50 protein-coding genes (2 of these 50 running past the window's edge) are annotated in these 57671 nt (G+C 45.2%); 25 read left to right on the forward strand and 25 right to left on the reverse strand.

Annotated features, from left to right (window positions below; genetic code table 11):
- Both R7P64_RS02800 and R7P64_RS02805 read left to right on the forward strand, forming a co-directional pair.
- Nucleotides 1–918, forward strand: the end of a protein-coding gene (locus R7P64_RS02800; RefSeq protein WP_213969313.1) for a M9 family metallopeptidase. Its footprint begins 1509 nt before the window's first position; only the last 918 of its 2427 coding nucleotides appear in the window; the start codon falls outside the window, past its left edge; its stop codon occupies nucleotides 916–918.
- A 282-nt stretch (nucleotides 919–1200) separates the two neighbouring features.
- The gene (locus tag R7P64_RS02805; protein ID WP_005375384.1) at nucleotides 1201–1431 is read left to right on the forward strand and encodes a PAS factor family protein; all 231 of its coding nucleotides are present in this window, start codon (nucleotides 1201–1203) and stop codon (nucleotides 1429–1431) included.
- 77 nt (nucleotides 1432–1508) lie between these two features.
- Here the strand turns inward: R7P64_RS02805 and R7P64_RS02810 are convergent, their stop codons facing one another.
- On the reverse strand, nucleotides 1509–1886 hold the full coding sequence (locus R7P64_RS02810; protein WP_005375385.1) for a carboxymuconolactone decarboxylase family protein: 378 nt from the start codon (nucleotides 1884–1886) through the stop codon (nucleotides 1509–1511).
- Nucleotides 1887–1944: 58 nt separating this feature from the next.
- A complete protein-coding gene (locus R7P64_RS02815) occupies nucleotides 1945–2301 on the reverse strand; it encodes a MerR family transcriptional regulator (RefSeq protein WP_005375386.1) in 357 nt (118 codons plus the stop codon).
- Between the two features lie 521 nt (nucleotides 2302–2822).
- On the opposite strand from R7P64_RS02815, the gene R7P64_RS02820 reads away from it, so the two are divergent.
- Nucleotides 2823–4172: an alpha-amylase family protein gene (locus tag R7P64_RS02820; RefSeq protein ID WP_237305764.1), complete on the forward strand. Its 1350-nt coding sequence runs from the start codon at nucleotides 2823–2825 to the stop codon at nucleotides 4170–4172.
- Nucleotides 4173–4280: 108 nt separating this feature from the next.
- Here the strand turns inward: R7P64_RS02820 and R7P64_RS02825 are convergent, their stop codons facing one another.
- Nucleotides 4281–4574, reverse strand: a complete 294-nt coding sequence (locus tag R7P64_RS02825) for an ArsR/SmtB family transcription factor (protein ID WP_005375388.1) — start codon at nucleotides 4572–4574, stop codon at nucleotides 4281–4283.
- 245 nt (nucleotides 4575–4819) lie between these two features.
- Here R7P64_RS02825 and R7P64_RS02830 point away from each other — a divergent pair, with 245 nt between their 5' ends.
- Entirely contained in the window at nucleotides 4820–5113 is a 294-nt protein-coding gene (locus R7P64_RS02830) for a hypothetical protein (protein ID WP_005375389.1), read from the forward strand.
- A 92-nt stretch (nucleotides 5114–5205) separates the two neighbouring features.
- Here the strand turns inward: R7P64_RS02830 and R7P64_RS02835 are convergent, their stop codons facing one another.
- The 3 genes from R7P64_RS02835 to R7P64_RS02845 all read right to left on the reverse strand — a co-directional run bounded on the left by R7P64_RS02835 (nucleotide 5206) and on the right by R7P64_RS02845 (nucleotide 8376).
- Nucleotides 5206–7170: a monovalent cation:proton antiporter-2 (CPA2) family protein gene (locus R7P64_RS02835; RefSeq protein WP_318070708.1), complete on the reverse strand. Its 1965-nt coding sequence runs from the start codon at nucleotides 7168–7170 to the stop codon at nucleotides 5206–5208.
- Complete coding sequence (locus tag R7P64_RS02840; protein WP_005375391.1) at nucleotides 7167–7784, reverse strand: NAD(P)H-dependent oxidoreductase; 618 nt, start codon at nucleotides 7782–7784, stop codon at nucleotides 7167–7169. Before R7P64_RS02840 ends, R7P64_RS02835 begins: the two co-directional genes overlap by 4 nt.
- A 166-nt stretch (nucleotides 7785–7950) precedes the next feature.
- Nucleotides 7951–8376, reverse strand: coding sequence for a universal stress protein (locus tag R7P64_RS02845; protein ID WP_005375398.1), 426 nt, complete (start codon nucleotides 8374–8376; stop codon nucleotides 7951–7953).
- Between the two features lie 445 nt (nucleotides 8377–8821).
- Between R7P64_RS02845 and R7P64_RS02850 the strand changes: the two genes are divergently transcribed.
- From R7P64_RS02850 to R7P64_RS02880, 7 genes are all read left to right on the forward strand, one after another.
- Complete coding sequence (locus tag R7P64_RS02850) at nucleotides 8822–10393, forward strand: ATP-binding cassette domain-containing protein (protein WP_318118389.1); 1572 nt, start codon at nucleotides 8822–8824, stop codon at nucleotides 10391–10393.
- A 206-nt stretch (nucleotides 10394–10599) separates the two neighbouring features.
- Nucleotides 10600–12759: a prolyl oligopeptidase family serine peptidase gene (locus tag R7P64_RS02855; protein ID WP_054577082.1), complete on the forward strand. Its 2160-nt coding sequence runs from the start codon at nucleotides 10600–10602 to the stop codon at nucleotides 12757–12759.
- Nucleotides 12760–13287: 528 nt separating this feature from the next.
- The gene (locus R7P64_RS02860) at nucleotides 13288–14079 is read left to right on the forward strand and encodes a hypothetical protein (RefSeq protein WP_213873891.1); all 792 of its coding nucleotides are present in this window, start codon (nucleotides 13288–13290) and stop codon (nucleotides 14077–14079) included.
- Nucleotides 14080–14169: 90 nt separating this feature from the next.
- Nucleotides 14170–15312: an efflux RND transporter periplasmic adaptor subunit VmeP gene (gene vmeP, locus R7P64_RS02865; protein ID WP_318118391.1), complete on the forward strand. Its 1143-nt coding sequence runs from the start codon at nucleotides 14170–14172 to the stop codon at nucleotides 15310–15312.
- Nucleotides 15313–15322: 10 nt separating this feature from the next.
- Nucleotides 15323–18460, forward strand: coding sequence for an efflux RND transporter permease subunit VmeQ (gene vmeQ, locus R7P64_RS02870; protein WP_262689308.1), 3138 nt, complete (start codon nucleotides 15323–15325; stop codon nucleotides 18458–18460).
- A 123-nt stretch (nucleotides 18461–18583) separates the two neighbouring features.
- Nucleotides 18584–19669, forward strand: a complete 1086-nt coding sequence (locus R7P64_RS02875; RefSeq protein ID WP_262646045.1) for an OmpP1/FadL family transporter — start codon at nucleotides 18584–18586, stop codon at nucleotides 19667–19669.
- 176 nt (nucleotides 19670–19845) lie between these two features.
- Nucleotides 19846–20643 (forward strand): hypothetical protein, encoded by a 798-nt coding sequence (locus R7P64_RS02880; protein ID WP_318118392.1) that lies wholly within the window; start codon nucleotides 19846–19848, stop codon nucleotides 20641–20643.
- 47 nt (nucleotides 20644–20690) lie between these two features.
- Here the strand turns inward: R7P64_RS02880 and speG are convergent, their stop codons facing one another.
- Nucleotides 20691–21230: a spermidine N1-acetyltransferase gene (gene speG / locus R7P64_RS02885; RefSeq protein ID WP_005375417.1), complete on the reverse strand. Its 540-nt coding sequence runs from the start codon at nucleotides 21228–21230 to the stop codon at nucleotides 20691–20693.
- A gap of 246 nt (nucleotides 21231–21476) precedes the next feature.
- Between speG and R7P64_RS02890 the strand changes: the two genes are divergently transcribed.
- A complete protein-coding gene (locus R7P64_RS02890) occupies nucleotides 21477–21629 on the forward strand; it encodes a hypothetical protein (protein ID WP_005375418.1) in 153 nt (50 codons plus the stop codon).
- Between the two features lie 112 nt (nucleotides 21630–21741).
- Here R7P64_RS02890 and R7P64_RS02895 read toward each other — a convergent pair whose 3' ends face one another.
- The 7 genes from R7P64_RS02895 to R7P64_RS02925 all read right to left on the reverse strand — a co-directional run bounded on the left by R7P64_RS02895 (nucleotide 21742) and on the right by R7P64_RS02925 (nucleotide 31883).
- Nucleotides 21742–22791 (reverse strand): sensor domain-containing diguanylate cyclase, encoded by a 1050-nt coding sequence (locus R7P64_RS02895; protein ID WP_053303796.1) that lies wholly within the window; start codon nucleotides 22789–22791, stop codon nucleotides 21742–21744.
- 282 nt (nucleotides 22792–23073) lie between these two features.
- Nucleotides 23074–23925 (reverse strand): carbenicillin-hydrolyzing class A beta-lactamase CARB-42, encoded by an 852-nt coding sequence (locus tag R7P64_RS02900; protein WP_005375420.1) that lies wholly within the window; start codon nucleotides 23923–23925, stop codon nucleotides 23074–23076.
- 324 nt (nucleotides 23926–24249) lie between these two features.
- The gene (copI, locus tag R7P64_RS02905; protein ID WP_053307858.1) at nucleotides 24250–24801 is read right to left on the reverse strand and encodes a copper-resistant cuproprotein CopI; all 552 of its coding nucleotides are present in this window, start codon (nucleotides 24799–24801) and stop codon (nucleotides 24250–24252) included.
- Nucleotides 24802–24877: 76 nt separating this feature from the next.
- Complete coding sequence (locus R7P64_RS02910) at nucleotides 24878–28048, reverse strand: efflux RND transporter permease subunit (RefSeq protein WP_318118394.1); 3171 nt, start codon at nucleotides 28046–28048, stop codon at nucleotides 24878–24880.
- Nucleotides 28049–28050: 2 nt separating this feature from the next.
- Nucleotides 28051–29769: an efflux RND transporter periplasmic adaptor subunit gene (locus R7P64_RS02915; protein WP_318118395.1), complete on the reverse strand. Its 1719-nt coding sequence runs from the start codon at nucleotides 29767–29769 to the stop codon at nucleotides 28051–28053.
- A gap of 164 nt (nucleotides 29770–29933) precedes the next feature.
- Nucleotides 29934–31325: a TolC family protein gene (locus tag R7P64_RS02920; protein ID WP_318118396.1), complete on the reverse strand. Its 1392-nt coding sequence runs from the start codon at nucleotides 31323–31325 to the stop codon at nucleotides 29934–29936.
- 135 nt (nucleotides 31326–31460) lie between these two features.
- On the reverse strand, nucleotides 31461–31883 hold the full coding sequence (locus R7P64_RS02925) for a hypothetical protein (protein WP_248486209.1): 423 nt from the start codon (nucleotides 31881–31883) through the stop codon (nucleotides 31461–31463).
- Between the two features lie 315 nt (nucleotides 31884–32198).
- Between R7P64_RS02925 and fdhF the strand changes: the two genes are divergently transcribed.
- Together fdhF and R7P64_RS02935 are read left to right on the forward strand one after the other, a co-directional pair.
- Nucleotides 32199–36437, forward strand: coding sequence for a formate dehydrogenase subunit alpha (fdhF, locus tag R7P64_RS02930; RefSeq protein WP_318118397.1), 4239 nt, complete (start codon nucleotides 32199–32201; stop codon nucleotides 36435–36437).
- 360 nt (nucleotides 36438–36797) lie between these two features.
- Nucleotides 36798–37169 (forward strand): hypothetical protein, encoded by a 372-nt coding sequence (locus R7P64_RS02935; RefSeq protein ID WP_005375433.1) that lies wholly within the window; start codon nucleotides 36798–36800, stop codon nucleotides 37167–37169.
- 109 nt (nucleotides 37170–37278) lie between these two features.
- Here R7P64_RS02935 and R7P64_RS02940 read toward each other — a convergent pair whose 3' ends face one another.
- The 4 genes from R7P64_RS02940 to R7P64_RS02955 all read right to left on the reverse strand — a co-directional run bounded on the left by R7P64_RS02940 (nucleotide 37279) and on the right by R7P64_RS02955 (nucleotide 41256).
- Nucleotides 37279–38376 (reverse strand): ABC transporter permease, encoded by a 1098-nt coding sequence (locus R7P64_RS02940; RefSeq protein WP_017635233.1) that lies wholly within the window; start codon nucleotides 38374–38376, stop codon nucleotides 37279–37281.
- Nucleotides 38376–39302, reverse strand: a complete 927-nt coding sequence (locus R7P64_RS02945) for an ABC transporter ATP-binding protein (RefSeq protein WP_318118398.1) — start codon at nucleotides 39300–39302, stop codon at nucleotides 38376–38378. Before R7P64_RS02945 ends, R7P64_RS02940 begins: the two co-directional genes overlap by 1 nt.
- 4 nt (nucleotides 39303–39306) lie before the next feature.
- Entirely contained in the window at nucleotides 39307–40257 is a 951-nt protein-coding gene (locus R7P64_RS02950; protein WP_005375436.1) for an HlyD family secretion protein, read from the reverse strand.
- Nucleotides 40258–40464: 207 nt separating this feature from the next.
- Nucleotides 40465–41256, reverse strand: a complete 792-nt coding sequence (locus R7P64_RS02955; protein ID WP_005375437.1) for a PhzF family phenazine biosynthesis protein — start codon at nucleotides 41254–41256, stop codon at nucleotides 40465–40467.
- A 187-nt stretch (nucleotides 41257–41443) separates the two neighbouring features.
- Here R7P64_RS02955 and R7P64_RS02960 point away from each other — a divergent pair, with 187 nt between their 5' ends.
- Together R7P64_RS02960 and R7P64_RS02965 are read left to right on the forward strand one after the other, a co-directional pair.
- Nucleotides 41444–41977 (forward strand): YbhB/YbcL family Raf kinase inhibitor-like protein, encoded by a 534-nt coding sequence (locus tag R7P64_RS02960; protein WP_005375444.1) that lies wholly within the window; start codon nucleotides 41444–41446, stop codon nucleotides 41975–41977.
- Nucleotides 41978–41996: 19 nt separating this feature from the next.
- Nucleotides 41997–42776 carry a helix-turn-helix domain-containing protein gene (locus tag R7P64_RS02965; RefSeq protein ID WP_005375447.1) on the forward strand — a complete coding sequence of 260 codons (780 nt, stop codon included), beginning with the start codon at nucleotides 41997–41999 and terminating at the stop codon, nucleotides 42774–42776.
- Nucleotides 42777–42812: 36 nt separating this feature from the next.
- Here R7P64_RS02965 and arsB read toward each other — a convergent pair whose 3' ends face one another.
- Nucleotides 42813–43868, reverse strand: a complete 1056-nt coding sequence (gene arsB, locus R7P64_RS02970) for an ACR3 family arsenite efflux transporter (RefSeq protein ID WP_005375449.1) — start codon at nucleotides 43866–43868, stop codon at nucleotides 42813–42815.
- Between the two features lie 85 nt (nucleotides 43869–43953).
- Nucleotides 43954–44295, reverse strand: a complete 342-nt coding sequence (locus tag R7P64_RS02975; protein WP_005375451.1) for an ArsR/SmtB family transcription factor — start codon at nucleotides 44293–44295, stop codon at nucleotides 43954–43956.
- Between the two features lie 270 nt (nucleotides 44296–44565).
- Here R7P64_RS02975 and R7P64_RS02980 point away from each other — a divergent pair, with 270 nt between their 5' ends.
- Together R7P64_RS02980 and R7P64_RS02985 are read left to right on the forward strand one after the other, a co-directional pair.
- Nucleotides 44566–45150, forward strand: coding sequence for an NAD(P)H-dependent oxidoreductase (locus tag R7P64_RS02980; protein ID WP_017635228.1), 585 nt, complete (start codon nucleotides 44566–44568; stop codon nucleotides 45148–45150).
- Between the two features lie 167 nt (nucleotides 45151–45317).
- The gene (locus tag R7P64_RS02985; RefSeq protein ID WP_054865851.1) at nucleotides 45318–45683 is read left to right on the forward strand and encodes a winged helix-turn-helix transcriptional regulator; all 366 of its coding nucleotides are present in this window, start codon (nucleotides 45318–45320) and stop codon (nucleotides 45681–45683) included.
- A 195-nt stretch (nucleotides 45684–45878) separates the two neighbouring features.
- On the opposite strand, the gene R7P64_RS02990 is transcribed toward R7P64_RS02985, so the two are convergent.
- Entirely contained in the window at nucleotides 45879–46562 is a 684-nt protein-coding gene (locus tag R7P64_RS02990) for a hypothetical protein (RefSeq protein ID WP_005385150.1), read from the reverse strand.
- Nucleotides 46563–47073: 511 nt separating this feature from the next.
- Nucleotides 47074–47613 (reverse strand): redoxin domain-containing protein, encoded by a 540-nt coding sequence (locus R7P64_RS02995; protein WP_005385152.1) that lies wholly within the window; start codon nucleotides 47611–47613, stop codon nucleotides 47074–47076.
- 564 nt (nucleotides 47614–48177) lie between these two features.
- Here R7P64_RS02995 and R7P64_RS03000 point away from each other — a divergent pair.
- Nucleotides 48178–49935, forward strand: coding sequence for an SgrR family transcriptional regulator (locus R7P64_RS03000; protein WP_250654591.1), 1758 nt, complete (start codon nucleotides 48178–48180; stop codon nucleotides 49933–49935).
- 9 nt (nucleotides 49936–49944) lie between these two features.
- Here the strand turns inward: R7P64_RS03000 and R7P64_RS03005 are convergent, their stop codons facing one another.
- Entirely contained in the window at nucleotides 49945–50820 is an 876-nt protein-coding gene (locus R7P64_RS03005) for a LysR family transcriptional regulator (RefSeq protein WP_262643411.1), read from the reverse strand.
- Nucleotides 50821–50974: 154 nt separating this feature from the next.
- Here R7P64_RS03005 and R7P64_RS03010 point away from each other — a divergent pair, with 154 nt between their 5' ends.
- The 3 genes from R7P64_RS03010 to R7P64_RS03020 all read left to right on the forward strand — a co-directional run bounded on the left by R7P64_RS03010 (nucleotide 50975) and on the right by R7P64_RS03020 (nucleotide 52887).
- On the forward strand, nucleotides 50975–51943 hold the full coding sequence (locus tag R7P64_RS03010; protein ID WP_258670044.1) for an aldo/keto reductase family oxidoreductase: 969 nt from the start codon (nucleotides 50975–50977) through the stop codon (nucleotides 51941–51943).
- 9 nt (nucleotides 51944–51952) lie between these two features.
- Nucleotides 51953–52339, forward strand: coding sequence for a GlcG/HbpS family heme-binding protein (locus R7P64_RS03015; RefSeq protein ID WP_042521512.1), 387 nt, complete (start codon nucleotides 51953–51955; stop codon nucleotides 52337–52339).
- 167 nt (nucleotides 52340–52506) lie between these two features.
- Complete coding sequence (locus R7P64_RS03020) at nucleotides 52507–52887, forward strand: hypothetical protein (protein WP_080996860.1); 381 nt, start codon at nucleotides 52507–52509, stop codon at nucleotides 52885–52887.
- Between the two features lie 111 nt (nucleotides 52888–52998).
- On the opposite strand, the gene R7P64_RS03025 is transcribed toward R7P64_RS03020, so the two are convergent.
- Nucleotides 52999–53331, reverse strand: coding sequence for a helix-turn-helix transcriptional regulator (locus R7P64_RS03025; protein ID WP_262643407.1), 333 nt, complete (start codon nucleotides 53329–53331; stop codon nucleotides 52999–53001).
- 141 nt (nucleotides 53332–53472) lie between these two features.
- Between R7P64_RS03025 and R7P64_RS03030 the strand changes: the two genes are divergently transcribed.
- The 3 genes from R7P64_RS03030 (at nucleotide 53473) to R7P64_RS03040 (ending at nucleotide 56245) form a co-directional block, all read left to right on the forward strand.
- Nucleotides 53473–53784 carry a hypothetical protein gene (locus tag R7P64_RS03030; RefSeq protein WP_005375472.1) on the forward strand — a complete coding sequence of 104 codons (312 nt, stop codon included), beginning with the start codon at nucleotides 53473–53475 and terminating at the stop codon, nucleotides 53782–53784.
- Between the two features lie 723 nt (nucleotides 53785–54507).
- A complete protein-coding gene (locus tag R7P64_RS03035) occupies nucleotides 54508–55665 on the forward strand; it encodes an amino acid permease (protein WP_053303777.1) in 1158 nt (385 codons plus the stop codon).
- Nucleotides 55666–55897: 232 nt separating this feature from the next.
- The gene (locus R7P64_RS03040; protein ID WP_080996664.1) at nucleotides 55898–56245 is read left to right on the forward strand and encodes a hypothetical protein; all 348 of its coding nucleotides are present in this window, start codon (nucleotides 55898–55900) and stop codon (nucleotides 56243–56245) included.
- 144 nt (nucleotides 56246–56389) lie between these two features.
- On the opposite strand, the gene R7P64_RS03045 is transcribed toward R7P64_RS03040, so the two are convergent.
- A protein-coding gene (locus R7P64_RS03045; protein WP_025768473.1) for a methyl-accepting chemotaxis protein crosses the window boundary here: on the reverse strand, nucleotides 56390–57671 show its 3' portion. It continues 590 nt past the right edge of the window; the window shows 1282 of its 1872 coding nt (coding positions 591–1872); its start codon lies off the right edge, out of view; it ends in the stop codon at nucleotides 56390–56392.

Genomic DNA, 57671 nt, shown 5'->3' on the forward strand with positions numbered 1-57671 from the left:
AATCGTATCTATCGTTGGGGTTATCTAGCTGTTCGATTCATGTTAGAAAATCATCCACAAGACGTCGAAAGCTTGTTGGCATTGTCGCGCTCTGGCCAGTTCGAACAATGGGCACAGCAGGTGACGTCTTTAGGTCAACAATACGATGCTGAGTTTGAACGTTGGTTGGACACATTAAAAGTGGAACCTGAGCAACCTGATACAGACCCAGAAGAGCCAACAGAGCCAACAAGCCCTGAAGCACAAGTGACTGAATTGACGGCGAACCAAAGCCTTCAGCTCAGTGGCGAAGCATACAGCGAAAAACTGTTCTACGTTGATGTTCCAGCCAACACCGTTAACTTCAATGTATCTATTGAGGGTGCGGGTGATGCGGATCTTTACATGAGCTACAACAAAGTCGCGCATTACTATGATTTCGAAATGAGTCAATATGCTGATGGCAGCAATGAAGAGATTGTGTTTGAACCAGAGCAAGATGGTTACGTTAAAGCGGGTCGTTACTACATCAGCTTAACTGGACGTGATAGCTATGACTCAGTGAATCTTGTGGCTGCGTTAGAAGTGGAAGCGCAAACACCGCCAACCCAAGTGCAAGATGATTTAGCACCTGTGGTATTAGAGTCTGGTGAAGCCAAAATGCTTACCGTTCACAAGCAGCGTTATGCAGCAGTTTATGTGCCTGAAGGTGTTGAAGAGGTTCGTGTATGGCTAACGGCTCACTCTCAAACTGGTAATGTCGATCTATACGCGAGTAGGGAGCATTGGCCTACAGTAGAGCAGCACGAGTATGCGTCCAACTATGCAGGCAGCAATGAATACCTTGCGATTCCTGTTACTGAAGCAGGGTACGTGCACTTCGCTCTTCAGGCTCCAGAGCAAGGCGATGACGTTGAAATGCTAGTGCACTTCAACTAAAAAAATTCGATTAACTAAAGTCGAGATAAAACGTCGCTGATACAGCGACGTTTTTGTTTATATCGGACACGATTATAAACAAACAGCGGCGAATGCTAGTTAATCGGCTGATCTATCGAGTTATCAGTTGCCCTTTTTCTAAACGACTTTAAGTTTGTATTGCAATTTACCGAGTACATAAACTTTTTTAGCGACGCGTTCTGTGACCTAGCTTCTGATTTGTGCTTCCCAAATGGATACAATATATATGCACCCCGTGCAATAAAGTGAAAAGGGAAAGACATGAAAACGCTTATTTATGAAACGTTGATTAGCCTTGCTAACCAAGAACCAGAACAACATGCAAGAATCCGACAAAATCTCTATGAACAGTTGGATCTGCCGTTCGATAAGCAGCTGGCTTTGTATTCTTGTGCCCTTGGTCCTGCAAGTTCAGGCAAGTTGGAGAGCAGTCAAGGCATTAACAACGCGGTAGATTGCGCGGTTAAACTGCTTGAAACTCCTGAGCGCTAATTCACTCGTTGTTTTAATCACGGCCCGAACCCCAAGGGCCGTTTTTAATTGCGGTTAAATTGATTTCAACGTCGTTATTACTCTGCTCTTTCCGCTAGCACTTCTTTGAATGCAAACATGCCGTTTAATGCCGCGGGAAAACCTGCGTAGACGGACATCTGCAAAATGATCTCTTTAATCTCATCCTCGCTACAGCCTACATTCAGCGCTGCATTTAAGTGCACTTTTAGTTGCGGCGCGCAATTCCCCATTGCCGTTAGCGCGGCGACGGTTGCGATTTCTCTCGATTTTAGGTCTAAGCCCGGGCGAGCATAAATATCGCCAAACGGATACTCAATGGTGTACTGAGCTAAATCTGGACAAATATCTTGTAAGGTTTCGATGACATTATGACCAGCGTCGCCATCAATTTGAGAGAGTAGTTCTAATCCTTTGTTAAAGCGTGATTGTTCCATCGGTATGTTCCTAGTGAATAAACGTAAACACACCTTAATCGTTAGAGTTAACTCTAAGTCAACGAACTTTTCCGCTTTTATACAAGGCAATTTTTTCTTCTAGAGCCGATAAGTGCTTTTTCTGTTGCTCAATGTGGCGTTTGAGGTTTTCTTGGTGTTGTTCTAACAGGGCTTGACGTTGTGGTACAGATTGAGAGCCGACTTCCCTTAATTTGGCATACTCTAGAATCTCTTCAAGTGGCATTGCAGTTTCTTTTAAACGCTTAACAAAGCTTATCCAGTTTAGATCTTTCGAACTATACATTCGATGTCCACTCGCGTTTCTATGGACATGTTTAAGTAAACCGATTTTTTCATAGTATCGAAGAGTATGAGCAGATAGCCCGACGAGGTCAGAAAATTCTTTGATATTCATTATTATCCTCCAAGGTAGAGCATACCCCATAGAGATAAGCTAAGTTTCGCATTTTGAAGTCATTTCGGGACAGATACAAACAGAAATCTTTAGTCTTTTAACGCTAGGTATGGTGATTTACTGGATTTTTGAAACGCGCCAAACGTGATCCATCTGCCAGTTTCGTTTTATTAACAATTGATTACTCAACGGGTTGGCTTGGCTATTTTTATCCTTTGGGCCTATTTTAGGGCGTACGTAGGTCTTATATTTTATCTTTTTCAATTGAAATTTTTGTTAAATAAAACAATGGCTTAGTGTTTTTTTTGGGGCTGTTTGGGGTGTATGTTGTGTGCCCGTTATTCACTCAGAACGATTTATCGCTGTGCAATGGATGAGTCGCTACGCCTTCGATTTCAGCCTTGAGTTAGTGCTAAAAGGGTGAGTGCCTCTGATGAATAGCTTTTATAATTTCGATTATTGAATTCACTCACAAAAAATGCAAACAAGTAATCGTGAGTGGAAACGAGCAGGAGAACAACATGAGTGGCTCACAGGAAACACAATCATTCGGTGCAAACGTTATCTTACATGCGTTTGATTGGAAGTATGCTGACATTGCCCAACGAGCAAAAGAAATCCGCGAGCTTGGTTATGGCTCTGTGTTGGTTTCGCCACCAATGAAAAGCGCACACGATGAGCGCTGGTGGCAGCGTTATCAACCACAAGATTATCGTGTTATCGATAATGCCTTGGGTGATACCAAAGATTTTATTCATATGGTTCGTGAACTGGAGCAAGTTGGTGTGTGGGTTTATGCCGACGTAGTGTTTAACCATATGGCAAATGAGGCCCACCTTCGCAGAGACCTTCAGTACCCAAGACAAGAGGTCTTGGAGGAATACCAGAACAACAAGCAGAAATATCAGTCGCTAGCGTTGTTTGGCGATCTATCTCAACCACTTTTTGATGAAGAGGACTTTGTTGAAGCATTCGGCATTAAAGACTGGAAAGATAAGTGGCAGGTTCAAAATGGACGTATCACAGGTGGGCCAACCGACCCTGGCTTGCCAACTCTTCGTGTTTGTGACCATGTCGTTGAACAGCAGCGAGCGTACCTAACGGCGCTGAAAGCTATTGGTGTGAAAGGTTTTCGTATTGACGCTGCGAAACACATGACGTTAGAGCATCTTAAGCGTGTTTGGACAGACGACATCACGCGGGATGTGCATATATTTGGTGAAATTATTACCGATGGCGGTGCGACGGAAGAAGAGTATCAGCTGTTTCTTGAGCCGTATCTACAGGAAACTCGCCTAGGTGCGTACGATTTCCCTTTGTTCTCAACCATGTTTAAGGCGTTTGCTAAAAAGGGCAGCTTCAAGTCTCTGATTGATCCCTATTGTTTTGGTCAGGCTCTGTCCCCCGGTCGTGCGATTACATTTGCTATCACACATGATATTCCTAACAATGATGTCTTTCTTGATCTCATCATGGACGAGGAAAACGAATGGTTAGCTTATGCCTATATTCTAGGCCGAGATGGTGGTGTGCCGTTGATTTATACCGACTTAAACACCAGCGGTATTAAAGGTAAAAATGGTCAGCCAAGATGGCAAGGTGCATGGAGCGATCCGAGAATGGCAAAAATGATCCAGTTCCATAATATGACGCATGGCGAGCCGATGAGTGTTCTTGAAGGTAACGATGACATGCTCGTACTTAAGCGAGGTGACAAAGGTATTGTGGTGCTTAATAAATCACAGCGTCAACAGTCTTTGACATTAAAAATCGATGGTAATTGGGTTGATTTGATGACAGAACAAATCATTCCAACTGACGGTAAGTTAATCGTACCATCTAAGTCGTCAATGTTACTCGTCGCGAACTAGAAGATGTACACACCGAGGTTAGCAACTTCGGTGTGTATGTTTTTCATCGTCATTCACGTTCTGCTGAAGTTCAATAGAAACTCAAACTCTCTCGTTTTTGCTAGAAATTTATGAGCACTCGTTAACGCAACATTCTGCTTTTAAAAAACCAATTACGTCATCTAAGCACTGATACTCTGCAACACAAAAAAGGGTTCTACCCTCGCGGCGCTGGGTGAGAAGACCAGCTGAAGCAAGGCTCGAGATATGATGAGAGAGAGTGGATGCTGGAATGCCAAGCTTTTCTTGTACGCCGCCTACCGCGATACCTTTGTATCCCGCTTTGACGACTTCTTTGTAAATACTTAAACGAGTCGGATGCCCTAACTCTTTTAGTGCTTTAGCAACGGCTTCAAGCTCCATACTGACCTCTAAAGAATGACCACAGTAATTTTGTTTCGATAATAGGGAAAGTCTCGGTAAATGCCAACTATTACGATCTCAGAACAATTTAAATCAGATGAGATTCATGCTGGCTAATGCCTTCATGACAACAATTGTCTGTTCTAATGAGACAGATCAATCTTCATTATTATTTCACGCCACGTTCAAAATCCCTCGTCTACACTCAATGTTGAGTTGTCAGTTGGCAGACCAAGGAGGCGGCCATGATTGCGGTTCATAGAGATTATTGTTTGTCTAACAGTTCGGAGTTACATGCCCACGTTAAAGTCAATCCTGTCGGTAAATTAGAAGTTGAGATTGTTGAACTTCAAGAGCGCCACACCACAGAATTTGATGATTTGTCTTTTGAGAGTCGTGGGTGTGAAACTCGAATCTGTGGTAAAGAAGACACAACTCCGTGGCAGTTCAATCTTGCAGTTACTGATGCGTTAGAGCTTTCTCATTTAGTGGAAGAAGCAAACGAAGAGTATGAGATTTTAATGAATGATCTTATGTAATATCGAGAAGATCATTTTATCCTGCACGGCGTGTGGCTCTGTACTGAAAAAATAAAAACCTCCCAAGCGGGAGGTTTTTAATATGGAGTGCGTTATCGTTGGATAAGCTCTTCTCTTGGTGGTATTAGCTCTTGGACGTTATCTTCATTAAAGTCATCGGCGTAACCTTTAGGTGGCGGTGTCCAACCACGTTCTGACCGCGATAGTTTGTCATGACGATCTTTTTGCATCTCTTCCGCCATTTTCTCCTCTAACTGAATAAACAGTTGTCGGAAATTGTTGTCATAGCGTTCACCTTCAGAATCATCCTCCCAAGCTTTGTAAAGTATTTCTGACTTACGTGCTTCAACACGCTTATATGTCGCCTTCTGTTGTTCAACAAAGAAGGGGTGAATGCCAAGGGCTTTCATTGTGTGACCGCCCATCTCCAATGCAGAATGGTAGGTCTCTGATTCAATAATATCAGCCCCCGCTTGACGCAAAAGATAGCCATGTCCACGGTCAAAGGCACGTGCAATCACTGTTACTTTTGGGTACGTGTGCTTAACGTACTTCACCAGTTCTACACTCGATTCTTGGTTATCAATCGCCACAACCAACGCAGCGGCGTGCTCAATGCCGGCTGTATGTAGCATATCTGGTCGAGTCGCGTCGCCAAAATAGGCGCGAGTGCCAATCTGGCGCATGTTATCGACTTGGTCAGATTGATGGTCAAGTACCACGGTAGTCACGCCGTTTGATACCAATAGGCGATTCACTATTTGTCCAAAGCGGCCGATGCCGGCGATGATCACCGTGCCTGTTTCCTCAATCGTATCGCTTTCGCGTTCATTTGACTGGCTTTCAAAGCGCGGCAGAATCACTCTATCAAACAGAATAAACAAACCTGGTGTCAGGAACATCGAAATCGCAACCACTAACGCAAGAGTTTGTGAAAGTTCAAATGGGATGACGTGGTTTTGCACTGAAAAGCTTAGAAGCACAAAGCCGAATTCACCTGCTTGAGCCAAGCTTAGGGTAAACAGCCAGCGGTTGCTGCCTTTCACCCTAAATATCAGTGCAAGAATAAACAGCACCAAGGCTTTCAAAACCATCACGCCAATGGTCAATGCCATGACCAACCAGAAATCACCAAAAAGGACCGAGAAGTTGATCCCTGCGCCAACGGTAATAAAGAACAGACCTAACAATAGGCCTTTAAATGGTTCGATGTTGGATTCTAACTCGTGGCGGAATTCACTGTTCGCCAATACAACGCCAGCCAAGAAGGTTCCTAAGGCAGGAGATAAGCCCACTAAGCTCATCAGCGCAGCGATACCAATGACCAGCATGAGTGCAGTTGCGGTAAAGATTTCTCGCAAACCAGAGCTAGCCACATAATTGAGCAGAGGTCGACTTAAAAAGTGTCCACCAACGACGACGATTGCAATCGATGCTGTGATTACGATGCCGTATGCCCAGCCGGGCAACCCCGCAACGAGGCTTAATTCTTCATGGTGCGCTGCGGCTGTTTGAGCCGCGGACTGTGCCTGTTCAATTAATTCAGGTAAGGCCAATAGAGGAATGAACGCCAACATTGGTATCACTGCAATATCTTGAAAAAGCAACACGGAGAAAGCGTTTTGTCCACCTTCCGTCTTCGTTAATCCTTTTTCGCTAAAAGTTTGCAAAACAATCGCAGTAGAAGAGAGGGCGAAGATCAAACCTATGGCTAAGGCTATGGTCCAAGGCTGGTCAAAATACAAGGCAATACCCATAATCGCCGCGACGGTACCGCCGACTTGCAGACCTCCTAAGCCCATTAAGCGATTGCGCATCGCCCACAACATTTTGGGTTCGAGCTCTAAGCCAACGAGAAACAGCATCATCACCACGCCAAACTCGGCAAAGTGCTGGATTGTTGTTGTTTCTTCACCGACTAAACCGATAATTGGGCCAATGACCACACCTGCGATGAGATAGCCTAAAACGGACCCAAGTCCCAAACGCTTAGCAAGTGGGACTGCAATTACAGCAGCAATCAAATATACGAAGGCTTGTAAGAATATCCCTGTCATGAAGCCTCCTTAATGAGCTCTGGCAATGCGCTGTTAAGCTTGATTAATGACGCCGCAGCTTCAACATCCAACCTATCTTCGACTAAAGCTGTTAGCAGGCTCTTGTACCGCTCAACATGACGAGGGATTCGCCCTTCTTCATCTGCTGTACGTGCGCCAAACATCGCGAGAGGGGCAATGTAGTTCATGCCGGTCAGTGCGGACATTTGTTCAATAGGCGCAAGCAGTTGACGAATCGTAAAGTGGTTGTAGCCCTCTGCCTTATAAGCTTCTTCTTTGCCCCCTGCAGACAGCACACAAAGCATGGTCTTGCCTTGCAGTGCTGTGCCATCTGTACCGTAAGCAAAGCCATATTCCAAAACCAGATCTTGCCACTCTTTTAAAATCGCAGGCGTTGAATACCAATATAGTGGGAATTGGAAAATCACCACGTCATGTTCACGTAAGCGTTGCTGCTCACGGTCGATATTAATATCGAAACGAGGGTATTCGCCATAGAGATCAACACATGTCACGCCTTCAATTTTTTGAGCTTCTTTGAAAAGTGGAGTATTCACTTCTGAACGATGCTGGGAAGGATGAGCAAAGAGAATGAGTACTTTTTTATTTGCCATAGGGATCCTTGCTATCTAAATAACCATGCCCAGTAGGAGCGCGGGTTGGTTAGAAAATGTAACTCATAAATGATCGCCAAGCTAGTTTGGAAAACTGTTTAAGCTGTTTCAATATCAATAAAAAACCACCAAATAAATTGGTGGTTTTGGGAAGCGTTACGTTTTACTAATCATGAATAGGGACGACTAGAATATCCACCGGTGACTTGTTAATTAAGTGTCTGGAGTAAGAAATAATCTTGCTCCAGAAATCTTGGTGGTGACCACAAATCAGAAGATCCACTTCTTGCTCTTTAATGGTGACCTCTAATTTATCAGCCAAGTCGCCAGTACCTACGAAGAAATGTTTAAGTGGGTAATCCATGTAATCACTAAATGTTTTTAAACATTCCATTGAATGCTCATTCAACGGCCTTTGATCCGGGTTTTCTTTAATGTCTACAAGCTCACGATAGATTTCTCCGTGCGTACCATCAATATGAATAAAGGAGATATCGGAGTCGAGATAGTTTGCCATTGATACCGCTCTGTCGATAAGCACGGTGCTTTCATCTGACAGTTCGAGTGCAACAAGGATATGTTTGTATTTCATAACCACGCCCTTATGTGGATTATCTTTACCCTAAGCATAGTATGGCTTGGATAAAAATTGTGTTGCTAAGATCTCGAAATTGTTCAAAGACTTGTTAAAAAGTTAATGTGATATAACAACTTACTGTGAAACTTTCTTTTTGTTCACATTTGGTTAGAAAGCTTGCTTTTTGAACAAAAAAGCAGCTACACTCTACGCATCATTTCTCTAGGAGATTACGCCAACATGAAGAACTAAACCTGTCATCCATATTTTTACTTATTTTTTGGATCTGCAGGGTTAGTAGGCGTAGCTCACTTTCCGATATTTCTTTGCAACAAGACGACTTTTTGATTTGACGTATATCGTCGAGCTTTACATAGAGCTTAATGCGTTTGTGCACGCGTTTTGTTGCAATCTCAAATCATAGCTACGGCTGTTGTCCCTGTCATACAGGAGGCAAATTATGCCAGTTTTACAAGCTTTTAATGTTAGCCATCAGTTTGATAATGGCGATACGCTATTCCAGTCTATTTCTTGTTCCATGACTAAACGACGTGTTGGTTTGGTTGGGCGCAATGGCATCGGCAAGTCGCTTTTGGCTTCCATTTTGGCGGGCGAAACTCAGCCTGCCAGCGGTGTTGTGAATGCTCCCTCTTCTTTCATGATGTATCGCCAGCTGCCGTCTGATCTGCTTTCAGGTCAGCAATCGATCGCCCAGTTTCTGGGCAAAGATGCGGTCTTGCATGCTTTAAAGCAGATTGAACAAGGTGATGTTTCTGAACATTGGTTCGAACTGGTTGGTGAGCAGTGGGATATTGAATTAAAACTCAAACAGCAGCTCGCTGCGATGGGATTACCGCAAGACCCTGATTTCTCTTGTGCTCGGCTCAGTGGTGGTCAGTTGGCACGTTTGCAGCTATGGCAGTTGTTTGAAAACGAAACGGAGCTTTTGATTCTCGATGAACCATCCAATCACCTCGATACCCAGGCGAAACAATGGCTGATAGAGTCTATGACGCATTTCAGCGGCGCGATTTTACTCATCAGTCACGATCGTGAGCTGCTGCGAGAGATGGAGGAAATTTGGGATCTATCGGGCCTAGGTTTACAGGCTTTTGGTGGAAATTACGATGTGTACGCCGAGAAAAAACGCACTGAACTGCAAGCGGTCGAGAGGCAGTTAGCGCAAGTCGATAAACAGAAAAAACGGTTAGCCGAGCAAGCCCAGAAAAATCGCGAAAAAGCAGACCAACGCGCCGCGCAAGGGAACAAACTGCGCAAAGACGGCAGTCAGCCCAAAATTTTGCTTGATGGAAAAAAGGATAGCGCGACCGCCAGCGCTTCAAATCGCAATAAGAATGAGCAACTCAGACAAGCGCATTTACAAGCCAAAGAACAGGCGTTGCAATCGCGACATGAGCAACTCAAGGCGCAAAAGCTTTATCTTACAGATAATCCGAACCGTTCGCGAAAAGTGTTGTCGATACAAGAAGGTATATTACCTTTTGGGAATTCTACGCCTATCACGTTGCAGATTTTTGCGAACGACAAAGTCCATCTCAAAGGGAGAAATGGCTGCGGAAAATCAACCTTGTTAAAGACGTTGCTTGGCGAGTTATCGTTGCAGAGTGGTGAGTTGCAAGTGAATACGCCTTTGTATTATCTCGACCAACATTTTGGTGCAGTGAATCCAAATCTTTCGTTACTTGAGAACGTAATGGAGAGCTGCCAAGAGATGACGGAAAGTGAAGCGAGGACCTTATTGGCCGGGATCGGTTTTCGTCGAGATGCAGTGTTTCGATTGGGGCGCCTACTGAGCGGTGGCGAGAAGATGAAGCTCGCGATGCTGATAGTCAGCCACCAAAATTCTCAGCCTTTGCTGCTGCTTGATGAACCAGATAACCATCTCGACCTCGAGTCAAAAATAATGCTTAGCCAGGCGTTAAATGTATACAAAGGTGGATTTGTTCTGATTAGTCACGACCAAGATTTCGCTTCTGAGTCTGGGGTTTTGCGCCAAATCGAGCTGACTTAGACGAAAGAGAGTAAACGCCATCGTGGCTCTTCAGTATTGTTCCCAAGTTCTACACTTCCACTTACTAGTTTGTAGAACTGGAAGGAAATGAGGGAGTTAGGATGGCTTTCACAACTCGTTTAATGAAATTAGATTCATTTTGTCGATATATAGTAGAGTTCTGATGTATTGCACAAAAAGACAACAGAAAAATAAAAAGGAATTTCATGAAAAAGAACACCCTAGCACTCACAACGGCTCTCGCACTCGGAAGTGTGTTGTCTGTGGCGTATGCAAATGAAGCGGCGCAATCGTCGGTTGAACAGGTAACCCCGAAAACCATCACGTATCCAACCACACAAAAAGTGGATGTTGTCGATGACTACTTTGGTACAAAAGTGAGTGATCCTTATCGCTGGTTGGAAGACGATCTCAGCCCAGAAACCGCAGAATGGGTTAAGGCACAAAATGCAGTGACGTTTGATTATCTGTCGAAAATCCCTTACCGCGAGCAGATTGAAGAGCGCATTACTAAGCTCATGGATTACGAAAAGCAAAGCCAACCGTTCAAAGAGGGTAAGTTCACTTATTTCTACAAAAATGACGGGCTACAAAACCAAGATGTGCTTTATCGGAAGTTAGGTGATGGCGAAGCAGAAATTTTCCTCGATCCAAATACTTTTAGTGAAGATGGCACCACATCGTTAGCGGGAGTGAGCTTTTCACGTGATGGTTCTTTGGTTGCATACAGCATTTCGGAAGGCGGTAGCGATTGGCGCAAAGTCATTGTGTTAGACACAGAAACCAAAAAGCCCGTCGGCGAAACGCTGGTGGATATTAAGTTCAGTGGCATCAGTTGGCTCGGCAATCAAGGTTTCTATTACTCAAGTTATGACAAGCCAAAAGGGAGTGAACTTTCCGCGAAGACAGACCAACACAAGCTCTACTTTCATAAACTTGGAACGAAACAAAGTGAAGACCAATTAATTTTCGGTGGTGTAAAGGACGAAAAGTATCGCTACGTTGGGGGTTACACGTCGGAAGATGAACGCTACTTGTTTATCTCAGCCAGCGTATCGACGTCGGGTAACAAACTGTTCTTCAAAGACCTGAGTAAGCCAAATAGCCCGCTGAAAACCATTTTAGATAACACCAGTTCTGATACTTGGGTGATAGACAACCAAGGCACGAAACTGTACTTGGTTACGAACCTTAATGCGCCGAACAAACGCGTCGTGACGGTGGATGCGAGTCAGCCGCAGCCCAAAAACTGGAAAGATGTGATTCCTGAAACAAAGAACGTGTTACGTGTTTCTACCGCGGGTGGCAATTTGTTTGCGAGCTATATTGTTGATGCGATCTCGATGGTGAAGCAATACGACATGAACGGCAAACTCATCCGAGAAATCAAATTGCCTGATATTGGCAGCGCATACGGTTTCTCGGGGAAAAAAGAAGAAACCGAAGTCTACTATTCTTTCACCAACTACAAGATGCCAAGCACGACCTATCGTCTGAACATCAAAGACGGTGATAGCGAGGTGTACTACAAATCTAAAGCGCCATTTGATCCTGCTTTGTATGAATCTCGCCAGGTGTTTTACACCTCAAAAGACGGAACAAAAGTGCCGATGATCATCACCTATAAAAAAGGGACACCGATGGACGGCAGTGCACCAACCATCCTATATGGTTATGGCGGTTTCAACATTAGCCTCACGCCATCTTTTAGCCCGACACGTGCGGCTTGGTTAGAGCTTGGTGGTGTTTACGCGGTAGCGAACATTCGTGGTGGTGGGGAATATGGCAAAGAATGGCACAACGCTGGCATTCAAATGCAAAAGCAAAATGTGTTTGATGACTTTATTGCTGCGGCTGAATTCCTAATTGATGAAAAGGTAACGTCATCAAACAAGTTAGCCATTAACGGTGGATCGAATGGTGGCTTGTTAGTAGGGGCCGTTATGACGCAACGTCCAGAGCTGTTTAAAGTGGCGCTGCCAGCAGTCGGCGTACTGGATATGCTGCGTTACCATACTTTTACCGCAGGTGCTGGTTGGGCGTATGACTACGGCACGGCAGAGCAAAGTAAAGAGATGTTCCAATATCTGAAAAGTTATTCGCCGGTGCACAATGTAAAAGCAGGGGTGGAATATCCAGCAACATTGATTACAACCGGTGATCATGATGACCGTGTTGTTCCTGCTCACTCATACAAATTTGCTGCTGAGTTGCAATCGAAGCAAGCGGGTTCAAATCCGACCTTAATTCGCATCGAAACCAATGCAGGACATGGTGCAGGCACACCAACGCGTAAAATAATTGAGACAAATGCAGATATTTATAGTTTTGCACTGTTCAATATGGGAATAGAGAAACTGCAATAGTGCGAATTGTTTGCGTTTTAGTTATCGAAACGCATCGGCGCCTTATCGCTCGATAATAAAAGGGAATCACAGAGAGTGATTCCCTTATTATTTATTATAGGCCTACTATTCTAATCTGATGCTAGGCTAATCAAACTAAGGTTTTTAAAATTATTATAATGTTCTAATTAATCTGAAGAGTGTTGTACGATCGAAATGAAACATTGATCGCGATCACCTAAATCCATTGCACTCTCTATTTATATGGTAAAATTAATTAATCATTCGTTCTAATGATAATTGAATTTTCATAAGTTTTAATATTTCCTTCTTCATTGTTATTACCAAATTTCAAGTTATATAAGATATAAGTAGCGGTGATTGAACTTTTACGATGCTTTATTTTATTTTAATTAAAACGTCGAATGTTTCGTCATTATTGAATTTGCTTTGATAATTTATGTTATCCAAAGCGAGTTGTGTTGCTTGCTATTTATGATGACCTCATGACGTGAATAATTTTATAATCATTAAAATGGATACAGTTTTATGAATTTAGTGAAACCGTCTGTTGCCATTATGGTTGCAGCCCTACAACTCGCGTCTTCTGCCTATGCGCAGACAAACAATAACGAAGAACTACAAGATATGTCTGACCCACTTGCGGTATACACCCAAGCTGGCTTTGGTATTACTGATAAAGGCGCGAACATCAAAATCGGTCAAACTTACCAATCTAGCCAGCCTGGTACCATGGCGATGAACATCATTGAAATGAAAGGCATTGGTGGTGAGCTATTTGGCATTCGCGACAATGACGATCCAATATATGGCAACGTTGATGACAGCATTGACTCTTTCCGACTACGTAATTTCCAAGTAGAAGTCGCAAAAGGTCTAGGCCGTCAATTAGATGTAAACTACGACGTTGATAACGATAAATTAGATGCATCTTATAGCTTTATTCAAGGTCTACCTAAGTTTGGTATGTTGCAGCTATTTCCTTTAGCTGGTGCGGGTGTCACTATTGCTAATGATTTTAGTGGTGATGACAAAGGTTATGAAATTCCAGGTACTTTCACCGTTGTCGGTATGTACTCAAAAATTGAATTAACCGATAAAATCTGGATTAACTACAACCCAATGTATATGCATACATTGTCAGGGTCTAGTCAATATAAAGATACTTATTACGCGGGTGAAGATAATATCTTGGCTCATGAGTTTGCGTTGTCTTATCAAATTAATCCTCGCGCAAATATTCGTTACTTTGCAAACTGGAATGATCACGTTAATTTCGGTGATGGTGATCACCGTATCGAATTTAACTACCAATTCTAACTCCCTCGTTTATTTCCAGAATAGAAAGTGTGTTTATCCATATATTTAAATATTTAGGCTAGGGCACTTTCTAAATAAAGTAGGTTTATCATGAAAGCCAAATATAAATTTGCGTTGGTATCTATTGCTATATCTTCTGCATTACTAACAGGATGCAAAACTGGCGATATCGCAACGAAAACTGCCCAAGCACCCTCTGTTGAAACCGTTACCCTAACCGAAACAAAAATCACTCCTTATCATACTTTTATCGGTCGAACTGAAGCGGTAAATGACGTTGATATTATGCCGCGAGTCGGTGGAGAATTAACCGCGATTTATTTTAAAGATGGCGATATGGTCGAAAAAGGCCAATTGTTGTTTGAAATCGACGACCGTCCTTACAAAGCGGCACTGGCGTATGCAAAAGCGTCGTTGCAAAAAGCAAAAGCGCAACTCGTTCAAACTACGCGTGATGCAGAACGTGTGAAGAAACTCATCAAAGATAAAAGCATCAGTGAGCAGCAATACGATGACGCCATTGCCGCGCACGCCGCAGCGATTGCTTCGGTAGAAGAGGCGAAAGCGACGCTGGTTTCAGCAAGGCTCGATCTTGAATTTAGCTCTGTGCGTGCTCCTTTCTCTGGCCGCGTGGGTTTCAGCAACTTCCGAGTGGGTGACCGTATTTCGAAAATTCAACTCGTTCCTCTTGTTTCGATCACTCAAATCGACCCAATTCGCTTTGGCTTTGATGTGGATGAGAAGCTCTACCGCCGCGTAAGAAGTGCCATTGATGTGGCTCATCGTAACGATGACAAACTGGATGTTGATTTAACACTGACGCTTTCAGACGGTTCATTGTATCCGCTTGATGGCAAGATCTACGCCGTTGGCAATAAGATCGATTTAGAAACAGGCTCAATTCGAGCAGAAGCACAATTTGATAACCCAACTTACGCGCTTATGCCGGGTGAATATGGCAACTTGACCATCAAGCTGCGCAACAAAACCATTGATGGTTTGCTTATCCCATCGGCGGCTGTTCAGCAAGACCAAGCGGGTGACTACGTCATGGTGGTTGGTGATGATCACGTGGTGTCTCGTCGTAACGTTGAACTCGGTCAGACCTACGGTGTGAAACGTGCTGTGCTGACTGGTTTGGCGGCTAACGAAAAAGTCATCGTCAATGGTCTACAAAAAGTGCGTCCGGGTGCAACGGTGAAAGACGTTGAGCTACAGAGTGAACAAGGCTGAGCGAGTACTGATGTTAAGTAAATTTTTCATTCACCGGCCGAAGTTTGCTTTGGTGATCTCACTGGCGATGACATTGATGGGTATGATCGCCCTGAAAGTCTTGCCAATTTCTGAGTATCCTCAAATCTCTCCAACGGTAATTACGGTGAGCACCATGTATCCGGGTGCAAACGCGGACGTGGTTAAAAAGACCGTAGCACAACCGATAGAAGCCAAAGTCAACGGCGTTGAAGACATGATTTACATGTCTTCTGTGATTGGTAACGATGGCTCATACACATTGCGTATTTACTTCCGAGTGGGCGCAGATGGCGATATGGCGCAGGTTCGTGTGAACAACTTGGTGGCACAGGCGACGTCGTCTCTACCACAAGAAGTAAACCAAATCGGTGTGACGGTTAAGAAGAAATCTTCCGACATGCTGGGCGTTATCACACTGCGTTCTCCGAAACAGTCTCACGACAGTATCTACCTTTCTAACTACGCGGATCTCAATATTGTCGAGCGTCTAAAACGTATCGAAGGTATGAGTGACATTACGCTGCTGGGTAAGAAAGACTACTCAATGCGTATTTGGTTGAACCCAAATAAACTGGCTACCTTGAAGCTTTCTGCTAGCGATGTTATTGGCGCAATTAAAACGCAAAACATCCAAGTGGCGGCGGGTAAGATCGGTGGTATGCCAGCTCCGGGTGACCAGCAATATCAATATGTTTTGCAAACCAAAGGCCGCCTCACTTCTGCGGAAGAGTTCGAGAACATCATCATTCGTGCGAGCAAGAAAGGTTCTTTGATTCGCTTGAAAGATGTGGCTCGTGTGGAAGTTGGCGCACAAGGTTACGAAGCTGATGGTCGTATGAATAACGAACCAGCCGCCGTTCTGGCATTGTACCAGTTGCCGACAGCGAACGCGCTAGACGTGATGGAACGCGTGAAAGAGGCAATGAAAGAGTACGAGAAATCGTTCCCAGATGATTTGGTTTACGACATCGCTTATGACTCTACCGAATACGTAGAGACATCGATTGATGAAGTGTACGAGACGTTGGTGATTGCGGTACTTCTTGTCACCTTCGTTGTGTATGTTTTCTTGCAGAACTGGCGAGCGACTATCATTCCAACCTTAGCGATTCCGGTTTCCATCATTGCGACGTTCGCAATCATGGGCGTGATGGGCATGACCATTAACACGATCTCGTTGTTTGGCTTGATCCTCGCCATCGGTATCGTGGTGGACGATGCGATCATCGTGGTAGAGAACGTGGAGCGGGTTATCCATGAAGAGCATTTAGACCCGATTCCGGCCACGATCCAAGCTATGAAAGAAGTGACGGGGCCAGTATTGGCAACAACGCTTATTTTGTTGGCGGTATTCGTACCGGTTGCGCTATTGCCGGGTATTTCCGGTCGAATGTTCAACCAGTTCGCAGTCACCATCTGTGTGTCGGTGCTGATCTCTGCGATCAACGCATTAACGTTAACGCCAGCGCTTTGTGCGTTGATGTTGAAATCTACTCACTCGCAACCTATTGCGCCTTTGCGTGCGTTTAACCGAGGTTTTGAAGCAATAACGCGCAAATACCAAGGTTTAGTTGGCTTCTTGAGCCGCCGCATTGTGCTGAGTATCGGTGTTTATGGCGCGCTTATTGCGGTGCTGGCATTTGCGTTCATGACCGTACCTTCTTCTTTCGTTCCGAACGAAGATAAAGGCGTGTTCATGGTCGAAATGCGTTTGCCAGACGCAGCAGCATTGCAGCGTACTGCACCATTAATGAAGAAGTACGTTGATGAGCTAAAACAGATGGAAGGTGTGGAGAACGTGGTTTCGGTTGCGGGCTTCTCGGTAATTAATATGGCGTCGATTCCAAACTCGGGCATGTTGATCATCAAACTGGATAACTGGAGCAAACGTAAAGACCCTGAACTACACCAACGCGCATTGATGAATAAAGTTAACCAAATGCTGAACTCAACGCCAGATGCCGCTTCGTTCGTTTTCGCGACGCCGGCAATCAAAGGTATGGGTGCGGTGGATGGTTTCAACCTTGTGCTGCAGGACAACTTGGGCCGTTCTCCACAAGAGTTGGCAAAAACAACCGCTGATTTTGTTGCCCAAATCAACCAACTGCCTGAAGTGGCACGTGCGTTCTCGATTTTCCGTGCGAATATTCCGCAACGTTACATCGATATTGATCGCGATAAAGCGATTTCGATGGGCGTACCGTTGAATGAAATCTTCAGCACACTGCAAGCACAGTTGGGCGGCGCCTACATTTCTGACTTCAACTTGTTTGGTCGTTCGTACCAAGTGAAAGTGCAAGCAGAAGAGCAATACCGTGACAATATCGACGACATCAACCATCTGTTTGTTCGCTCAAGCTCTGGAAAAATGGTGTCACTGGCAACGCTAGTGAAAGTGAAGCCGATCTTCGGCCCTGATACTTTGTCGAACTACAACATGTTCAGTTCTGCAACCGTGAACGGTGCGCCAGCGCCAGGCTACAGCTCGGGTGATGTTGTAAAAGCCATTGAAAAACTGGCTGCAGAATCTTTGCCAAGTGGTTACTCGTACGAGTGGTCCGGCATGACTTACCAAGAGATGAAAGCAGGCAACATGGCACCAATCGCGTTCGCATTGTCTTTGCTGTTCACCTACTTGTTCTTGGTGGCTCAGTACGAAAGTTGGACCATTCCTGCTGCGGTAATGATGGCGGTTCCAGTCGCGATTCTCGGCGCAATGGGCACGCTACTGCTGGTGGGACAACCGTTCGACTTGTATGTGCAGATTGGTGTGGTCATCTTGATCGGTATGTCCGCCAAAGTGGCGATTCTTATCGTGGAATTTGCCAAAGTTCTGCGAGAAGAAAAGGGCTTATCCATCATTGATTCTGCCAAAGAAGCTGCTCGAATCCGTTTCCGTGCAGTACAGATGACCGCATTCGCCTTCATCTGGGGGGTATTCCCGTTGGTGATTGCATCGGGTGCCGGTGCGGCATCTCGTCACTCACTGGGCTTTGCAGTATTCGGCGGCATGATTCTCTCTACGTTTGTAGGCACGTTGCTGACTCCAGTGTTCTTCGTGATGATGCAATCTTTGCGCGAGAAGTTTAAGCGAAATAAACCCACTGAACTTGAGGTGAGCGAGTAATAACGCTGATTTCAACGGACTGACTCCACAACACCCCCACGCTGTGTGCGATTGGCCAATGCCTTTCATTGATATACAACCACCGTCGCAGCGTGGGTTTTCACAACAATAATAGGTTTTAGCATGAAAAATCTTTCAAAAATCGTAGTAGCGAGCTCTCTGCTGACATGTGCTGCTGCGCAAGCGGGCGGGTTATACCTTTACGAAACTACAGCATCGGATATTGGTTTGGCATCTGCAGGTATGGCGGCTCGTGCGCAAGATGCCTCAGTAATGGCAGCAAACCCGGCTGGTCTGGCGAATGTTTCTGGTAAATCTTTCTCTGGTAACCTGATTGGCCTTTACGGTGACGCGCAACTAGACACGATGACTGGCGATGCGGGCAACGTGATTGGTTTTGTTCCTATGGCGTCGGCATTTTACAGCCAACAAGTGAACGACAAATGGACGCTGGGTATTGGTCTGTATGGCAATTACGGCCTTGGCCTCGAGTACGAAGGTCTTTTGAATAATCATTTAGATATTCCTACAGCAACGACGCAAGCCTTGACCATTCAACCTTCCGCTTCTTACCGCATCAATGATCACTGGTCTGTGGGTGCGGCGCTTGGCATTCAGTACGGTATGTATGAAGTGGAAACAAAGGGAGCCCTGAACTTCAATGACGAAGACCAAGACACACAGGTTAACGGCCGAGTAGGTGTGCTTTATGAAGCAACAGCAGGCACGCGTCTTGGGTTGTCTTACTCTTCTGAAACCGAATTTGAATTCGACAATAGCAACTCCATTGCTCCACAACAACTGATCTTCAGTGCTTACCATGAAGTGAATGATGACCTAGCGGTGATGTGGAACGTGAACTGGCAAGACTGGAGCGAATACACAACCACGCTGAACGTAGAGACACAAGACACTTACCAAATCGCATTGGGTACTCAGTACAAACTGAATGAAAAAATGATGTGGAATGCAGGTTTTGCATTCGATACCAGCATGTATGAAAACCAATCAAACGGTGACATTACCGTTCCTACTGGCAAGGCGTACCGCATTGGTACAGGCATTGATTACAAATTGGATTCAGAAAACTCAATTGGTTTCGCGTTTGAAGCGATCTTGATGGAATCGTCAGAAACTCCACGCTTCCAAGCGGGCTTTGATGAGCCTGCGCTGTACTTCATGAGCATGGGCTACAACTGGAAAAACTAATCATTCCTAATCGCTAAAACGCCTTCCTTACAGGCCATTCTACCCTAACTACCTGCACTGGATGCTGTCACGCCATCTAAGGTAGTTAGGGCGCTTTTGTCACATCCAGTGAGTGATGATTCAAAAAATATCTGCGCAGCTAAGTGCGGGTATTCAACATCTCAAAGGACTAAAAAATGAAAAATAAACTAGCGTTAGTGTGTATAACTTTGTTGGTCAGTACGCTGGCTCATGGTGCCGAGCATCGAGTAAAAGACAATAAAAACAAGTTGGCGGATGACCCAACAAAAGTCATCACGAAATTTGGCGCGTCGTACGCAAACAACTACGATTTTGATGATCAAAACATCTCATTCTCGGGCTCACTTGCGCTTGACCAAGCGCGCAAAATTAACCTGCGTATCAATGATGATGCGAGCGAGTGGCGTATTGGTGGCTCGTGGTTGTTTCCGGTCGGTATCGTGAACTTCAACTTCGGTAAAAATGAATACGTAAACGGCGCGGATCAAACCAACTACAGCGTTGGTACCTTTATGCCGCTAAGTTATTTCGGGATTGAGCCAGCAGGCTTCCAAATTTTCCCAATGGCAGGCTATACGTACAACACTGGTGATGTTCCTGTTTGTGACGGTGCAGAAAGTAGCCACTGTAGCGAGCCTAACTTTACGGGTACGCCAAGTGCAGAGAATGGCTTCAATATGATTAGCTCTTCAGGCAGTAGCGGTTACGTTGGTGCATTTGCGCTGAAATCGTTTACCAAAGAGCTGACGTTAATCAGCTTCGCAGCAGGCACTTACGGCTCAGAAAACAGTGAAGGAGAGAACTACAAAGGCTTCTTTGGTGGTATTGGTCTTGGTTACCTCGTGAGCAAACGCCACTCTTTTAACGTAATGACGTTTGTCATGGACAACAACACCTATTTGGATGAAGCAGACAAGCGCATCGTATTATCATATCAATATCAATTTGAATAAATAAAAACGCAGCCCAAATAGCTGCGCTTTTACTTTGATAGAATGAACTAGTGAATTGAGTTGTTTTCTTCGATCTTTTTCTGGTATTGGTGTTTTAATATATACATGCGCTTAACATCGCTGTAAGCGCCGTTAATAAAGTATTCTTCTACAAGGTGACCTTCTTCGATAAAGCCGCATTTTTTGTATAAGTGAATAGCGACTTCGTTATCCACTGCGACTAATAAGTAGATTTTGCGTAGATTAAGAATTGAGAATGAGTAATCTAACGCACGATTAATCATCTCTGTCGCATAACCTCGGCCTTGATGCTCTGGGGCGATGATTATCTGAAATTCCGCGCTGCGGTGAATGTAGTTAATCTCGATCAGCTCAACTAAGCCAATTACGATGCCGTCTTCATCTTCGACGACAAAACGCCTTTCAGCGTCATCATGTATATGTTTTCGATAAAGTTCTTCGAGCTCGTCATAAGACTCGTAAGGTTCTTCGAACCAGTAGGCCATGATATTTCGGTTGTTATTCAGTTCATGAATAAAGCGCAAATCAGAACGCTCTAATGCACGCATTTTTAGGCCTTTCTTCATCATTTTTCTCCAATGAGGGCGGAGAATACCTCCGCACTTGATGCTAGAAAATATTACCGTATTTCACAAGAATAGCGCATCTTTTTTTGGAAAATATCCTGTGATTTTCAATGTGGAAACTTAGAGTTCACGACAAATATAAATTAATCTTTACGATAAAAAACTCGATTAGGTGCTTTGCCTAATATCGTATTAAATACCGCGCAACGACTTAGTGTCTTAATCTAAACAAACAAGGTATTCAATATGTTTTCAATCGGTGACGTAGTAGTAGCGACTAAAGGTATCGATCTTGGCGAAATGGTTGTTACAGGTTTAAGCAGTGGCGGTTTTTACACACATGTAAAAGCAGGCGAAAAAACACTAACTTACCCAGCTAAAGATCTTAAGAAAGCATAATTAAATTTGCTCATTCTTATTTTTAACTGGCTTAAAGTTCGTATTAGTTATTTTAAGCGGGTTAGAATCGATAAAAGGTAGCGCAATGAGTCGCTACCTTTTTTTATTTTTTCTACCTTTCTTCACCAATATGAAACTCAACGCGATTTCTTCCAGTTTCTTTTGCCTTGTAAAGTGCTAAGTCGGCGCGTTTAACTAATGGTTCAAATGAGTCGTCGAGACGACAGACTTGAGTTACCCCAATACTCGCGGTGAAGCTCATATCACAACCTGAATGTTGAACGGTCGTCGTTTCTAGTGCATTACGAATCGTTTCTAATGTGTCTAGAGCTTGCTGTGATGAGCGACTTCTTAATACGATGGCAAACTCTTCACCGCCAACTCTGGCAAGTAAGTCACAATCAAGTAGATGACTTTTAATAGTATTAACTGCATGGATCAGTGATTTATCGCCTGCGTCATGACCAAATCGGTCATTGAGGCTTTTAAAATTGTCGAGATCTAAAATAGCAACATGGAAGTCAATGCCCTGGGTTCGGTATTCATTTAGGCGGCTTTCGATTTGTCGCATGAACTCTCTGCGGTTTGGAATACCTGTTAGATCATCCGTCGTGGCGAGGTGTTCCATTTTCATAATCTGTATATGAAGGGCAATGTTTAAAGCAATCCAATTAGCGATGCACTGAAGCTGTGCCGCTTGTTCGTTTGTGTAAATGTGCGTTTGATGATGCGCAACATTAAGCGTTCCTAGGCAGACTTTACCGTGCATTAAAGGCGCGTCCATACACGTACCCATACCATTAGATGCGAGCATCACACAATCGATCTCATCAGATTGCGTAACATCGTCGCAGATCATCAGTTGTTGCTTTTTGAACACTCGGCCAACAAACGCTTGATGAATGGGCACTAAAAATTCAGCGGGAATCGCTTTACTACCAGAGAAAGAGTAGACCTTTAAATGATCATTGTTTTCATAAAGTGTGATACTCGCACGGTCAGAATTAAATATACGATTTATCCATTCTGCCACCGTATCAAGTACTTGCTGTAGTGTTTCCGATTGAGCTAAAAAGTGAACAAACCCTATCGGCATACATATCGGACTTTCCATGTTTTGCATCGATAAGTCATCAGGGTTAAAAGTTCTTTCAAGTCTCAATAGACATCTCCTTGGCAATGTTGCAAATACCAACAATAAATTACGTGAAGCTATTTTGTAGAAAATGCGCTTCTTGGTAAGAGTATGGTTTAATTATCGCCGTTTGTGTGCATTTGGTTGCTTAATGTGGGCGTTAACTCACCCTAAATAAGTAAATCTTATACCTATTTATAAGTAAGTCATTACTCAATAAGTGGTGTTTTTAAGATGGAAGTACAGAATGAGCCCTTCTGGAATAGAAGGGCTAGAAAAGGATACAAATAGGGTCAGGTGAGTGGTGACTTAATTGTCTTTGTACTTTTGTAAAATCAACTGACTTATCTGCGCAACGAGTTGGTCCCTAGCTTGAAGTGAGAGCTCGGTTTCTGTGACATAAATACTAATGTAAACAGGTCGATGATTTTCCTTCCATATAATCGCGTTAATGCCACGCGAACCATGACCTCCCGCACCAGAACGGTCTGCAATAGACCAACCTGTTGGTAATACAGAACGCATTAACGAGTCTGAAACTTTGTTGTCCTGCATCCAGATTTTTAATTGTACACGAGACTCATAAGACAACGTTTCGCCTTCGACCAAAGTTCGAAGAGTGTTTAGTATGGCGTTAGGTGTAGTTGTGTCGCGGCTGTCGCCTGGTGTGGCTTCGTTCAAGCGAGGTTCTATTCTGTCTAGGCGCGTTGCTTTATCTCCAATTGTTCGCAGAAACATTGTTACGGCCTTAGGGCCGCCAATTTCATTTAATACTAAGTTGGCTGCGGTATTATCACTCATTAACATAGCGGCTTCACACGCGTGCTCTATACGTGTGTTTTGGCCTGCGAGCTTATCCATCACTGGAGACCATACAACGATACTGCGCTCATCGACTTTTGCGGTCGCATTTTTACTTAGCTTACCGCTGTCCATATCACTTAACATTTTGGCACAAGCTAGGGTTTTGAATGTGCTCATGAGTGGGAAGCGTTCATCGCCACGGTAATCCCAACGCTCGTCTGCTTGGGTATCCCAAACTGACACCCCAATTCTGCTTGAGGTTTGTTGCTCGAGGAGAGAAATGTCCTCATTCAGTTGGGACGCGTAACTTAGGGTTGAGCAAACCATTAGCCCAGCCAACAAAAATAACTTTTTCATGGATCGTGTTCTTCAATTTTAGTTTTAGTTCGCACGGTAGCGATGTCACGTAAACTATAACGAGCCAATACTCTAAACACTGTTAAATCTATGTCTACTTTATGTAGGATTCTTTGCAATACGCTTAAACGGTCTCAATATGGGGAGAAGAGTGTTGCTATCAAGGCCTGTAGTTTGGCTTATATATTACGTCGGTGATTCGGTCACAAAAATATCTTAGCGTGAGACACTGGCTCAGAATTTCTTATCATGAGCTAACGAATAGTTTGATCCAGAAATAAAAGGAGCTGAATCATCAGCTCCTTTGTCTAGTTGGATAATTACTTACAGTTCAATCTTTTTAACCATGCCCGATTCTGCATGGCCTGGAATGTTGCACGCGAACTCAACCTTGTTGTCACCGTGGAAGTGCCACAGTAATTGCTTCGCTTTACCTGGTTCTACCGTAACTGCGTTGCCTGAGTCATGCATGTGATCACCGCTCATTGTCTTCATCATTTCGCGATGTTCTAACTGCTCTTTGGCAGAACCGATTGTGAACTCGTGGTTGATCTTACCGGTGTTCATCACAACAAACTGCACCACATCGTTTGGCTCAATCTTGACGTCTTTCTTGAACTTGATGGTCATGTCATCACCCAAGATTACGTGTACCACCTTGTCTGGCTTTGCCCCTTTCGCTGGCATACCTACTGCCGACATGCCCGGCATATCCATCATGTTTGAATGGTCCATTTTACTGTGGTCCATCTTCATGCTGCCGTGGTCCATGTTTTCATGCTTCATGTTGCCATGGTCCATGTTTGAATGATCCATTTGGGCAAACGCAGTCGTTGTTGTTAGGGCTAGAGCAAGAGTGATTAGTGTCTTTTTCATTTTTATATCCTTGTTTTAATTCATTAATAACTTGGTTGCTTCCCCTCAAACGGCATGTTTGAGAGGAAGGTAGGGATTAAGCCTTGTTGCCAGTTTGCGTGCTTGTTTGGCTCGGAGTTGAGTTGCTTGGGCGCAACTCACGTTGTTTCCACAGCTTGAAGATGGCTGGAAGCACTAACAGCGTCAGCAGCAGTGCCGATGCCATACCGCCAATCATTGGTGCAGCGATACGTTGCATCACTTCTGAGCCTGTCCCTTCGCCGTACATGATCGGAATTAGACCAATAATGACCGTCAGTACCGTCATCATTACTGGGCGAACACGCAGGCCCGCACCTTCACGAATGGCATCGGTTAGGTCTTTCGCCTCAAGCTTCTGTTGGCTCTCTTCCGCATCGAGTTTTTTGTAGTGCCATGCTTGGTTGAGGTAGACGAGCATGATGACCCCAATCTCAACCGCGACGCCTGCTAGGGCAATAAAGCCGACCCCAACGGCAATCGAGAAGTTGTAGTTGAGGATATGCATGAGCCATAAGCCACCGACCATAGCGAGCGGTAGCGTAAGCATGATGATCATTACTTCGCCGACACGACGGAAGCTGAAGTAAAGCAGCAGCATAATGATGGCGATGGTGATTGGTACCACGACACTCAAGCGGTCTTTCGCACGCTCCATGTATTCGTATTGACCAGACCAAGCCAGCGAGTAACCCGCAGGAAGTTCCAATTGATCAGCAACAACCTGTTGCGCTTCCACGACGTAAGAGCCAAGGTCACGACCATCGATGTCGACAAATACCCAGCCGTTTGGACGCGCGTTTTCCGTCTTGATCATCGGAGGGCCGTCTTCGTAACGAATGTCCGCTACATCAGCCAGCGCAATACGAGCACCATTTGGTGTCACTAACGGCAGGTTTTGCAGTTTAACCACTGAGTCGCGGTAGTCTTGTGGGTAACGAACGTTGATTGGGTAACGCTCCAAGCCTTCAATGGTTTCACCCACATTCATGCCGCCCACCGCGGTGGAGATCACCTGTTGAACGTCTTTGATGCTTAATCCATAACGCGCTGCGGCACGACGTTTAATGTCGATCGTGACATAACGACCACCTGCGACACGTTCTGCATAAACCGATGCTGTACCTTGTACGCCATTAAGAATTGGCTCCAGCTGAGAACCGATCTTCTCAATCACTTTCAGATCAGGGCCCGCGATTTTAATGCCGATAGGGGTTTTGATGCCCGTTGCCAGCATGTCGATACGCGTTTTGATAGGCATTACCCAAGCGTTAGTAAGACCAGGGAACTGAACCAGCTTGTCGAACTCTTTGCGTAGCGACTCGGTTGTTACGCCTTCACGCCATTGATCGCGTGGCTTCAACTGAATCACGGTTTCAATCATGGTGAGTGGCGCTGGATCGGTTGCGGTCTCAGCTCGCCCAATTTTGCCCCATACGGTTTTCACTTCTGGAACGGTTTTGATCAGCTTGTTGGTTTGTTGTAGAAGCTCACGTGCTTTACCAATAGAGATACCCGGATAGGTCGTTGGCATGTACATCAAGTCGCCTTCATCCAGCGGCGGGATGAACTCGCTACCCAGTTTACTGGTTGGGTAGTAAGCCGATGCCATTAGACCTAATGCGATAACAATCATGGTCTTAGGGTATTTTAAGCTGGTGTTCAACAGCGGGCGGTACAACGCGACCAAGCCACGGTTAACCGGGTTTTTGTGCTCCGGTAACACCTTACCGCGAATGAAGTAGCCCATAAGAACAGGGACGAGTGTGATTGCCAAACCTGCTGCCGCTGCCATGGCGTAAGTCTTAGTGAACGCAAGCGGCGAGAACATCTTGCCTTCTTGGCCTTCTAAGGCGAACACCGGTACGAAGCTAAGAGTAATGATCAGCAACGAGAAGAACAGCGGTGCGCCAACTTCTTCTGCGGCTTTGCCAATTACTTGCCAGCGGTTTTTGTCGGTCAGTGGCGTTCGTTCAATGTGCTTATGAACGTTTTCAATCATCACGATTGCACCATCCACCATGGCACCGATAGCAATCGCAATACCACCCAAAGACATGATGTTGGCGTTGATGCCTTGCCAATGCATTACGATAAACGCACTAAGAATACCGACCGGTAGGCTCAGAGCGATAACCAATGAAGAACGAATGTGGAACAAGAACAACGCACACATAATCGCGACGACGATGAACTCTTCTGCAAGCTTCTTCCAGAGGTTTTCTACCGCTGAATCGATAAGGGTAGAGCGATCGTAAGTTGCAACAATTTCCACACCTTCTGGCAGGCTGCGTTGTAGGTCTGCCAGTTTGTCTTTGACTTTCGCAATCACTTCACTGGCGTTTTCACCAAAGCGCATCACGATAACGCCACCGACCGCTTCACCTTCGCCATTCAGCTCTGAGATACCACGGCGCATTTGTGGGCCAAGGTTAATGTCTGCTATGTCTCCTAATAGCAACGGCGTGCCTTTCTCGGTGACTTTTAGCGGCAGTGATTTGATGTCTTCAATGCTGGTTAGGTAGCCCGTGGTACGAACCATGTGTTCGGCTTCGGCCACTTCGATAACGGACGCGCCGGTTTCTTGGTTACCGTTTTGGATTGCCATGTTCACTTGTTGCAGAGTGAGGTTGTAAGCACGCAGCTTGGCAGGATCAATCTGCACTTGATACTGCTTCACCATGCCGCCCACGGTAGCGACTTCAGAAACGCCATCCACGGTTTGTAATTCGTACTTCAAGAACCAGTCTTGCAGGCTGCGAAGATCGGCCAAATCATGCTTGCCGGTTTTGTCTTGTAATACGTAGCTGTAAACCCAGCCCACACCCGTTGCATCAGGACCTAGCGTTGGTTTTGCGTTCGGTGGCAGCTTTGGTGCTACTTGGCTTAAGTACTCCAACACGCGTGAACGTGCCCAGTACATGTCGGTATCATCGTTGAAAATGATATAAACGTAAGAGTCACCAAAGAAGGAGTAGCCACGAACTGTCTCAGCACCTGGCACGGCAAGCATGGCGGTGGTGAGTGGGTAAGTAACTTGATCCTCGACGACTTGAGGAGCTTGACCCGGATAGCTTGTCTTGATGATCACTTGCACATCAGAAAGATCCGGAATCGCATCAACAGGCGTATTCTTTACACTGTAAAGTCCGCCTAATATAAGGCCTAAAGTCGCGACCAACACTAGGAATCGGTTGCCCAGTGACCAACGAATAATAGCATTGATCATAATTAACCCTCGACGGCTGTTGTTGCAGGAACTAGCTGTTTAAGAACGTAGTCAGACCCTTGTTTTTCAACTAGAAATCGAACCTTTTGTCCTTCTTCAAAACCGGAAAAATCCACCTCTTCACCGACAGAGAAGTTCATCTCGCCCGCATCCCAGTTCCATTCTGCAACCGGTAGGTGGTTTAAGGTGATCATGCCAAAATCAGCCATCAGCATTGTGATGTCACCAGTCAGCCAAACTTCAGCTGCAATGACGCTGTTGTCTGCCTTATAGTCAACGATTTGGTACTGACCAGATTCTGTTTTCTGCATTTCAAATTCGATAGCCTGACCTTTTTTCAAGTCACCCATCTCAACGCCATCTGCGAAAGTGAAGTTCATTACCATGCCCGGCCAATCCCATTCTGGTACAGGTTGGTGGTTTATGGTCAGCATACGGTGATCTTTCATCACATCCGTGATCTCACCTTTGGCCCATGCCGTTTCTGCTGCCGCTTCTACACCATTGATGCGAGACAGATCCGCCGACTGGCTTGATTCAGAGTCGAGCATGAAGTGAGATGAAGTAACGATCTTATCGCCCTGTTTAAGTCCTTGTAATACTTCGATTTGTTCGCCAGCTTCGCGGCCAACTTCAATTCGAGCAGAACGGTATTTGCCATCACCTTCCGCCAGAACAACGCGAGTCATACCGCCAGAGCGGATAACAGATGATTTAGGAATCGTTAACACTGCGTCGTCAGTGACAGGCTGCAAGGCAATATTGGCGAACATGTTTGGCTTCAATGCGCCATCTGGGTTAGGGAATTTAAGACGCACACGCAACGTACGTGTTTTCTGATCGAGGATTGGGTACACGTAATCCACGACACCTTGCCATTCATTGCCCGGAATCGCGTCAAGGGTCATCGTGGCTTGAGAGCCCGCTTTCATCCAGTGTGCTTGACGCTCAAAGACTTCTGCATCAACCCAAACATTGTCCAAAGGACCTGCACTGATCACCGCTTGGGCAGGGGATAAATAGCCACCTTCACGCACGTTTAAGCTCGCGATAACACCATCAGCAGGCGCTTTAATTTCAATGGTTTGGGATGCTTTGCCACGACGAGTAATGGATTTGATTTGTGCACGGTCAACACCAAGCGTTACTAAGCGCTCGGTCGCCCCTTTCACTAGTCCTTTACGACCAGTACGGTAAGCATTCAGCAGTTCTTCCTGTGCCTTAACCAGTTCCGGAGAGTAGAGCGTGAAAAGCACATCGCCTTTCTTCACTTTCTCACCGACGGCATTGATGTAGAGTTTTTCTACCCAACCCGCCACACGAACGTTGGTTTGCCATAACAGACTTTCATCAAAGGCAATATAGCCAACCGTTTCGATGCGTGGTGATAGCTGTTGTAGTGTCGCGTTTGCGGTTTTAACCCCGAGGTTATTTTCTACTGAAGGGTCAATAGTCACTGTACCCGGTGCATCTTGTTCACCGGATAGGTCTTCTGCGTAAACCGGAATCAAATCCATGCCCATTGGGGACTTACCCGGCTTGTCGCGTTTGTAGTTCGGATCCATTGGGGCAACCCAGTAAAGCGGATCATTAGAGTTTGCAGCAGATTCGCCACCCATCGCACTCATGTCGTGAGCCGAGCCCGTAAGAAAATGATTAGCACCAAACCCTAAAGCACCACCAACAATCAGCGCGATGGTTGCAATTTTAAATGTTTTCATTGTTTTACCTTATTTTCCCCTTCACATTTGACGCTACAGCGTTGTTGCCTGCTCTCGTTCACCCAAATCACATAGCAGATCCCTTAGTTTGTTAGGGAAAGTGCTCATGGGATTCTCTCGTTTGCCGCCTAGCTGTAGCCTCAACTGTCTTGGGGAATCACAAATTAATATGTCGAAATAGAGCGAGCTTCTGGTGAAGCGACTTGGTAGTCGAAACCACCGAGTAGGGTGGCTAAATTGCTGTTTGCGATGTTGAGATCGGTCAGTAGACGTTGTTGCTCCAATTGCAGAGCCAACTCGTCAGTCGTGGCAGAAATCACATCGTTAAACTGCGCTGTGTTGTTTTGATAACCTCGCTCAACGGCTTGAATGCGCGCTTTCGCTTGAGGCAATAAGGTGAATTGATAACGTTCTAAACGCTGGGTTAAGTTGCCGCGATCAACCAGCAAAGTGTTCACCTTGGCATTCATCTGCGTCAGTAAGGTGTCCTTTTGTGATTGTGCCGCGCCAACTTGGTATTGAGCGGCCGCGAGATTGCGATCTTGGCGGTCACCCGTAAACAACGGAATGTCCATGGTTAGGTAAGCGCTGACCAAATCGGAGGCAGGTTCACCCATCATGTTGTCGGCTTGGCGGTAGGCGTACATTACTTCGACGCCAAACTGCGGGTTGTAGGCTTGCTCAGCAATCTCCACCTGAGTTTTATTGGCAGAAATGCTGACATCGGCCATCTTAACCATCGGGTGTTGGCTGAGTTGCTGATAATGCTTGGTGGAACCCTGACTGGCAGCAAGTTTGCTGTTCAGTGTGTCCCAATTAAGTTGATTGCTCGCGTGCAGAGCCTCTTCGTTTGCCAACCAATCTGACCCCAACCATTCGGAGAGTTGAGAGATAAGACGACGTTGCATTTGTGCATTGGCTTGCAGTTTCTCATCCAACTTGCTGACTTGAAGTTGGGCATTGAGCAGATCTTGCGCTTCACTCTTGCCAATCGAATAGTTGGTTTGAATATAGCTTTCCATCTCCTTCATCAACTTGCGATTCTCAAGCAAGATTTGCTCAGCGCGTTGCTGGTACCCAAGTTCTAACCAAAGTTGAGTCATGCTGTTGGCTACCTCAAGCTCACGAGCATGCACTTGAAGCCCAAGGCCGTCGGCTTGTTGATTGGCTTTCTTCTGCTGTAAATCAAGCGTAGAGCCACGCTCAAACTGTTGCATTAAACCAACGGAGATGTTGGTCATTGGGTCTTCATCGAATTTGAAGCTGTCGACAGGCAAGCCACCAAAACCCACTTTCAGTTTTGGGTCCATCAAGGTCGCGCTCGCGACGCCCGTTTCACGCATGGCAGCAGATTGCGCTGAGTATTGCATACGATTGCCATCGTTACTCAAAGCGACGTTGATCAGTTGGGCAAGCTTGGTCGTTGAAGCTCGCTCACTTGATGTGGAATTTTGTGCTGCGTGCGTCTCTTTACCAGCGGCGTTAACCAAGGTTGGCGCAGCGACCAGAGCCACCATAAAAATAGGTGCAGCTAAGCGGTATGGTTTGATATCCATAATCTAAATCCAGTGTTCGCCGGATCGATGGAGGTGCGGATTTTATTGCGGGAACAGTAAAGCCTTGTTACCTCATCGCTCAGGCGCATTAAAACAACCTGCGATACACGTGCAGGGTCGAATGCTAGGACGGATTTAGGCTATAGGAGGTCGGTACAGGTCGCGGCTGACGTGTACGACTGGGGAAGCAACTTCAGGAGTAATAGTTGCGCGATAGACGACGGGCATCGGGCTATTGACAGGATTCGGTAGGGGGACGAAAACTATCGTACACGCGGCAGTACAGCAGGTATGAACCATGCCGGAGCCTCCACCACAGTTCATGCTGGTTTCTCTTGCATCGCCATCTTCGGACATAGAACCGTCAGTCATGGAGACGTCCATCATGCCAGGCATACCGCAGTGTTCGCTGTCACTCATCATAGAAGGATGGTGAGCCATGCCAGTAGACATCATTTGAATATTCATCAACGGTTCACTGTTCACCACACTAGATACCAATAGTACTAGCGTCGTGAAGAGAGTTAACCAGATTGTATGCAGCGATTTTAAGTGCATACCCTTTCCCATGTGTTTGATGAAAATGATGAAAACCCTTCGATTCTAAAGGTTAACCTAAGGGTAAGGTCAATCATTTATTACTCTTATTATCAAAATAGTCCACCCCTTCAGTTTTCGCACTTTCGAGGGAGTAAAACGTTTGTTAAACACCGAGTGTTGAAAGTTAGCGAAAGAAACCCTCGCTTTTTATGACACGTGAAAAATGTGGTTTATAAGTTTTACATCACACTAACTTGTCTTACAAATGATTATCCTTATAGAATGCATGGTTTTACTTGTGCAGATTTGGATTTGCTTTGCTGCGGGGGTTGCATGATAGAAATTGTCATCGATGGAAAATATAGAATTGTAGAAGAGGGTCTAACCCTTTTAGAAGCAGCAAAAGTGTGTGGGGTCGAGATCCCATCGCTATGCGGAATGAACAAAAGTAATGAAAAAGTACCGTGTGACTTGTGTGTAGTTGAAGTCGAAAGTGGCGGTACTAAGCGTGCGTGTGAACTCGAAGTTTACCGCGGCCTTAATGTGGTCACGCAATCAGAACAATTAAGCGAGCACCGCAGAAAAGCACTCAACCGCATCATGACGGACCATTACGCCGATTGTGAAGCGCCATGTAAAACCGCGTGTCCAGCGGGCGTGGATATCCAATCGTACCTTTATCACATCGCACAGAACGATCATCAAAAAGCGATTGAAGTGATTAAGCGTACGCTTCCTATGCCGCTATCGATTGGTCGTGTGTGCCCGGCATTTTGTGAGAGCGAATGTCGCCGCTCGTTAGTCGATGAGCCTATTGCAATTCGTCAGCTAAAACGTCATGCCGCGGATGCGGATTTGTCTGCGCATGAAGCCTATGTACCAGAAAAGAAACCAAGTAAAGGGTTGAACATTGCCGTCGTCGGCAGTGGTCCTGGTGGTCTAACGGCTGGCTACTACCTATCGAACGAAGGCTATGACGTTACGGTCTTTGAATCCATGCCAAAAGCGGGCGGTTGGTTGCGTTACGGTATTCCTGAATACCGTTTGCCAAAAGACATTCTCGATAAAGAAATCGAACTGATGTGCCGTAATGGCATGCAAGTTCACACTAATCAAAAGCTGGTTGTGGATTTCACGCTTTCTCAATTGAGCGAAGAATACGATGCGGTGTGTTTAGCTGTCGGCGCGTCTCAAGCGGTTGAAATGCATTACACAGGCAGTGATCTTGAAGGTTGCTACTTAGGCGTTGATTACCTTAAAGATTACGTCACTGAGCAAAACTATGTAACGGGTCAGAAAGTCGCGGTGATCGGCGGTGGTAATACGGCAATTGACTGTGCTCGTACTGCGCGTCGTGCTGGTGCAGACACCACGTTGATTTATCGTCGTACACGTGACGAAATGCCGGCAGAAGACTACGAGATTGTCGAAGCGGAACACGAAGGGGTGAAATTCCACTTCTTGACCAACCCTGCAGAAAACCTTGCCGATGAAACTGGACGCGTGAGTGCGATTCGCCTAGAGCGCATGGCATTGGGTGAGCCGGATGCATCTGGTCGTCGCAGCCCTAAACCAACCGGCGAGTTCTTCACCGAAGAGTTCGACACCGTGATTGCAGCAGTATCGCAAAAGCCAGACCTGAGCTTCCTCGAAGGTGAAGATTTGTCGATTCCGCTTACACGCTGGAACACCTCTGATGCAGATGAAAAGACCATGCACACCGGCACGGGCAACATCTTCAGTATTGGTGATTTCCGCCGTGGTCCTGCAACGGCAGTTGAAGCCGTGGGAGATGGCCGCGTTGCGGCAAAAGCCATTGATCTGTTTTTGAATGGCGATATGGCAGATATGCCAAAGGCGGCGTTTAACTCGCGTAAAGAGAAGAAGCTCTCTCAAGTCGACCCGCTTCACTTCGAGAACATCCAGAAAGTCGCTCGCTCTATCATGCCTGAACTGACTCCAGCACAACGCGAGCAAAGCTTCGCTGAAGTCGAGTTGGGCTTTGATAACGAAGAAGCGATGAAGGAAGCTGCACGCTGCCTTGAATGTGGCTGTCAGGCAAATACCGATTGTGCGCTGCGTGATTACTCCACCGAATATGAAGCCGAGCAAAGCTTTGACTTCTCCTTGCAGATTAAATCACACCAAGATTGGTTAGATCTTCGTGCGAAAGACTTGCGTCATAAGTACGAAGTTGACCGCAGTTCTGAGTTTATTGAGTTTGATGCTAACCGCTGTATTAGCTGTGGTCAGTGCATCCAAGCGTGCCGCGACAAAGCCGTACACGGTGTACTGAACTTCGTGTGCGATAAACAAGGTCGTCCGGCATTACGTCCTGATGATCGTCCACACTTTGGAAGTAATAAGAATGGCTTAACCCTAATGGGCGATTCGAACTGCGTACAATGTGGCGCGTGTGTTCAAGTGTGTCCAACGGGCGCGATGGTCGATAGTCGTGACCGTTCACAAGGTCGTACTGAAGATCTGAAAGCGGTCGACACCATTTGTACATACTGTGGTGTGGGCTGTAAGTTGACTATGTTCGTGGACGAGACAACCAACACGATTCGCTACGTGAAAGGCGGTGACTCGCCGGTGAACCAAGGCATGCTGTGTGTGAAAGGGCGCTTTGGTTTTGATTTCATTGGCAGTGAAGAGCGTCTTACCACGCCATTGATCCGTAAAGATGGTTGGTTGCAGCCTGCAAGCTGGGAAGAGGCGATTCAACTGATTGCGAACAAGTTCTCTGGCATCAAGCAAGATTTTGGCAGCAACGCATTAGCGGGTTTCTCTTCAGCAAAAACCACCAATGAAGACAACTACGCGTTCCAAAAATTTGTCCGTCGTGAACTGGGCACCAATAACGTCGATCACTGTGCGCGTTTGTGTCACGCATCGAGTGTAACCGGTCTTGAAGCGTCACTCGGTAGTGGTGCAATGACCAATGACATCCCAAGTATTAAGCACTCGGATGTGATCTTTATTATTGGCTCGGATACTACATCGGCGCACCCGATCATCGCTTCACACATCAAGCAAGCAATTCGTCACCATGGCGCACGTTTGATTGTGGCTGACCCGAAACGTGTCGATATGGCAGAGCATGCTGAGCTGTATATGGCGCACCGTCCGGGTACGGATGTGATGCTCCTTAACGGCGTCATGCAGCAGATCATCAAGAACGGTTGGTACGATCAAGAGTACATCGAAGAACGTGTCGACGGCTTTGATACCTTACTGCAAGAAGTGATGTCGTCAGCTTACAACCTCGATAAAGTGGAGTTGGTGACGGGCGTAAAAGCCGAAGACATTCAAGCAATGGCGCGCATGATCGGTACGGCAGATCGTACCGCTGTTTACTACTCGATGGGTATCACTCAGCATACGACTGGTCATGACAACGTGCGTTCTATCGCTAACCTGCAATTACTGTGTGGCAACATCGGTATTGAAGGTGGTGGTATTAACCCGCTACGTGGTCAATCTAACGTGCAAGGCGCGTGTGATATGGGTGCTTTGCCAAACAGCTTCCCAGGCTACCAAAAGGTATACAACCCAATTGTGCGTCAGAAGTTTGCGATTGAATGGAACGCACCAAATCTGCCTTCTGAGCAAGGTCTAACCCTGACAGAAATCATTGATGCGGCTTGCCATCGTGACGTCCGTGGTATGTACATTATGGGTGAGAACCCAGTGTTGAGTGACCCGAACCAAGCGCATGTGATTGAAGGTTTAGAAACGCTCGACTTCTTGGTGGTTCAAGACATCTTCCTAACGGAGACTGCACAATACGCGGATGTGGTTCTGCCTTCTTGCTCGTTTGCAGAGAAAGCGGGTCACTTCACCAATACGGAGCGTCGTGTTCAGCGTGTGAATCCGGTTGTCACGGCACCGGGTGAGGCAAAAGAAGATTGGTGGATTATTCAAGAAATCGCCAATGCCATGGGCAGTGATTGGGATTACCACTGCGTGTCTGATATCACCAATGAAATTGCACGAGTGACGCCTCAATACGCGGGACTTCGTTGGGATGCCATTACGCCAAACGGTGTGCAATGGCCGAGCAACAAGAACAACCCAGCGGGTACTCGCATCATGCACCAAACCCAGTTTACTCGTGGTAAAGGGCAAATGGTGGGCGTACCGTTCCGTTATGCGGCTGAGCTGCCAGATGAAGAGTATCCACTGGTGCTTACTACAGGTCGTGTACTTGAGCAGTTCCACACTGGCACCATGACGCGCAAAACCAAAGGGTTGGATAACCTTGCTGGCCCTCGCGCAATGGTTAGCGTGGAAGACGCAGAAGCACTTGGCATCAGTAATGGTCAGCGTCTGACAGTGTCTACACGTCGCGGCAGCATTGAGATTGATGCCTTTGTGACTAAGCGTATTCAAAAAGGTGTGGTGTTCATTCCATTCCACTTTGTTGAATCGCCAGTCAACCGCCTAACGACAACGGCGACTGATCCGCATGCGAAGATCCCTGAGTTCAAGGTCGCTGCGGTTAAAGTGGAAGTGAGCGAAAAGACAACGCAGACAGAGTCTCTCGAAGATAGTTACCAACACGTTTAAACTCGGTGAGTCACGTTGTTGTCACTGACAATTTGAGCCTAGTTGATGGGCGGATAATCTAATCTTGATTTCCGCTCTCACTACATTCACTCGGATTGTCTTTTTCTTCAAACTCCTTTTACTTTTCTGTTATCACCGCGCTCCGGTTAGTTTTCCCTTCTTACTTCTTACTGTCTCTATGGCGTATTTTTGTTCAAGCCCATGATGAGAGTGCAATAAAGTTTGTTGTTGAGCTTGTCATAGAATTGACTGTCTCTGACTGTCCTCTGTTATTTGGGCAAGTTCTATAACCTAAACTTTGCTCGCTTCCTATACTGAATTAACGAAGCAAGATTTTTATAACAACAAGAGGAAGCTTGTATGACAAGAACAACCTCATTTGCACTCGTTTTATTACTTATGTGCGCATACTTTGGTTACAACCGTTATTATGTATACCCCCAGCAGTTGGAAACACAGGCGAAGTCCATGCTAATACAAATGGCAAATCGCGAAGAGTGGGTCGATGTGTTTGAGATGATGAATCGCGTAGACGCGCATAAGGGCCATTTGGAACTTGTTGCTGACGTGACATCCTCTGATGGTCAGCGTGCGTACAGTGAAGGTATTATCACGTACACGGATCGCGAAGGCGTTGTCTGTAAACAGGTAGTGTTCAACTTTAAAATAAACTCTTTGAAAAACTACAATATTTCCGATTTACGAGATTGTTCCTACGGTGAGTACTATTAATATTGTCTGAGAGTTGAGCTCGATAGCACAGTGTATGAATACACAAACAAAAAATAGCCCTTCGTTGGGGCTATTTTTGTTTTTAAGGAATGAACGCAATATCGTGGGATTAGTCGAGTGATTTTTTGAAGCGAAATGAAGCGACAATAAGGCCGATAACAGTGAATCCAAGTAACCAGACTGTATCTCGCCATAGCTCCATTAAATCTGCACCACGCAACACCACACCACGAATAATGCGCATAAAGTGAGTGGCAGGCAGGGCTTCTGAGATCCATTGTGCCGCGACGGGCATTCCTTCATAAGGGAACATAAATCCTGACAGAAGAATCGACGGCAAAAGAATAAACACCGTCATTTGCATTGCTTGAAGCTGTGTCGTCGCAATGGTGGATATCACCAAACCTAAGGTTAAACTCGCGGCGATAAACAACAGCGTGCCAAACAGTATCTGACTAATGGCGCCGTTTATCGGCACACCAAATATCCAGTGCCCCAAGCCTAAAATGATAAACACTTGTATCAGACCAACAAAGATGTAGGGAATGATCTTCGCCACCATGAGTTCGATGGAGTGGATTGGCGTAGTAATCAATAACTCCAAATTGCCTCGTTCCCGTTCCCGAACAATGGCCGCACTGGTGAACAAGATCATCGTCATAGTCAGAATCACGCCCAATAGACCGGGGACAATGTTCACCGCCGAGCGCCGACTCGGGTTGTAATACAGCGCAACTTCAAAGGTTTTGGTTGGAGCAGGGCGTATCTCAAAATCAAAATCTGTTAACGGCATGGTTTGCAGTGAGAGAATCGCAGAACTGATCATGGTGTCTGAACCATCTACAATCCACTGCCCAAGCTCTCGCCCTTGCACCATACGTTGGGTTAAGTCGCTAGGCAGAATTAAAGCCGCTCGCACCAAACCGTCTTGAATGGCTTGCTCGGCTTCAGAAGCGGTAGCGAAGGTTTCGACCACATCGACCACTTGTGTGACTTTGACGGATTCGGTAATCACACGCCCGGCAGTACTGCCACTTTGATCGACGACGCCAACGGGAATGTTGCGAATATCCGTATTAATGGCAAAGCCGAACAGCAAAAGCTGAATCAACGGGATCATCACGACCATGCCAAAGGTAATTCGGTCACGTGAAAGCTGACGGATCTCTTTGATCATCACCGCTTTCATACGGGCAATAGATTTCATCATTGGCGACCTTCTCCCGTCACGCTGACAAACACATCTTCCAAGCTCGGGCGAGCAATGTTCATCTCGCAGCCCTCAAGCTCTGGAAAGGTCTGGGTTAACCATTCGATCGGTTGTTCGATGTGCTGGTGGATCAAAATGCGTAAGCGAATGCCTAGTTGTGCGGCAGAACGGACCTCTTCACGCTGCATGACTTTCTCTTTTAGCTCGCGTAAATTATCCGCTTTGACTTCGACGATGTTAACGCCCATTTGCGCCATGAGTTCTTCTGGCTCACCATCGGCGCGGATTTCGCCCGCTTCCATAATCGCCAGACGATGACAGCGTTCGGCTTCGTCCATGTAGTGCGTAGTGACCAAAATCGTCGTGCCTTGGTCAGAGAGATCAAACAACTGCTCCCAGAAATCGCGTCGGTTCTCTGGGTCAACCGCAGACGTGGGTTCATCGAGGAACAACAGTTCTGGTTTATGCATAGTGGCTGCGGCGAGAGACAAGCGCTGCTTCTGACCGCCACTCATTCCGCCGACGCGCTGTTTACGTAGTTGGTCGAGACCGTAGGTGGATAGTTGTTCTTCGATGCGAGCTTTCAGAGCCTTGGTTTCCATACCAAAGATTTGTCCAATAAACTCAAGATTCTCTTGAACCGTCAGATCATCATAAAGCGAGAACTTTTGCGTCATGTAGCCAATCTTGAGGCGCAGAAGCTCAGATTGTTTTGGGATCTCTAGCCCGAGTACATCGACATTGCCTTCGCTTGGGCTAAGTAAGCCAGTTAACACACGAATAGTTGTCGATTTGCCACAGCCGTTAGGACCAAGAAAACCATAAATACTGCCTTTGGGCACATTAAGCGTGATGTTGTTGATGGCGGTGAAGTCACCAAACTTCTTCACCACATTTTCAGCTTGAATCGCGTATTCGGTCATTGGCTTACTCCACCAAATCCACTTGCGCTGGAATGCCCGAAGGCAAGGATTGTGCGGAGTCTTGTAGGTCGACTTCTGCAAGGTACATCAAACGCGAGCGTTCTTCTTCGGTAAGCGCGAAATAAGGCGTAAATGAAGGCTCAGTCGCAACCCAACGAACGGTGCCGCTATAAGGTTGCTCAACGCCATCTACATGCACGTTAACCGTTTTACCCGGGACAAAATCGACTCGGTAGTTGGCAGGAACATAAACGCGAGCGTATGGGACGCGACTGGCTTGTATTACAGCAACCACGCCATTCACAGGAACGCGTTCGCCAAGGTTAAACGGTAGGTTATCTAACAAGCCATCTCGCGTGGCGGTGATGGTGAGTTCTGCCAGTTTTTGTTCTTGCAGTGCCACATCGGCTTTTGCTGCCATGAGTGCGGCTTTCGCTTGTTCAATATCTTCAGGGCGAGAGCCAGCCGTCAGTTTGCTGAACTCTTCTTGTGAGGAGTCTAGCTCTGCACGGGCAGAATCTCTGGCTGCTAAAGCGGTGTCTTTTTCTGATTGGCTGATGAGTTTTTTACGAACTAACTCCGCTTTACGTTGGTAGTTCTTTTGCGCTTCAATCAATTGAGCTTCCGCTCTGGCAACGCGAGCTTGCGCTGCGGCAATGTCTTCTGGTCGCTCACCATTGGTCAATTTCAAAAGATAGGCGTCAGCCTTGGCTTGTTCGGCAACGGCGTGAGCTAAAACGGCTTCTTGGTTCTTTGTATCGAGCTGAACCAGCACTTCTCCTTCGGTGACTTGGCTGCCTTCCTTAATGGGTAGGGCACGAATTATCTCGCTAGAGGTGGCAGTGAAGGTTACGCGGTCACGTTCTAGTGTACCAAGGGCTTGCTGTCCGTCATCTTTGGAACAGGCAGTTAAAAGAGTCAGGGCTAGGGTGCCAAGAATGATTCGCTTCATCATGCGACGCTTCCTCTAAGAAGGTGAGCTCGAACTCGTATCAAGCTATAGAAGAGTATGGGACTGCATTCAGTGTAACGTGAGTCAGTTTTGTCCGGCTAGGAAGTTAATTCCTTCAATATTCATCAATTGATTAATTATTGAAGTTGGCTTGATCCTGCGGAAGCCGTGCTTTACTTGGCTCTTTTAAGTTGATTACATGAATATCATTTAAACAAAAATCTTGCCTTTCATGTAGAGCACGCCGTCGCCAGACACTCTTACTTGTTCGCCAATAACTTCACAATGAAGAATACCTCCGCGCTGAGAAGCTTGGTAAGCAACCAGTGATGTTTTGCCTAATTTTTCTGCCCAGAATGGTGCTAATCCAGCGTGAATCGAGCCGGTTACGGGGTCTTCGTCACCACCATTTGCAGGCCAAAAGTAACGCGATACAAAGTCTTGTTGATCACCTTTCGCGGTAACGACCACATCGTAAGGAGCGAGTGTCTTGAGGTGCTCTGAACGGTATTGAACCTCAAGTACCTCCTGCTGGTTGCCGACCACCACGAAATACGCTTGAGGGCTAAGCAGTACGCGTTCCACATCGCAACTTAGGCCATCAATCAATGCCGAGGGAATATCAGAAACGGCTTTTGGAGGACGAGCAGGGAACGTCATCTCGATCTTACCTTGCGCATTCTTCTCTACGGTGAGGGTTCCTACTTCCAGAGTATGAAATTCAATCGTGCCATTAATGCCAAACTCATCAAACAGCACTAACGAAGAGGCCAGTGTTGCGTGTCCACAGAAATCGATTTCAGTAATCGGAGAGAACCAACGAATCTCATATCGGTTTGCGCCAATGGATTTTAGAAAAGCCGTTTCCGACAAGTTGTTTTCTGTCGCGATATTTTGCATCAATTCTGGGGCTAGCCATTCCTCTAACGGTACGACCGCTGCTGAGTTGCCTTTGAATTGCGTATCGGTGAAGGCGTCCACCACGTAGATATCCAATTCCATTTTCCTTCCTTGTTCCGTGAGCGATTAATTAGCATAAACCAAGTGCAATTAAGAGAGTAAGAAATTTGTGTTAGAATCTTAAAGTGTCAAAATTATAGATTATTTTGTGTTTTTTGATACTTACTGACAAGGATTCGGACTGCTGGGTACTTACACTAGTGTTGAATTCATTGAAAGGAAGAAAAACATGAAAGCGATCTACAAATCAGTTTTGGCATTGAGTGTTTTTGCGGTCGGTTCTGCCCATGCATTTGAACTCGTGAGTAGAGATATTCAAGAAGGCCACCCGATGGCGAAGACATTTGAATACTCTGGTTGGGGATGTGATGGCGGGAATCAATCACCACAATTGATGTGGAAAGAAGCTCCAAAGGGCACAAAAAGTTTTGCGATCACCGTGTATGACCCCGACGCGCCAACAGGCAGTGGTTTTTGGCATTGGATAGCGTTTAATATTCCATCCACCGTTAGCGAACTGCCTCGAGGCATTGATATGAACAAGTTAGGCGGCAAAGAATCTCGTATTGACTACGGCACAACGGGGTTCGGCGGCGCGTGTCCTCCAAAGAATGATGGGATGCATCGTTACCAGTTTACGGTGTGGGCATTGCCAACTGAAGAACTGAATTTGGATGAAAACACGCCACCAGCCATTGTAGGGTTTACTTTGAATAGTGTTGCTTTGGGTAAAGCGACATTAACCACGACTTACACGCGATAATTGAATATAAGGGGAGAGAATGGGTCACCAATATCAGGTTACGCTGTTTCGTGCGGAGCAGCAGCAGAAGCTTCGTAATGTCAGGATTCACTCCCCAAGCCTTATTCAGATTGTTAAGGGGAGTAAACATCTTTTCTGGAAAGATGGAGTACTCGACATCCATCATCCAAATATCATGCTTTGTGAAGCAAATGCATCCCTAAATTTTGAAAATCTTCCTCTACAAGGGCGATTTCTTTCTCGAATGTTCAGTTTTCACTGTGTGCCTAGCGATGAAATGTTGGAGCTAAGCATGAGCAACGCATTAGGAAACTATGTACCCGTTGTTGAGACAGATAAAGCATTGCAAGCGACGTTAAATGCTTTGTTTTCGTTTGAGCGGGAAAGCTTAAGTGAAGCGACACAACGCTATTGGATTATGGGCCTATATCAGCAGCTAGCTGAGAGAGGGTTATTGCATCGGTTGTTCTCGAGTTCACATATCTCTTTTAGTCAGAAACTTAGTCGTTACTTATCGCGCTCTCCAGGGGAGGAGCATCCATTAGATATGGTCGCGGGGCACTTTGCTATGAGCCGAGCAACATTGATACGCAAACTGAAACAAGAAGGTACTCAGTATCGCGAAGTATTGGCAGAAGTCCGCTTAAATCACGCACTTTACTTGATGCAAAATGGCTCGTATAACGTTGCGCTGCTCGCACAGTTGTGTGGTTATCAGTCAGAGGGGCGTTTTAGCCAGCGCTTTAAAAGTAAGTTCGGCCTAACGCCCAGTGAGTATATTAAAACGGTGGTGAGTTAATGTTTTACCGCTTTTTTATTTTTTGTGCTTTTTAGGTTAACCATAATATTTGGTTTTCATTCGCAATGCTACGTTCACCAAAGCAATCAATACAGGCACTTCGATCAGTGGACCAATGACACCAGCAAAAGCTTGGTCTGAGTTTAGGCCAAACACCGCGATAGAAACCGCAATAGCCAATTCAAAGTTGTTGCCTGTTGCTGTGAAGGCAATCGACGCATTTTTGTCGTAGTCGATGCCCATTTTCTTACCAACGAAGAAGCTGACAAAGAACATCAACACAAAGTAGATAGCCAGTGGAATTGCTACACGGAATACATCCATTGGCAGTTCAAGAATCATCTCACCTTTTAAGCTGAACATCAGTACGATGGTCGCAAGTAGGGCGATAAGGGTAATTGGTGAAATGCGTGGGATGAACACGTCGTTGTACCATTGCTCACCTTTCGCAGCGACCAGCCATTTACGGCTTAGGAAGCCCGCTAGGAATGGGATACCAAGGTAAATCAGAACGCTTTCCGCGATGTCCATCATCGAGATATCAACCACGAAACCTTCGTAACCAAAGACTGGTGGCAACACAGTGATGAATAACCATGCCATCACACTGTAAGTCACGATTTGGAAAGCGCTGTTTAGTGCAACTAGGGCTGCACCGTATTCTTTGTTACCGCCACCGATATCGTTCCATACCAATACCATGGCAATACAACGAGCAAGACCAATCAGAATGATACCAACCATGTAACCCGGATGATCACCTAGGAAAGTCAATGCAAGGATGAACATCAAAATAGGGCCGACAATCCAGTTCATGACCAAAGACAGCGTGATCGCTTTTTTATCTTTCGTCACTGTGCCTAGCAAGTTGTAGTTCACCTTTGCGAGTGGCGGGTACATCATCAAAATCAAACCAATCGCTAGCGGTACGTTTGTGCTACCAACTGACATTGACTCGTTCCACTCAGCAACTTGAGGGAATGCTGCGCCAATACCTACACCGATTGCCATTGCAACAAAAATCCACACCGTTAAGTAACGGTCCAAGAAGCTCATTTTGTCGCTGGCACTATTTAAAACTTGAGTAGTCATAGTGTTCTCTTATTCGTTTATCGTCGAAAGGCGATAGTTAAAGGTATAGTTTATCTCTGCACGCCTGACCAGCGTGCAAAGGGAATTAATCAAATAACTTGGAAAATCCTAGATTGAACTGATCAAACGCGTCGCGTTGAATGCGGTAACACACCTTAGGTGGGTTTGGCTCGGCGCTGATAAAGCCTGCTTGCTTGAGAATACGCAAGTGCTCGGAAACAGTAGATTGCGCAAGACCCAGTTCAGAAACCAAATCACTGTTCAAACAACCGCCCATGGTATCGAGCGTGTGCAGGATATGCAGAATGCGCAAACGTGCTGGATGCGACAAAGCTTTTGCTTGCGCTGCGAGAGTTTGTTCTTTCTCGAGCTGTTGTTGCGTTGTCTGAAAAACAACTTCGCACGTGTCCTTGCACTTATCACTCATTCGCTGGCCTTAATAGTTAATCGTCGAATTGCGATAAAGTGTACGCCTGCTCTGTGGAAGATGCAACAACTCGATGAAAAAATTAATCGTAAAATAACGATGAATAAAAAATTGAAAAAATATATGTTTTAAAAACAGTGATATAATAAAAAATTAAGTAGGTTACTAAAAGTTAACTAATTGCACTATATTTCTAGGTTACCATAATAAACCACATCCGACGCACAATGGTTACTGCGTCATCTTGTGAACTTATTTAAAGGTAATCCCATGAGCAACGTACTGATCATCAATGCACACGAACCATCACCATATTCAGAAGGTCGTCTAAATGCTTCTCTTGTCGACAAAGCACAGACGCTTCTGCAAGCAAAAGGCCATGAGGTTCGCGTTGTGACAATGCAAGATGAGATCAACGTAGATGAGCAACTCGCACACTTTGAGTGGGCTGATCGCGTGATCATCCAAAGCCCAATCAACTGGATGTCTGTGCCTTGGTCATTCAAAAAATACATGGACGACGTGTTTACTGCGGGTATGGGCGGCGCACTATGTGCATTCGATGGCCGTAGCGCAGAAGAACCAAAGAAAAACTATGGTACAGGCGGCACTCAAACCAACAGCAAATACATGCTGTCACTGACATTCAACGCGCCAGAAGAATCGTTTGATGATGAGAGCGAATACCTATTCCAAGGTAAAGGCGTGGACGATTTGATGTTCCACATGCACGCTAACTTCCGCTTCTTTGGTATGTCAGCATTACCTACATTCGCTTGTTATGATGTGATGAAGAACGCAGATATCGAAAACGATTTTGTTCGTTTCGAAGCTCACATTAACGAAAACTTCTAATCCTTTTAGAAAGATAGTGCGAACTGAATGATGAATTGAGATGGACTGCTACATGCGGTCCATTTTTATTTGTTTGCGGCGAGGTGACGTTTTTATTACTCTAAAGCACTAAATGTATATAGCTTACTTTTCGTTACCTAGATTAGGTGCGTATCTTGAGGTGTATTGTGGAAAGCAGAATCAGTGTAGATAGCAAAGGTCGTAAGTCAGTGGTGAACGTATGTGCGGAGCCATGTGCTATCGAGAAAGGGATGCGTCTAATTGGTGGTAAATGGAAAGGTTCTCTGATTTATCATTTGAAAGACGGCCCAGTTCGTTTCAATGACTTAGCACGCATGCTAGGCGGTGCAAGTAAAAAGATGATCGACCAACGCCTGAAAGAGCTAGAAGCGGAAGGTATGGTGGTGCGTAAAGTGATCAGCGACCGCCCAATTGCAGTCAGCTATGAACTAACAGAGTTCGGCCGTACCGCACTTAAGATTCTTGATGATTTGCGAATTTGGTCTGAAAAGCATCAAATTGAGCTTCGTTAAGACCAAAGTAGTTAATCGCAAACGTCACTCTCTTTTGAAAGCTGATTAACAATACATCGCCGTTTATACCCAAGTAACTTAGATGTGCTTCATTAAAATCGTAATTTGTTTCGTAAAACAACGTACTCTTTCGAGTCAGGCATATCGAAGCTACTTGAGCATAATCGTACTTTTTAAGTTTTTGATTTTTAGTTATTATTTTATCATACTTAATAAGTTGTAGAATAAATCACTCACTTCAGTTGAATTTAAAAAAGCACTATTTAATTCCAGTTTCTTTTCAAAATCGGAATATTTATCGAATTCCTCTTTCTCAACTAAACCTATTGGTGAGTTGTCGTTAACGTGGCTTTCATATTTTTTGATGGTATATAATTTAGACTTTTCGTCAAAATATTGAATTATCTTAATGTTAACGTCAGGTCTCTCCGTATTATACGTGATCGTAATTTTTTCATAATCTTTATTAATCGGAGTCGTAAGTCCTGTAGGGTAGATGATTTTAAACCCATTAATGTCATTCTTCTTCGTGCTTTTATAATGTTTTGAGTATGAAAAGTTTTCAATTGCACTTTTAGTGACGATAATTGACTCACCTTTCTTTAAACCGTATTCGGTACATTCATAATCGTCAACAACCGTAGAATTTCTTTTCTTTTCAATCAGGTAGGACATGCTTGCAGATGTCCCTCCGTGTTCCAGTTTTTGTTGGTTTACAGAACAATAGAAATGACCTTTTTCCACCGTCATTGCGTTGATTTGTTCCGGATTTGAAATGGTGGGATGTATATCTTTTGCTGGATCGTTGTCGCTTCCTCCTGAACCGCATCCAACTAATCCGATACAAACGGCCATATAAAGCAAAGAGATTTTATTCATACTGTATTTCTCAATTAAGATGTGTGATTGCAAATAACGATTAATTATATTTATATAAAGTGAAAATTTTTATTTTTAATTGAACGGTGTTTTATTGGTAATTTAATCGTTTGCTTTTATTTTGTCTCTTACGGTATCTATGTTTTCATTTATGGTATGAATTATTAGAATTGCACAATTGTGAGTTGCAATAGGATAATAATCGCTAGCCAACTACTTGTGTAGGTACCGTTATGATTTATATATCCGTTAAGTCTAAGTTTTTAGTCTTAATTTCATGTATTTATCGTGAAAGTGACTTAGAAGTAAATAACTAACGTTGTTTGAGGGGAGCCTGGGCTTCACTGATCTTGTTTTTCATCAAGGCGTTGTATAATGAACAAGGACTCTATTTCCAACTTGTTGATACATATCAGATCTCACGGATCTGATATGTATTCCAAGTTATTCTCACTAAGGCAAGAATCCTAGCTTATTTAAGGATAGAAAGTTTACTTGGGTGTAGAAGATATTAGTAATCCAATGTGCCACGGATAGGGTAGTTATTGTTTGGATCGCGAATCCATGCCAATCCGCGTGATAGTGCGCCAAGCTCAGGGCGAACAAACGGGTTGTTTGAAATATCCACCACGTGTAAGTCGCCGTGTTCATTCACCACAAACAGACCTGGTTCTGCGAAATTATGATCGGTTTCCTGTTCAGATCGAGGAATAGATACATACAAGCCTAGCGTTTTCATTTGTTCTTCGGTCAGGCCGTAAGCGATAGGGAAGCTGATTTCGAGTTTCTCTAGATGCCCCTCTAGTTGTGCTTTTGAATCGCCAGAAACGGCAAGAATATCGACGCCAGCATCAGCGAAAGCCTGTTTGTAACTCTCAAGCTCGTTGAGGTACTTAGTACAAAGAGGGCAGTGTTTACCACGATAAACGAATACTGCTTGCCAAGTCGCATCACCTTGCGGCTGACCCAACGTTACGCTTGAACCATCTAGCAAAGTGGCTTGAAGATGAGGGAAGCTGTCGCCCGCTTTAAGTTTCACTGAAGTTGCCATATTGACTCCCGAATTGGTGGTGTATATCCATGAATGCCCCTTTCTCAACAAAGCGATTGGGGGATGAGACTTCAATGTAGACTCTGTTTTGCGGTGTTTCAACTAGTTAACTTTTAGTAACCTGCAATAAGGTAGTAGAGTGCAAAAGATGAAAAAGCAGAACTTAAGATACAACGAAGTGGGGGTGTAGTATCAGGAGCTAAGTTCTGCTTGAGGTTAGGCTATGACCACTGGAACATATCGTTAAGATAAACCAGAGTCATCACTTCTATTTTATTACTCGATTGAGCTAGGCGTTGCTGAAAAAAGTACGCCATCATTGGCTTCTTCATTTTTTCCTCCTTTAGCTGACGAGTAAATTATGCGTATAAAAGGGGATATAAAAAAGAGAGTGCTTTTGTTGGCTTTTTTCCTAATAACGTAAATATATGGGGCTTTAAAGCCGAATTTGGAGGTTAATTGTGGAAAAGGGGAACAGATAATTAGGAAGTTTTCTTATTTTATTACCGCCAACTTAAGTAAACTATTCCTATCCACAAACTTCACAGATCTAAGGTTGATTCAGTGTCTGATCTCAATTTGTTTCGCTATTACCAACGATTACTCTCGTTTAGTGTTGGTGATGAAACAAAAACCACGTTACAGGACATTGCTGACATCATGTTCACTTCTTCTCGGCATGCTCGTAGCCTGCTAACGCAGATGCAGCAGAAGGCGTGGTTGAGCTGGCACCCGAAAGCTGGGCGGAACCAACGATCGACTCTTATTCTGAATATGGAGTTAGACGTTTTAAAAGAGAGCTTGGCTCTTGAACGTATCAAGCTAGGCAAGTATGAAAAAGCACTGGCGATATTAGATGAAGACGAAATGGCATTTGGCCGTTTGTTAAAAACAACGTCTGGTGCTTCTGTGCAAGAAGGACAGCTCAATATTCAATTAACCTATAAGCGAATGTTTGAGCGCGTCGTTCCACATCAACTTCAGCGTAGCAGCGAACGTTTCTTATTAAGGCAAATCTATTGTTGCTTAGTTTCGAGTGATCACAATGGGAAAGTGCAACCAGAACTCGCACATCACTGGCGTTATGACGAAGACACCTACGAATGGACTTTCTACCTTCGTCCAGGTCTGACTTTTCATAATGGTAATTCCATTGATGCAGAAACAGTGGTTAGCTTGTTTGCAAAGTTGAGTTCACTACAGTACTACGAAAAAGAGTTGGCACATGTTGCTAACATTACTGCGCCAACGCCATTGAAAGTTGTTTTTAAGCTTAATCGAGCTGACTTGGGCTTTGCTGGACTTATTTCTGGAGTGAAATACGGCGTTCAACCAGTAAGCCAAGTTAACGTAGCGAATAACAAGCTGGTGGTCGGAAGTGGCCCATTCTCTGTTGTCGAGCACAATGAAAGTCGTTTAAAACTGCAAGCATTTAATGGTTACTATGCATGTAGAGTTCTAACGGATTTGGTGACTATCTGGATTGTTAATGACGAGCAAATGGAGAACCCGTCATTGGCAGCAAATACGTTGCAAAGGGATGCTTCGCCCGAGGAGGATTTGTGTGGACACTATATGTCGACGCAAAACCGAGAAAACTCATCGGCGAGCAAGCGTAGTCGAATAGAAGATGGTTGCTTATTCGCCTTATTTAATCAGCACGCTAAGCACAAACTCTCTTTAGCGCAGCGCCGTTATATTAGTGAGCTAATTCAGCCTGAGCACTTGGCCGAAGTGATGCGCCGCGAGAATATTGTATTTGGGAGTATACCCGCTTATAACCTGCTACCAGGTTGGAAGCCAGTGCTCCGTCCGTTCAGTGAGCCGCTTAAGTTACCTAAACACATTACGATAGCCGGATATAACTATACCGCGTTGCGTCGCTGTGCGCGGGCTATTTCTAATCGTTTGGTGAGTGTTGGCAGTAAAGTAGAAATTGTTATGTATTCCTATCGTGAGCTGAACGAGAAAGCTAAGAATGGTGAGCTAAATGAGACGATGGTCGTGACGAACATAAACCTAGATGATAATCGTCATGCCTCAGCGTTCACGAACTTCTTCAGCAACGCTGTGCTATTCCACACTTTGGGAGAGAAGAACGCACAATGGTTAGATGAACAACTACAGAGAGTCAGATCTTTCGTTCCACTTGAGGACTACCTTAATGCATTGGAGCCAATTGCATCGACGTTGATCAGCGAATACTGGATTGCACCCATGTTCCACCATACACAAACTTTGCGTTTCCAAGGTGTTTTAGAAGACGTCGCTCTTACTAACTGGGGTTGGCCAGATATTCGCTCGGTGTGGTCAGCGGATTAACTACTTTAGTTATTGAGCAAAGTGCTGCTTCACAAATTCAATGAAGGCTCTGGTTTTCGCCGATTGATAGATAAGTTGTGGGTACACCAAGTAAACCGCGTTGTGCTGGTGGTCGGTTTCTTCCGATAGAACCTGCACTAGACGGCAGTGCTCAACGTCTTGTTCGACAAAGTAACTTGCTAACCGAGCAATGCCATTGCCAGACAGGGCTGATTCTTTGAGTAAGCGGTTTTCATTGCTTGAAAGCCAACCTTGGGTTTGAACTGTTCCCGTTTTTAACGGCCACTCTTTTTGATGCAATGTGGTTAAGCATTGATGCTCTTGTAAATCATCTAATGTCTCCGGCGTACCTTCTTCTTGCAGATACTGAGGAGAGGCAACCAGCCAGTGGTGGTAGTCCAAAAGGTGAAGAGCAATCATATTCTCTGGCGGCGTTCTTGTCGCTCGAAACGCAAAATCAACGCTGGTTTCTGTCAGATTAAACGCTTGATAGCTAGAAAGGATCTCGAACTCTACGTTTGGATGTAAAGCGCGAAACGCTACGCACAAATCATGCAGCACCGCTTCAGCAAACATCTTAGGAGCGGTAAGACGAATCAGACCGTCTATTTGTTCAGATCGCTGACTTAAACTCTTTTCCATTTCCATTACGCGGCGTTTGAGATCTTCCGCTTGTGCAAAGATCGATTCACCTTCTGCCGTCAATCTCACGCTGCGTGTGGTTCGAACAATCAAAGGCGTTGCGAGTTCCGATTCCAAGCGCTTGATTTGTTCCGACAGGTAACTTTTAGAAATGCCAAGTTGCTCCGCTGCCCTAGAAAAGTTAAGTGTTTGAGCCACTTCAGCAAACAGCATCAGTTTTTCGATTCTCTTATAATCTACCATCTTGATTGCTCGTCTTTATTGTTCGCTTTAATTGTTCGGTAGCGAGGATAATGAATTCGATTTTACGGTATTAAACTAATTTTTACGAACGGTAAGATGGTTAGAGTTAACTTAAGAAATTGAAGATGCAGAAATCGGAAAAGTGAGAATAACGATGAACAATCCAACACTACCGCTCGCCAAAACCTTACCTAACGTTAGCCGCTTGGTCTTCGGCTGTATGGGACTTGGAGGGGAGTGGAATCGCAACCCATTAACCGCCCAAGATGAAAACCAAGCTTATGCCGCTGTAGAGGCAGCATTAGAGGTTGGCATCAATCTCTTTGATCATGCGGATATCTACAAATTCGGTAAGGCTGAAGAAGTGTTTGGGCGCATCTTAGCCAATGACTCAACCTTACGAGAACGAATGTATCTGCAATCAAAGTGCGGCATCCGTCTAGGAGATGAGCAAGGTGTTAAGCAGTATGACTTCTCTGCCAAATGGGTGACGGCTTCTGTTGAGGGCATTCTTGAACGCCTTGGTGTGGAAAATCTTGATGTTTTGATGCTGCATCGTCCTGATCCTTTGGTTGAATTTGAAGAACTGGGCACAACGCTAAAAGCCCTGAAACAAGCTGGCAAAGTTAACCACTTCGGTGTTTCTAACATGAACAGTGCTCAAATTGACCTTCTTCAACAAGCAACGGGCGAAGTTGTTGTGGCGAACCAGTTGGAAATGAGTCTGGCTAAGTCTGACTTTATTAAGCAAGGCATGGGGCTTCCTTCGTCGGAATCTGACTACGTTGCGGGAACACTGGAACATGCCCGTAAGCATAATATCCAACTGCAAGCGTGGGGCAGTATGGCGCAAGGAAGATTCTCAGAGCGTGGTTTACATTCTGATGATCACAACACCAGACAGACGGCGGAGATGGTAATGGCGCTAGCAGCTGAATATGGCGTGTCGTCTGAGGCGATTGTTTTAGCCTTCCTAATGCGTCATCCAAACCAAATTCAGCCTGTTATTGGTACCGCAAACCCACAGCGTATTCGCGCTTGTGCTCAAGTAGAGAACGTCACGCTATCACGTAGCCATTGGTATGGCTTGTTCGAGAAAACCCTTGGTCATGAGATCCCGTAGGAGAGAAAAATGAAATACGTACAAGTTCAAACTCTAATTCAAACGGCATTGGAAATTGCGACTGCTCGCAAGCAAAACATTGCGGTTGCCGTGGTTGATACACATGGAGAATTGCTCGGTTTTGCCCGAATGGATGATGTGAGTGTGCAAGCAGGTTTGTTGGCACAGAACAAAGCTTACACCTCGGCTAGAGACCGTCAGCCTAGCGGCAATCTGGGTGCTTGGGCTCGTGAGACGGGTAAGCAGTTGAGTTATTGGACTGACCCGAAGATCACAGGCTTTATGGGTGGTGTGCCTATAGAACAAGAGGGGAAAATCGTCGGTGCAATTGGTATCAGTGGTTTGGCTGAGCAAGATGATGAAGCACTTGCGATGGAAGTATTAAACGCGCGTTGAGTATAATGTTTATCAGTAGGTGTGATGCTTTGTCCCGCTTTGTACTCACTGTAGGGACTCAAGTTCACAGGCTTCGTCGAGTCACAATGCTATCTAATAGCCTGAAGTAAGCAGAAGTTGAAATCGCGAACTATGATTAATTTATTTGAAAGCTTTGAGGCCTAAATATGTTTCATAAGGTATTCGTTTCGCTATTTTTTGTTCTCCTCTCAGGCTGTGGTACGAGTGACAGCGCGTTAAAAGAGAGCGGTTATGATGAAGCTTATATTCAAGGCTTTCATGACGGTCGGCATAGTGGTATGCAAGAGGCAGGGAATGATTTTGAACACTATATTAAGGACGAAACAAGGTATCAAACCGACTCCGATTATCGACAAGGCTGGGATGCTGGTGAGGTAGAGGGTAACAAGTTACAAAAGCAGGCGACCGCGATAGGACAAGGCATGATTGATAATTCGTATGAAGAACGTGATGTCTTTGATGCTGATAAAGTGGCGAAAGATGCAATAAAAGGCGTTGATACATCGGAATTAAAAAGCCTAGAGTAACGGACTGATATAAAGAATAAAACTCGTCATTTGACGAGTTTTATTTTTGTCTAAACGATTCATGTTTCAACGCTCAACAGGGCATTCATCGTTTGGGTATGAGCAATGTCGTTAATCACCTTTCTTGTTATTTTGTTCAAGGACTAACGATAATAGGCGAACGAGCAGGGACTGAGCTTCCGGTGAGAGCAATCTCGCCACGGCCGTTAGGTCATTTGCTGTGACATGCTGAACATCACGTACATCTAAGGCAATATCTAGGTCAGTCAAATGAAGCGAACGCAATATGGCACGATATTGTGAGAGTTTAAGATCGGACTCTCCGCGCTCGATCCTTTGATATGTTTTTACGCTCATTCCAGCGATGTTTGCCATTTGCTCACGGGAGAGGCCATTCGATTTTCGTCTTGCGATCAGTGCTTGAATTATAGGGTCTACCTGCATGTGCTCTCCTGAAAGGACAGTTTTGACCTAAACGGAGCAAGAAGTGGACCAGTTTAACCACCACATATTTACCTGCTTTGCAATCAGTATAAAAATAACTGTCTTATAAAAACGTAAATATTTTAGTCAGTTATTAACTCAATGGAAAAGTATCAATCATACAAATCAATAGAAACGAAAGCTTCTATTCGCAAAATGCAACGCATTTTAGATCATTTATTTAGTGAAATTGATCAGCAACATCGTGAGACTAAAGAGAATGTTGTGACACTGATTCAACAGTCACAACAGCGATTGATGAACTACAAAGAGCTTTACCTTCACAAAGAATCGATAAGTGAAGTAGAGCTGCGGATGGCGCATGAAAATATGAGTGAGACTGAGAAGCAGGTCGCCGATATGGGTATTCCAGTGTTAACTTATATCATTGGCGCGCTAGATAAAGCGTATTAACACAGTCGTAAAGTCGGGCGATACAAGATTTACGCAATTTCGATCAATTGATGACATCTAAAAGAAAGGATGCAAATGCTGGGGAACCACACCCAGCATTCGAACACTCATTTACCTATATTTTCGAACCGTAAATCAGTGTTTAGAGGTATGTGAACCGAACAGTGTCGGTACGCAGCGAATAATAGCGATATTGTCCGATCTAGGCTACGTCCTTGGAATCTAACACCTTCACTTAAACTGTAAATTAATCTGTACACCCAGCCAAATTGAGCCATTGAGCACGTTCTTCCTTCTCTTTAAGCGATAAAAGACTAATTAGTGACGAAAAAAACAACACATCTTAGGTAAAAGATAAGAGTTGTTAAAATATATCGCTATAAGATTGACCTTTTGCTTTTCAATCGTCCTGCTTATGCCTTACAATCTTTTCGAACCAAATCCATTCATAACGAATGGGGTTGATGAATTAAGATGAACAATTTTGCTTCGAACCCAAAGTTGCGCACATTTCATCAACGATGACATCGCCAAAAACGACTCTCAAGTGTTCATGTGCAAATGATTAACCACCTTTTGTTGCGTGTTTTCTTAGCCATACAGGGCTCTTGTAACATAGTGCTCTTGTAACCAAATTTTGACTAAGTCGGAGCGTTTTGTTGTGTGCTTTAGATAAAGCACAACTGGTGAGAAATTAACGGATTGAATTTAGAGGTATTAACCGTGAACCTAAAACTTGTCGGCAGCTCCCTGATCGTTGCAGGTACTGCTCTTGGCGCTGGTATGCTTGCTATACCAATGGTGCTTGCTCAATTTGGCCTCCTTTGGGGCACTCTTCTTATGTTGTTCATCTGGGCTGGAACGACTTATGCTGCGCTGCTCCTTCTTGAAGCCAGTTGTAAAGTAGGTGGTGGTGTGAGCATGAATGCAATTGCTCGCGAAACGCTTGGTAAAGGAGGCCAGTTGGTAACCAACAGCTTGCTTTACGCCCTGTTAGTTTGTCTATTAATGGCTTACATCATTGGTGCGGGTGATCTCGTACAAAAAGTAACAGCCTCATTTGGGCTTCCAACATCTACGATCTCAAGCCAAGTCGGTTTTACTCTTTTAGTTGGTATCATTGTTTCGGCAGGTACAGGGGTAGTAGATAAGCTGAATCGCGGTTTGTTCCTAGGCATGATCGTAGCGCTGATCCTGACACTTTTTGCGCTTGCACCAAGCGTCTCGTTTGAAGGACTTGATGAGGTTGTGAGCGACGATAAAATGGCACTTATCAAAACCAGTTCGGTGCTTTTCACCAGTTTCGGTTTTATGGTCGTGATCCCATCGCTTGTAACTTACAACAAAGAAGCGAGTAAAACACAGCTGCGTAATATGATTATCGTGGGCTCAACTATTCCGCTTGTTTGTTACCTATTATGGTTGTTAGCGGTTGTCGGCAACCTACCACCTCATGAGCTTGTTCAATACTCCAACGTAACAGAGTTGATATCGGTACTAGGTCAGCAATACGAGGGCTTAGAGTTCATCCTATCCATGTTTACTGGTTTGGCACTACTAACGTCGTTCTTAGGTGTTGCAATGGCGCTATACGATCAAAATGCAGACCTACTGAAAGCAAGTAAGCCAGTGATTTTTGTTACTACTTTTGTGCTACCACTATTAGGTGCTGTATTTGCGCCAGAACACTTCCTAGCTATTCTCAGCTACGCGGGGATTATTCTTGTGTTTCTCGCGGTCTTTGTCCCATTATCAATGACCATGAAAGTGCGCCGAGTGCCGGTAGAAGATGACAATATTTATGAAGCTGGTGGCGGCGCAATGGGAATGAGCATGATCTTCCTATTCGGCTGTTTCTTGCTGTTTGCCCAAGCAGTATAAAACCACGCTAGCTTATTTAAAAACTGAGCCGCTCGTATTCAAACGGGCGGCTTTTTTGTATTCATAGCCGAACCCAGGCCACTCAAAGTCATCAGCATTTGTGATGTTTGACGTTTCTCTGATAATCACGGTTAGCGCTGACTTTTTAGTAAAACTCCTTAGCGAAAGGCTGACATGTACAGTGATTCACCCTCCTATTATATCAATGTTGATATGAATAAGAGGCTCTGTTGTGTCAAAGCAATTATCTTTTGCCATGGTTGGCGTTATGTTGTCTTTAGGTGTGTTGAGTACAGAAGCGGTGGCTGACCCGAAGCATAAGCATGGACATCGGTACGGGTACGATCACCATCATGCGCATCACCACCATCATAAACACAAGCGCAAGCACAAGCATAAACACAAACATCGTGACGTTATTTATGTGGAGACCAGACGACCAAGGCGCAGTTACTATTACCATGACCGAATTCCTCGGAATAGTACCTACATAAAGATTGGAGATTTCACTTATCTAAAAGTGGACGACCGCTATTATCGTCGTTCTAATGATCGCTATATCCATGTCGAGCTCAATTAAACTTGAAAGGACACATAGTCGGCGTTCTTGTAATGTTGAGCTTAATAGCACCAACATGGCACATGTAACATCGACCAATACTAGGGTAGAGGGTTAAAAACAAAAACAGCGAGCCGGTGCTCGCTGTTTTTGCTTAAATGAGTGTTAGACAGTAAATCTATTTAAGATTTGATCTTGTTTATGTACATCTTCTTGTTGCGCCTGCATCGCGTCGTTGGTTCGATTTGCCGATTCGGCGACTTGAGTCGATAGGTCTTTAATATTCACCGTATTGTTGTTGATCTCTTCAGCGACGAGGCTTTGCTCTTCCGCTGCTGAGGCAATTTGCAAGTTCATATCGGAAATACGCTGAATCGCATCACGAATGCGTTGTAACGCACTATTTGCTAAACCCGCTTTTTCAACGGCCTCTATAGCACTACCTTTGCTTTGATGCATGGCATTTGCCACAGATGAAGCGCCAGATTGTAGTTGCTCAATCATAGTACGAATCTCTGTTGTCGACTCTTGAGTACGTTGTGCCAGTGTACGTACTTCATCTGCAACAACGGCGAAGCCTCGGCCAGATTCTCCCGCACGTGCAGCCTCGATTGCGGCATTCAACGCGAGTAAGTTCGTTTGGTCCGCAATATCGTTGATGACTTTTAGAATCGTTTCGATATTGGCGGTAGCAGATTCCAACACTTGTACTTCTTCGACTGCAAGGTCAATGCTATCGGAAAGCATGTTTATCGTTTGTGTCGATTCACCAACGATAGAAGACCCCTCAACCGTTGCTTGGTCGGCTTCTTTGGCTGCACTTGCCGCACCTTGCGCATTATTAGCAACCTCTGTCGCGGTGACAGACATCTCATGCATCGCGGTAGCAAGTTGTTCTAGCTCTTGCAGCTGAGTGTGAATTGCGCCTGCCGAGTCTTTTGCGCCCTCAGCGGTGATTTGAGTTCCGTTTAAAATTTGATCAGAAATACGTTTCGACTCAATGATTTGCTGTTGTAAGTTCTCCATGAACGTATTGAAGTTTGTGGCAAGCTCAGAAAACTCTTGGTCAGTATCTGTTTCGAGGCGTTGTGTAAGGTCGCCTTTCCCTGATGCTACATCTTTAATCGCATTGTTTAGCGTGTCCAAAGGACGCATGAGAGTGCGAATCAACAGAGTTAGGGCGATAATAGATGCAATCACGGCAATGATTGAATAAATAATAGCGTTGTTACGAAGCTCTCCTACGGCAGAATAGGCAACAGCTTCATCGATCACCGAACCTACGTACCAGTTCTCGCCAGGAATGTGAGTCAGGTTAACCATGTAGCGGTTGCCATCAATCTCAACATGTTGTGCTGATTGCGTAAGTTCGATTTGCGGGAGGTAGCTACCGACCTTCTCGCCGTTATACTTACTTTGAGGGTGAGCAATGGTTGTGCCATCAGCG

Source organism: Vibrio sp. 2304 (assembly GCF_033339475.1).
GTDB classification, from domain to species: Bacteria; Pseudomonadota; Gammaproteobacteria; order Enterobacterales; family Vibrionaceae; genus Vibrio; species Vibrio alginolyticus.

What these genes read in the sequence shown, in the direction of transcription:
- R7P64_RS02960 (WP_005375444.1), top strand. Translation starts at nt 41,444, where the DNA reads ATGAAAGCGATCTACAAATCAGTTTTGGCATTGAGTGTTTTTGCGGTC.
- R7P64_RS02910 (WP_318118394.1), bottom strand. Translation starts at nt 28,048, where the DNA reads ATGATCAATGCTATTATTCGTTGGTCACTGGGCAACCGATTCCTAGTG.
- speG (WP_005375417.1), bottom strand. Translation starts at nt 21,230, where the DNA reads ATGAAGAAAGGCCTAAAAATGCGTGCATTAGAGCGTTCTGATTTGCGC.
- R7P64_RS02875 (WP_262646045.1), top strand. Translation starts at nt 18,584, where the DNA reads ATGAAAAATCTTTCAAAAATCGTAGTAGCGAGCTCTCTGCTGACATGT.
- R7P64_RS02915 (WP_318118395.1), bottom strand. Translation starts at nt 29,769, where the DNA reads ATGAAAACATTTAAAATTGCAACCATCGCGCTGATTGTTGGTGGTGCT.
- R7P64_RS03020 (WP_080996860.1), top strand. Translation starts at nt 52,507, where the DNA reads ATGTTTCATAAGGTATTCGTTTCGCTATTTTTTGTTCTCCTCTCAGGC.
- R7P64_RS02825 (WP_005375388.1), bottom strand. Translation starts at nt 4,574, where the DNA reads ATGGAGCTTGAAGCCGTTGCTAAAGCACTAAAAGAGTTAGGGCATCCG.
- R7P64_RS02925 (WP_248486209.1), bottom strand. Translation starts at nt 31,883, where the DNA reads ATGCACTTAAAATCGCTGCATACAATCTGGTTAACTCTCTTCACGACG.
- R7P64_RS02935 (WP_005375433.1), top strand. Translation starts at nt 36,798, where the DNA reads ATGACAAGAACAACCTCATTTGCACTCGTTTTATTACTTATGTGCGCA.
- R7P64_RS02890 (WP_005375418.1), top strand. Translation starts at nt 21,477, where the DNA reads ATGTTTTCAATCGGTGACGTAGTAGTAGCGACTAAAGGTATCGATCTT.
- R7P64_RS02955 (WP_005375437.1), bottom strand. Translation starts at nt 41,256, where the DNA reads ATGGAATTGGATATCTACGTGGTGGACGCCTTCACCGATACGCAATTC.
- R7P64_RS02855 (WP_054577082.1), top strand. Translation starts at nt 10,600, where the DNA reads ATGAAAAAGAACACCCTAGCACTCACAACGGCTCTCGCACTCGGAAGT.
- R7P64_RS02860 (WP_213873891.1), top strand. Translation starts at nt 13,288, where the DNA reads ATGAATTTAGTGAAACCGTCTGTTGCCATTATGGTTGCAGCCCTACAA.
- R7P64_RS02995 (WP_005385152.1), bottom strand. Translation starts at nt 47,613, where the DNA reads ATGGCAACTTCAGTGAAACTTAAAGCGGGCGACAGCTTCCCTCATCTT.
- R7P64_RS02990 (WP_005385150.1), bottom strand. Translation starts at nt 46,562, where the DNA reads ATGAATAAAATCTCTTTGCTTTATATGGCCGTTTGTATCGGATTAGTT.
- R7P64_RS02900 (WP_005375420.1), bottom strand. Translation starts at nt 23,925, where the DNA reads ATGAAAAAGTTATTTTTGTTGGCTGGGCTAATGGTTTGCTCAACCCTA.
- copI (WP_053307858.1), bottom strand. Translation starts at nt 24,801, where the DNA reads ATGAAAAAGACACTAATCACTCTTGCTCTAGCCCTAACAACAACGACT.
- R7P64_RS02830 (WP_005375389.1), top strand. Translation starts at nt 4,820, where the DNA reads ATGATTGCGGTTCATAGAGATTATTGTTTGTCTAACAGTTCGGAGTTA.
- vmeQ (WP_262689308.1), top strand. Translation starts at nt 15,323, where the DNA reads ATGTTAAGTAAATTTTTCATTCACCGGCCGAAGTTTGCTTTGGTGATC.
- R7P64_RS02840 (WP_005375391.1), bottom strand. Translation starts at nt 7,784, where the DNA reads ATGGCAAATAAAAAAGTACTCATTCTCTTTGCTCATCCTTCCCAGCAT.
- fdhF (WP_318118397.1), top strand. Translation starts at nt 32,199, where the DNA reads ATGATAGAAATTGTCATCGATGGAAAATATAGAATTGTAGAAGAGGGT.
- R7P64_RS02980 (WP_017635228.1), top strand. Translation starts at nt 44,566, where the DNA reads ATGAGCAACGTACTGATCATCAATGCACACGAACCATCACCATATTCA.
- R7P64_RS02845 (WP_005375398.1), bottom strand. Translation starts at nt 8,376, where the DNA reads ATGAAATACAAACATATCCTTGTTGCACTCGAACTGTCAGATGAAAGC.
- R7P64_RS02920 (WP_318118396.1), bottom strand. Translation starts at nt 31,325, where the DNA reads ATGGATATCAAACCATACCGCTTAGCTGCACCTATTTTTATGGTGGCT.
- R7P64_RS03030 (WP_005375472.1), top strand. Translation starts at nt 53,473, where the DNA reads ATGGAAAAGTATCAATCATACAAATCAATAGAAACGAAAGCTTCTATT.
- R7P64_RS02965 (WP_005375447.1), top strand. Translation starts at nt 41,997, where the DNA reads ATGGGTCACCAATATCAGGTTACGCTGTTTCGTGCGGAGCAGCAGCAG.
- R7P64_RS02820 (WP_237305764.1), top strand. Translation starts at nt 2,823, where the DNA reads ATGAGTGGCTCACAGGAAACACAATCATTCGGTGCAAACGTTATCTTA.
- R7P64_RS02950 (WP_005375436.1), bottom strand. Translation starts at nt 40,257, where the DNA reads ATGATGAAGCGAATCATTCTTGGCACCCTAGCCCTGACTCTTTTAACT.
- R7P64_RS02805 (WP_005375384.1), top strand. Translation starts at nt 1,201, where the DNA reads ATGAAAACGCTTATTTATGAAACGTTGATTAGCCTTGCTAACCAAGAA.
- R7P64_RS02850 (WP_318118389.1), top strand. Translation starts at nt 8,822, where the DNA reads ATGCCAGTTTTACAAGCTTTTAATGTTAGCCATCAGTTTGATAATGGC.
- R7P64_RS02880 (WP_318118392.1), top strand. Translation starts at nt 19,846, where the DNA reads ATGAAAAATAAACTAGCGTTAGTGTGTATAACTTTGTTGGTCAGTACG.
- R7P64_RS02835 (WP_318070708.1), bottom strand. Translation starts at nt 7,170, where the DNA reads ATGACAGGGATATTCTTACAAGCCTTCGTATATTTGATTGCTGCTGTA.
- R7P64_RS03005 (WP_262643411.1), bottom strand. Translation starts at nt 50,820, where the DNA reads ATGGTAGATTATAAGAGAATCGAAAAACTGATGCTGTTTGCTGAAGTG.
- R7P64_RS02940 (WP_017635233.1), bottom strand. Translation starts at nt 38,376, where the DNA reads ATGAAATCTATTGCCCGTATGAAAGCGGTGATGATCAAAGAGATCCGT.
- R7P64_RS03015 (WP_042521512.1), top strand. Translation starts at nt 51,953, where the DNA reads ATGAAATACGTACAAGTTCAAACTCTAATTCAAACGGCATTGGAAATT.
- R7P64_RS02945 (WP_318118398.1), bottom strand. Translation starts at nt 39,302, where the DNA reads ATGACCGAATACGCGATTCAAGCTGAAAATGTGGTGAAGAAGTTTGGT.
- R7P64_RS02975 (WP_005375451.1), bottom strand. Translation starts at nt 44,295, where the DNA reads ATGAGTGATAAGTGCAAGGACACGTGCGAAGTTGTTTTTCAGACAACG.
- R7P64_RS02815 (WP_005375386.1), bottom strand. Translation starts at nt 2,301, where the DNA reads ATGAATATCAAAGAATTTTCTGACCTCGTCGGGCTATCTGCTCATACT.
- R7P64_RS02810 (WP_005375385.1), bottom strand. Translation starts at nt 1,886, where the DNA reads ATGGAACAATCACGCTTTAACAAAGGATTAGAACTACTCTCTCAAATT.
- vmeP (WP_318118391.1), top strand. Translation starts at nt 14,170, where the DNA reads ATGAAAGCCAAATATAAATTTGCGTTGGTATCTATTGCTATATCTTCT.
- arsB (WP_005375449.1), bottom strand. Translation starts at nt 43,868, where the DNA reads ATGACTACTCAAGTTTTAAATAGTGCCAGCGACAAAATGAGCTTCTTG.
- R7P64_RS03010 (WP_258670044.1), top strand. Translation starts at nt 50,975, where the DNA reads ATGAACAATCCAACACTACCGCTCGCCAAAACCTTACCTAACGTTAGC.
- R7P64_RS03025 (WP_262643407.1), bottom strand. Translation starts at nt 53,331, where the DNA reads ATGCAGGTAGACCCTATAATTCAAGCACTGATCGCAAGACGAAAATCG.